The following is a 42,837-nucleotide window of genomic DNA, read 5'->3' as shown; positions in this document are numbered from 1 at the left end:
TTGGACTGCTCGGCCATCTTGACCTGCAGGTCCATGAAACTCTGGACGTTTTTTTCCAGGTAAGCGCCCATGAAGCTCTGCATCGCATTACCGTAAAAACGGATGATATTGGCCAACACGGCCTCGGTGAACATGGGCTCGCCGCCGGACTCTTCTTCGAGGATGATCTGCAGCAGGATGCTGCGCGTCAGGTCTTCGTTGGTCTTGGCATCGCGAACCACAAAATCGGCGCTGTCCATCACCAGCTGGCGCACTTCCGTGAGCGTGATGTAGGTCGATGTCTCCGTGTCGTAGAGCCGGCGGTTCGGGTACTTTTTGATCACGCGGGACGCCGCAGCCTTGCCGGCAGCCCGGCCGCTTTTGGCGCCGGGATTGCCCTCGGCAACGTCCTCAGCCTGTGAAGGCGGAAGGCCGGATGCCGGGCTGGTGGATTTGCTTTTTGGCACTGATTTCTCCTCTGAATGACGACCAGCGTCGTAACGCCGGGGCTCGATACATTCTAGGAATTCTGATGTACTCAATCCCCTTGGTTTACCCTGTGTGATGGGCTTGCATCACATTGATGCAAAGCCTGGACAGGAACCGTTTTTGGGAATTGGTAGGCGCGATTGGACTCGAACCAACGACCCCCACCATGTCAAGGTGGTGCTCTAACCAGCTGAGCTACGCGCCTAAGGACTGTTCGAAGCTCGTATTGTAGCAAAGCAAAACGTCTATCTTGGCCTGCCCTCAAAAAATGCCGAAAAAAGAATGCGGCTACGCTTACCGCCGCCGCGCGGACCTCACGCCCGGCACCTCGGCGACGACGGCCAGCACCTGGTTGAGGCGGCCCGATTGCGCCACTTCCACAGTGAAAGTCATCCACGCCGTGCCGCCGCGGTTGTCTTTCACCGACTGGGTCTGCACGCCGATCACATTCATTTTTTCCTTGGCGAACACTTCGGAAATATCGCGCAGCAAGCCCTGCCGGTCGGCCGCCTCGACGGCCACGTCCACTGGATAGACCGCGCCGTCGGGCGTCTTGGGCGAATTCCATTCCACCTCGATCACGCGGTCCGGGCTGCCGCCGGCCATGTTGCGGAAGTTGCTGCAGTCGCTGCGGTGGATGCTCACGCCCTTGCCCTTGGTGACGAAGCCGAGGATCTCATCGGGCGGCGCGGGCTTGCAGCATTTGGCCAACTGGGTCAGCAAGGATCCCATGCCGACGACCAGCACACCGCCGGCGCCTTTCTTGGCGTTCGGGCTGGGCGCGCGTGCTTTTTTTGCCAGCACGTAATCATCCTGGCTCAACACCGGCTCGGGCGGCCTGAGCATGTTTTCTATCGTGCGCAGCGACAACTCGTCCTTGCCCACAACCTCAAACAAATCATCCGCCGCCTTGAAGCCCAGTTGCGCCGCCAGGTCGTCCAGCTTCATCGCCGTCTTGCCTTCGCGCTGCAGCAGTTTTTCCACCGCCTCGCGGCCCCGCGCCACCGTCTGCTCCATGGCCAACGCGTTGAACCAGGCGCGCACTTTGGACTTCGCGCGGTGGCTGCACAGAAAACCCAGTTCCGGGTTGAGCCAGTCGCGCGAAGGCCCGCCTTCCTTGACGGTGATGACTTCCACCGTCTGGCCGTTTTGCAGCGGCGTGTTGAGCGGCACCATGGCGCCGTCGATGCGCGCGCCGCGGCAGCGGTGCCCCAGGCTGGTGTGCACGCTGTAGGCGAAGTCCACGGTGGTCGCGCCCTGCGGCAGTTCCACGATGGCCGCGTCGGGCGTCAGCACATAGATGCGATCCTCGAACAGGCCCTGCTTGTCGTCACGCGCACGCTGGGCGGCCGGGCCCGAGAGGTCGCGCTCCCAGGCCAGCAGTTGCCGCAGCACGGCGATTTTGGCGTCGTACTCGCTGCTGGCGGAGACGCCGCTGTAACCCTTGGTGCCGGCTTCCTTGTAAGCCCAGTGCGCGGCGACGCCGTGCTCGGCATGGTCGTGCATGGCCTGGGTGCGCACCTGGATTTCCACCGCCCTGCCCGCCTCGTCGCGCACCACGGTGTGCAATGACTGGTAACCGTTGGTCTTGGGCTTGGCGATGTAGTCGTCGAACTCACCGTCCACCGGTGTGAAGCGCGAATGCACAAAACCGAGCGCTGCATAACAGCCCTTCACATCGGCGGCAATCACGCGTAGCGCGCGGATGTCGAACACCTGCTCGAAGTCCAGCGACTTGCCGCGCATCTTCTTGACGATGCTGTAGATGTGTTTGGGCCGCCCCTGCACCAACGCGGCGATACCGTTCTGGTTCAGCTCGCGCTCCAGCTGCGCGCGTAAAGCCTCCATGAAGCCTTCGCGCTCCACCCGTTTTTCGTCCAGCAGGCGGGCCGTCTGCTTGTAGGTGTCGGGCTCCAGGAAACGGAAAGCCAGGTCTTCCATCTCCCATTTGATCTGCCAGATTCCCAGGCGGTTGGCCAGCGGCGCGAAAACGTGCAGCGATTCGTGCGCCAGCGACATCGGCGCGGTCTGCCGGGTCGCGGCATAGTGCCGCAGGGTCTGCAGGCGGGACGCCAGCCGCAGCATCACCACGCGCAAATCGCGCGAAAACGCCAGCAGCATCTTGCGCACGTTTTCGGTCTGCGCGGCCGGGTCGTCCAGCAGTTGCGCCTTGGCATCGGCGCCGCGTGCCTGGCGCTGCACCTGTACGAGCTTGGTGGTCTCTATCGCCAGCGCGGCGTAGTTGGCGCCGAAGGCTTTGGTGATGACTTCCTGCGGCTTGGTGAGGTGCTGGCAGGCATAGACCAGATAGGTCGCCGCCTGCATGGCTTCGGAGCCGCCTATGGTTTTCAGGATGGCTGCCACCGCATCGGCATGGGCCAGGATGTTCTCGCCCGTGTCGTGCGTTTCGCTGGCGATCAGGGGCTCGGCGAACGCGCGCGCGCGCGCCAGCGCATGCGGCTGGTCCGGCAGGCTGTCGGCCGTGGCGGTCACGATGGAGGCGTTCGCCCCCTGGGAGGCTGTCGGGCCGCCGGGCCCGACCACATTGCTTTTCATGAAACTTCAATCAAATAGTTGCAGGCGTCACCCCAGCAGAAAGCCTGTGACGGCGGCGAGCTGGTCCGCGGCGATCAGCGTGGGCGCATGTCCCACACCGTCAAATTCGACGACGCGGGCCCGCGGCCCGCGCTGCGTCATGGCCTGGGCCGTCTCGGGACTGAGCAGATCAGACTGCCGGCCCCGTATCACCAGGGTTTCGGCCTTGATATTGTCGTAGAGCTGCCAGAGCATGACTTCACCCTGGCGCGCGGAGTCCTCGGTTTCCTGCCTGAAAGGCACGGCGATGGTCGGGTCGTAATGCAGCCGCCACTTGGCATCGGCGTCCTCCGAGACGCGCCTGAGCATGGGCCGCGACAGCGCCAGCCATTGCTCGGGCGTGTGCGGGCCGAAGCTTTGGGAAATCGCCCACATCGCATCGGCGGCTTCCTGCACCGAGCCGAAGTGGCCGGCCTGCCCCAGATAGGTGCCGATCCGCACGATGGCCTGCCACTGGATGGCCGGGCCCACGTCGTTCAACACCAACCGGCGCACCGGCGCCGGTAATGGCAGACCGGGCGTTCCGCACACCGCCACGCCGATCAGGCCGCCCATGCTGGTGCCCACCCAGTCCAGCGAGCTAACCGGCGCCTGGGCGTGCAGCTGGCCCAGCATTGCCAGCATGTCGCCGGCGTAGGTGCGCAATTGGTAAACCATGGGGTCCTTGAGCCAGTCGCTTTCGCCGCGGCCCACCACGTCGGGACAGATTACACGGACGTCAGCCTGCCCGGACAAGGCACGCGCCAGCGTATCGAAATCACGCCCCTGACGGGACAGGCCATGCACGCACACCACCACATGCGCGCTGTCGGGCCGGCCCCATTGCCAATAAGCCATGCGGTGGCCGCCTGTGGCGTCAGGGCAATTTACGTAGTGCAGGTCAGCTTGGGTCATGGTGCGGCAGTTCAATGAAAGGCTTGATAATTGCTTGAGAAATGGACCCGGCGCAACCTGTACGGCACGCCGCTCGCAATCCCAGTTCAACCATCGTAAATCATCCGGAGAAACAATATGCTCAAAGGTAAAACAGCCCTCGTCACCGGCTCTACCAGCGGGATAGGCCTGGGCATCGCCAAGGCGCTGGCGGCGCAGGGCGCCAACATCGTCATCAACGGCTTCGGCGACGTGGACGGCCCCAAAGCCGAGGTGGAGGCGCTGGGCGCGCGCGTGGCCTACCACGGCGCCGACATGAGCAAGCCCGCCGACATCGCGGACATGATGCGTTATGCCGCCGCCCAGTTCGGCCAGGTCGACATCCTTGTCAACAACGCCGGCATCCAGCACGTGGCCCGCGTCGAGGACTTTCCGGTCGAAAAATGGGACGCCGTGATCGCCATCAACCTGAGCAGCGCCTTCCACGCCACCCGGCTGGCGCTACCCGCCATGCTGGCCGCCGACGGCGGCAAGGGCTGGGGCCGCATCCTCAACGTGGCCTCGGTGCACGGCCTGGTCGGCTCGGCCGAAAAATCCGCCTACGTAGCCGCCAAGCACGGCATCGTCGGCCTGACCAAAGTCACCGCGCTCGAAAACGCCACCACCGGCGTCACCTGCAATGCGATTTGCCCCGGCTGGGTGCTGACACCCCTGGTGCAAAAACAGGTGGACGCCAAGGCCGCAGCCGGCAACATCAGCAACGAGGCCGCCACCCGACAACTGCTGGGCGAAAAAGAGCCCTCCATGCAATTCACCACACCCGAAGAACTGGGCGCGCTAGCGGTGTTTTTCTGCTCGCCGGCAGGCAACAATGTGCGCGGCGTGGCGTGGAATATGGACGGCGGCTGGGCCGCGCAGTAAACGCCTTTCGCTTTACAGCAGCCGGATCACGTAATCGCCGATTGCCAGCGAACTCGTGAGGCCCGGCGATTCGATGCCGAACAGATTGACCAGGCCCGCCACGCCGTGATCAGCCGGCCCCTGGATCATGAAGTCTTTGGCAGCTTCATGCGGCGCCTGGATCTTGGGGCGTATGCCGGCATAGCCCGGCGTGAGCGCACCGTCTGCCAGCGCGGGCCAGTATTTGCGCACCTCGGCGTAAAAGGCCTCGCCGCGCGCCGGGTCCACCACCAGGTCGCCGGGCGAATCCACCCATTGCACGTCAGGGCCGAACTTGGCCTGGCCACCCATGTCGACGGTGAGGTGCACGCCCAGGCCTGCAGCTTCGGGCATGGGATAGATCAGCCGGCTGAAGGGTGAGCGGCCGGGCAGCGTGAAGTAGTTGCCTTTGGCGTAATGGCTGGGCGGCACGTGCTGCGGCGGCAGGCCGGCAAAGCGGCCGGCCAGTTGCTGCGCATGCAGGCCGGCGGCGTTGACGACGGCGGCGGCCTGCAATTGAGTGCCGTCTTCAGCGGTGAGATAAATTCCTTCTTGCGTGCATTCCGCCTGGGCCAAAGGCGAGTTCAGCACCACCATGCCGCCCGCGTTCTCAAGGTCACCTTGCAGCGCGAGCATGAGGCCATGGCTGTCGACGATGCCGGTGCTGGGCGAATGCAGTGCGGCCACACATTCGAGTTGCGGCTCCAGTGCGCGGGCCTCATCACGCGTCAGCAGCACCAGGTCATCGACACCGTTGGCGGCGGCCTTTTCGCGTATGCCTTGCAACTGCGCGACCTGCGCCTGGCTGGTCGCCACGATGAGCTTGCCGCAGCGCCTGTGGCCTATGCCGCGTTCGGCGCAGTAGGCATACAGCAGGGCTTTGCCTTCCACGCACAGCCTGGCCTTGAGCGAGCCTTGGGGGTAATAGATACCGGCGTGGATGACTTCGCTGTTGCGCGAGCTGGTGCCCGTGCCTATGGCATCGGCGGCTTCCAGCACCATGACCTCCCTGCCCTGCAAAGCCAGCGCGCGCGCGACGGCCAGCCCCACCACGCCCGCGCCTATCACCACACAATCGACCTGGTCCATCAGCAACCTTCGAAACCTTCAATGACGTTGACGGCATTGGTGCCGAGTTCGGCGGCGGCATAACCGCCCTCGAGGACAAACACCGTGGGCAGGCCGAGCTTGCCAAGGCGCTCGCCGAGGCGGATGAAGTCTTGCGGCTGCAGCGCGAATTTGGAGATCGGGTCTTCGGCGAAGGTGTCCAGCCCCAGCGACACTACCAAGGCGTCGGCGCTGAAGGTGGCGATGCGCAGGCAGGCCGCTTCCAGCGCCTCGAACCAGCGCGGCACTGTGCAGCCGGCCGGCAACGGCAGGTTGAGGTTGAAGCCCGCGCCCTCGCCTTCCCCGGTTTCGCCGGCATGGCCGAGGTAGAAGGGGTATTCGGTCATCGGGTCGCCGTGCAGGCTCACAAACAGCACGTCGGCACGGTCATAAAAAATACTTTGTGTGCCGTTGCCGTGGTGGTAGTCGACGTCGAGGACGGCGACGCGGTCCGCACCGCCGTCGCGCAGGCCCTGGGCAGCCACGGCGGCGTTGTTCAAGAAGCAGTAGCCGCCCATGAAGTCGGCCCCGGCATGGTGGCCAGGCGGGCGGCTGCAGCAGAAGACAGCGCGCTCGCTGTGGCTGCCGAGCAAGGCGGCGGCGCTGGCGGCGGCGTCCGCGCCGGCCTTGGCGGCCTGCCAGGTGCCGGCCGACAGCGGCGAACCGTTGTCCATCGAATACAGCCCCAGCCGCGCGGTGAAGTTGGCGGGCTCCACGTCGCTGCGCAGGGTGCGCACCGGCCATACCGAGGGAAAAGGCTGGCGGCCGTCATTACCGGCTTCCAGCGCAACCCAGTCACGCCAGGCGTGTTCCAGAAACGTCAGGTAGCGGACCGTGTGCACCTTGGCCAGCAGCGCGCGGCTGTCGGCGTGCGGCGTGCGCAAGACATGGCCGCGCTGGCTCAGGCGCGTTTTGACGTATTCGGCGCGGGCCGGTGTTTCAAAGCAGGGCACGCGTTCGCCCCGGAAGAATTCATACTGCGGCGCATGGGCGTGATGGGTGTCGCTGAAGAAAGTGAGCATGGGGGCCGAAGGGTTGGGCAAAACAAACGCGGGCCAGGCCCGGGGGATTCACAGCGTGCGCGGGTCGGTTTTGAGCAGCAGCTCGACCAGCGAGCGCAAGCTGGCCTTGAGCGATTCGGCGCCCGGCGTCAGCGCCAGCGTGCTTTCGTCCATGTACAGGTTACGGTTGATCTCAAGCTGGATGCTGTGCCGGTGTTCGCCCGGATTGCTGTAGCGGCGAACCAGCTCCACGCCTTTATAGGGGTGGTTGTAGGCCACGCTGTAGCCGAGCGCCTTCAGGTGTTCGCACACCAGGCGCGACAAGGCCTTGCCGGCCGTCGTGCCTTCGCGGTCGCCCACGACGAAGTCGGCGTGCGCCTCGCCGGGGAAATCCGTGGCGCTGCTGGAGGCCACCGCGGGCATGGAATGGCAATTGATGTGAAGGCTGTAGCCGTGCCGGGCGTGGGCTGCGTCAATCGCTTGCGCGACGGCCGCGTGATACGGCGTCCAGCATTGGGCTATGCGCGCCTGGATTTCCGCCACCCCGAGCTTGCGGTCGTACAGCGGCACCCCTTCGTCGGTGGTGCGCCAGATCAGGCCTTTGCCGAGCCGCACCTTGGACATGACTTTGGGATCGGTCTCCACCGGCCCGGGCCAGGGCGCGTCGAGCAGGCTGACGTCCATTTCGGTCGTGTTGCGATTGGCGTCGAGATAGCTGCGCGGGAAGTGCGCCTCTATCCAGTGCACACCCAGGGCGGGCGCGAAGTGGTAGAGTTTTTCGACGTGGGTGTCTTCGGCGCTGCGCAGCACGGCGAGTTCGCAGGCGTGCCTGAAATCAGCCGGGTAGGCCGTTCCGCTGTGGGGGGAATCCAGGACCAGCGGGGTGCTTCCGGGCAGGTGGGTGATGAACTGCATGCCCTGACTTTAGCACCGCAAAAATCGGGTCAAAAGCATCACAAGGCGCTGCGCCATGACGCCTGCTCCACACGCAAACTTCCGCTTGTCCTACAGGGATATAACTTTTGCACCCACAAGAGCGCGCATGCCCGGCCTTTAAATTTCACGACGGAAATCAAACAACACGCGGCCGTTTCGTTGTCAAAACGTGACGCCGGTTATTCACCCACAGAAGGAAGCACCATGCCCTCATTGACCCGCACTTTCTCCGCCACCGTCCTGGCCGTGGCCGCCCTTGCAGCCGCCACGGGCGCACAAGCCCAGGACAGCTCAACGTCCAGCGGCAACAGCTACTCGAGTAACTACTCGTTTTACGCACCCGGCTCGCGCTATTTCGGCCTCAACATCGGCCAGTCTGACTTCTCACTGCCCAACGGCACCGGCGCCTTTCCGTCGGACAACAAGGACACCTCGTACAACATCTACGGCGGCAGCTACTTCAACAACAATTTCGGCCTGGAACTCGGCTACACCGATTTCGGCAAGGCCAACCGCGCGGGCGGCCAGACCGAGGCACAGGGCATCAACCTGAGCCTTGTCGGACGCCTGCCGCTGAGCAACTCCTTCAACCTGCTGGGCAAGCTGGGCACGACCTACGGCCACACCCGCGTGTCGGCCTCGCCGGCCTCGGGTATTGCTTCGGGCTCCGAAAGCGGCTGGGGCGTGTCTTACGGCGTAGGCGCCGAGTGGGCTTTCACCCCCGCCATGTCGGCCGTGCTGGCATGGGATGAGCATGACCTGAAGTTCACCGGTACCGGTAACCAGCGCATCAGCACCACCAGCCTGGGCCTGCGCTACCGCTTCTGATGAAAGCCGGGCGCGCCTGACGCGCCCCTGGCCACCGGCCCGCACGCCTTCACAGGCTGCGGGCTTTTTCACGCCACGATTTTTACCGCCCCGGCCGGCGCCAGCATCTCCTGCAACAGCCATGTGCCGGCTCGACCCAGCGGCCGCTGGCGCGACCACACGGCGTCGACAGGCACGCGCCGCGGCCAGCCGCGCGCATCCAGTTCGTGGAGCTTGCCCGTGGCAAAGCGCGTGACCATCCAGCGCGGGATCGCAGCCCAGCCGAACCCGAGCACGGCCATTTCCATCAACATCAGGTAGCTGGGCGCCGACCAGGCGCGGCGCGACTGCGGCAGGCCCTGGGCGCCCGGCTCCATATAGGTATCGAGCCGCAGTTCGCGAAAATTGGCCAGCACGTCCGGCGTCACATCCTTCCGGCTGGCCAGCGGGTGGGCGGTGGCGACAAACAAGGTGATTTCAGACTGCTCGGCAATCGTGGCCGAGCCGACGTCGGGCGGATAGGCACTTTGCGCCGCCACCACGCCAATGTGCGCGCGCCCGGTTTGCACCAGCGACACGAGGTCGCCGTGCTCGGCGATCAGGCATTCAAATTCGAGGTCGGGAAAGCGCTGCTCAAAGGCCAGCAGCATTTCCTCGAACCGGTCGGACTGGTAAGTATCGGACCAGACCACGCTGAGCTTGGGCTCCATGCCGTTGCCGAGCTGGCTGGCGGCGCGGTCCAGGCGGTCGCTGGCGGCCAGGATGTCCTGCACCTTGCCTAACAAGACCCTGCCAGGCTCGGTCAGGGCCGGCTTGCGGCTGCTGCGGTCGAATAGCGCGAGGCCCAAGTCGATTTCCAGGTTGGCGATCGCGCTGCTGACGGTGGACTGGCTTTTGCCGAGCTTGCGCGCCGCAGCGGAAAACGAACCCAGCGTGGCGGCCTCGGCAAACGCGGTCAGGGCTTCCGGTGAATGTCGCATGGCGCAACTTTCTATCTGTTTTATCGATGGTTATTGATTTTAATGTATTCGAATAAGCGATGAAAATACCGTCATGGCTCGCCGGGGCATCTGTCCCCAAGACCGGTTAATCCGCAAGAAAGCACCCCATGAGTCTCCAAAAATCCGTGAAAGAACGTTTTTTCCACGCACTCGGCTTTGAAGTCCTGGCCATCGCCCTCTGCGCACCCCTGGGCGCCTGGTTGCTCGGCTATTCGCTGGCGCACATGGGCCTGCTGACCTTGATGGTCTCGCTGATGGCCATGAGCTGGAACATGGTGTTCAACGCCCTCTTCGACCGGGCCCAACGGCGCATGGGCTTTGAGCGCACCCTGGCGGCGCGCGCCGTGCATGCGGTGCTGTTTGAAATCGGGCTGATCATCGCGGTGGTTCCGCTGGCCGCCTGGTGGCTGGACATCGGCCTGTGGGAGGCCTTTGTGCTGGACATCGCGATCGTGCTGTTCTTCCTGCCCTATACCTTCGGTTTCAACTGGGCTTACGACTACCTGCGCGCCAAGGTCGTCGCCCGCCATCACCGACAGAAGCAGAAGGAGAAGGCCTGCGCTTCGGCGGCGTGAATGCCAGGGCCGCCGTATCTTTGACCGCCCCGCTCCATCACTTCATCTGCACAGAGCCCGACACGGTCACCAGCACCGTGCTTTTGCCGGCCTCCACGGGAATCGACGCGTCCGACATTTCGGCTTTGGCCGACATGGCCAGCATGCGCGGGCGCGGCGGGCTGCCCTGGTCGTTGGCATTGATCGAGACTTCACGCAGCGTGTAGCTGGAAAACCCGAAGTTGCGCGCCACTTCGCCGGCTTTGGCCTTGAAGCGCTCGATCGCCTGGGCCTGGGCATCACCCTCCACCCTGGCGCGCTGTTCGCGGCTCAGCGCGAAGCCGACGTTGCTCATGGTGAGGGTCTGGATCTTGCCCGCCGTTCCGGTGATGCGGGGAAAGTCCTTGCCTTCCAGCACCAGCTCGGTGGAGCCTTGCCAGCCGTTGATCTTGCCGTCCTTGTTGTAGCGCGGGTACAGGCTGAAGTTGCCGGTGCGCACATCCATCTGGCCCGGCGCGGCCGCCTGCTTGGCCTGTGCCAGCGCGGTATCCAGCGCCTGCTTGAGCTGGGTCTGCACAACGCCGGCATCGGTGCCGTCACGCGTGGTGCTCAAGGAAATCGACAGCAAGTCCTGCTGCACCTCGACAGAGCCGCTGGCCGACAGCTGGGCCACGTTCTGCAGGATTTCGTAAGGCATCGCTTGCTGGGCCATGGCGGCTGGCGCCAGCGCGGCACCGGCAAACAGGGCACATACGGCTATCAGGGTGGGAGTTCGCATCAGGGAAACCTTTCGGGGAGTTGCTTCAGCAAGGGGCTGAAAAGAAGAGGAGAGAAGTCATGAACATCTGCAGGGTTGGCGCCTTTTTTCCGGCTTTTGCAAGTCATTCGGCCCTTTGCGTTGCGGCAGCCGATATGGCAATTTCGGGCCGGGCAGCATTTTGTTTACGGCGGGTAACGCGCTGCAGCGCTATGGCGCGCGGCGGCAACCGGCCATTCTTGCACGCAGTTTTGACAATGCCTGTAGGCGTAATTCCATATCTCTCCCTGCGTGGCAATAACAGTTGCACATGGCCGCAACTTTTGTAACAGTGTGTCAAAGTGACTGAAAAACGAGACATCGCGTGTTTTCAGCCTTCAAAATGGCTCTGTTACAAATTACCAGACGACTATGACCCAAGCTCAACCCAATGCCCGTGCCGACAAAATCCTGATCCTTGACGACGATGCCCGCATCCGCGACCTGCTGCGCCGCTACCTGGCCCAGGAGGGTTTTGAGGTCATCCTGGCCGAAGACAGCAAGGCGCTGAACCGCATCATGCTGCGCGACGCCGTTGACCTGATCGTGCTGGACCTGATGATGCCCGGCGAAGACGGCTTGTCCATCTGCCGCCGCCTGCGCGCGGCCAATGACCGCACCCCCATCATCATGCTGACCGCCAAGGGCGAAGACGTGGACCGCATCGTCGGCCTGGAAGTCGGCGCCGACGACTATCTCGCCAAGCCCTTCAACCCCCGCGAACTGCTGGCCCGCATCCACGCCGTGCTGCGCCGCCGCCCGACCGCCGAAGTGCCCGGCGCGCCGTCCAGCGACCAGGAAGTCATCACTTTCGGCCCCTTCTCCTTCGACATGGGCCTGCGGACCCTGCACAAGAACGGTGAAGAACTGCCGCTGACGACCGGTGAATTTGCGATGCTCAAAACCTTGGTGCGCCACCCGCGCCAGCCCCTGTCGCGCGAAAAGCTGGCGCAGCTGGCCCGCGGCCGCGAGTTCGAGCCTTTTGACCGCAGCCTGGACGTGCAGGTCTCGCGCCTGCGCAAGCTGATTGAGGTGGACGCCGCTGTGCCTCGCTACATCCAGACGGTCTGGGGCATAGGCTACGTGTTCGTTCCGGACGGAACTAACTAACCCCCACGCTTTTCACTGCGCCTTCGGCTTCGTGTAATGCGCTGCCCCCCGAGGGGGCCGCCCGCCTGCGGCCTGGCAAAGCCAGTTCCGCGGCTCATGCTGGCTTGAAGAATTCCAGCGCCAGTGGGACCGCCTTCACACGACGCGCGCCCGCAACAGGCGACAACAGCTTGCTTGCGGCCGCGCAGGCTTATCGTGCTAACGTCCATTGATTGATTGATTGATCGCCTGCATTCACGGCACGTACCCGATACCCTTATGGACGCAACCAACCCGGCTCCCCTTGAAACCGCCCCCGCACCGCTGGAAATGCGCCCGCTGCGGGGCTTCAGCCTGTTCTGGCGGACTTTTTTCTTTCTGTCCCTGCTGTTGTTCGGCTCCATCGTGGCCTGGCTGCAAACTTTCCGGGCCCTGGAATCGGAACCGCGCGCCATCCAGAGCGCGCAGCAACTGGCCTCGCTGGTCAACCTGAGCCGGGCAGCGCTGCGCTACTCCGACTCCATCGCCCGCGTCTCGCTGATCAAAACCCTGGCCGACGAAGAACGCGTGCGCATCACGCCGCGTGAACCGAAAGACAAATTTGAGCTGTTCGAAAGCGACGAGCTGGGCGAGCGCACCGCCGAAGAACTCAAGGCGCGGCTGGGCAACGGCACTGTCGTGGCCAGCACCGTCAACGGCCAGAAAGGCCTGTGGGTGGGCTTTGCCATCGACGGCGACTCTTACTGGCTGCTCACCGACCCGTCCAAGATAGGCCCTTCCCGCAACAGCACCTGGGTCATCTGGCTGATCACCGCGGCGGCGCTGTCACTTGCGGGCGCGGCCTTCATCGCCCGCCTGATCAACCGGCCGCTCAAGCAGCTGTCATTTGCGGCCAGCCGCATGCGCGACGGTGATTTCGACGCCAGCCTGCTCGACGAAAAAGTCGCCACCAGCGAGATCCGCGAAGTCAACATCGGTTTTAACCGCATGGCCGAGCAGCTGTCCAAGATCGAACAGGACCGGGTCATCATGCTGGCCGGGATTTCGCACGATTTGCGCACGCCGCTGGCGCGCCTGCGCCTGGAAACCGAGATGAGCGTCGCCGACGCCGATGCGCGTGAGCACATGGCATCCGATATCACGCAACTGGACGCCATCATCGACAAATTCCTGGATTACGCCCGGCCCGAGCCGCCGCGGCTGGAGCGGGTGTCGCTCAATGCCGTGGTCGATGCGGCGGTCTATGCCGTGGCCGACTACGAAGACATGCGCGTCACCGTCACCATTCCGGCCGACATGGCGGTGCTGGCCGACGAGGTCGAGCTCTCGCGCGTGATTTCCAACCTGCTGGAAAACGCCAGGCGCTACGGCAAGACGCCTGAAACCGGCATCGCGCTGGTGGACATCGCCGCCAAGAGCCGCGACCAGTGGGTACTGATCAAGGTGCGCGACCACGGCATGGGCGTGGCGCCGGAAACCTTGTCCAAGCTCACGCGCCCCTTCTTCCGCGGCGACGCCGCCCGCACTGCGGCCACAGGCGCGGGCCTGGGCCTGGCGATCGTCGAAAAAACGGTGCACCGCATGGGCGGCGTGTTCGGCCTGGCCAACACCGGCTCGGGCGGCCTGGCGGCGCACATCAAGCTGCGCCGGAATTAAGCGCTTAGAGCCGTTCACAAAACCCAGCGAAGCGGTCCTGGCTAGGCGCGTCGCCGCAGACAGTGCATGGGGCCTGTTAGCCCTGTGTTTGCAAGATGCGTTGCGAGTCAAAAAGGCCTTGAGCAAGGCGCAAAACGCAGGCGGGGTAATCCCCGTCAAGGCTTTGCAACGCCGCGCAAGGCCTTTTTGATCGCAACCCAAAGGGAATGGGGCGAAAACGGTGCCACTCGGCGTTGCGCTCCTCACCCAGACTCCCGGTCTGGGATTCGTCGCGCGCCTTGATTGGCGCCGTTTTCGCCCCATTCGCATTTGCAAACACAGGGCTAACAGGCCCTGGCACGGCAAGGCGGCGCAACAACGCCAGGAGGGTTTTGTGAGCGGCTCTAGTACAGCAGCACCACCGCGCGGGCTTCCATGCTGAGCCCCTGGCCCACCGGGCCCAGCTTCTCGGCCGTCTTGGCCTTGACGTTCACCTGCCCCACTTCCAGCCCCAGGGTTTTGGCGATGTTCGCGCGCATGGCCGTGATGTAGGGAGCCAGCTTGGGCGCCTGGGCGATCACCGTGCTGTCGATGTTGGCGATGGTGTGGCCGCGCTCTTTCAGCAAGCGGCCCACTTCGGCGAGCAGCACCGACGAGTCCGCGCCCTTGAAGCGCGCATCGGTGTCGGGGAAGTGCGAGCCGATGTCGCCCAGCGCCGCGGCGCCCAGCAGCGCGTCGGTGATCGCGTGCAGCAGCACGTCGGCGTCCGAATGCCCGAGCAGGCCCACGGTGTGGGGAATGTCGACCCCGCCGATGATGAGCTTGCGCCCAGGCACCAGCGCGTGCGTGTCCCAGCCCTCGCCGATTCGAAAGTTGACGCTGCTCATGCCTGCCTTTGTTGGGTTGTGATGGATTGGGGGACTACTTGCCGCGCCTGTCGAAAATGGCCTCCGCCAGGGCGAAGTCTTCCGGGTAGGTGACTTTGAAGTTCTCGGCGCTGCTGCCCACCAGCCGGGGCGCCAGTCCCACCGCCTCCATCGCGCTGGACTCGTCGGTGACGCGGTCCCCGGTTTTCTCCAGTGCATTGATCAGCATGCCGATACGGAACATCTGCGGCGTCTGCGCCAGCCATTTTTCGCTGCGGTCTATGGTGCTCGCGACGCGGCCGCCGTACTCGCTTTTGAGCGTGTCCGGCAGCTTTTGCGCGAGCAGGCCGCCCACGGCGTCGTCGCGGCAGGCGGTGATCAGGGCTTCAATCTGCCCGGGCATCACCAGGCAACGCGCGGCGTCATGCACCAGCACCCAGTCGTCCAGGGTCGCGCCGCCGGCCTGCGCCACCATGGCCTTCAGGCCGTTGAGCACCGTGGCCGCGCGCGTCGCGCCACCGCCCGGGAACAGGTGTTCATTGGCCTGGTTGTAATCGGGAAACACGCTGAGGAACTCCTCATCGGACGGCGAAACCACCACCCAGAGCGCGGCAAAGGTGCCCGAAAGCGCCCGGAAAGCCTGCACCGTATGCCGCACCATGGGCTGTCCGGCAATCAGCTGGTATTGCTTGGCCTGGGCCGTTCCGGCGCGGCTTCCCTGCCCCGCGCACGGAATCAGGGCGAAAAAACGGGCATCGGAACGGGTATTGGCGCGGCTTGTCGTCATAACTTCATCATAGATTCTAAAATCGGGGGATTGAACGCAGGCACCCCACTCCGGATGGTTTGGGGTGCCTGCCTTTTGCCGATTGATTTTCGCCCGAACAGATTCAGCCAGAACTTCGCCACGCGCCGCTCAATGCACCTACCCCCACTCGTCTCCGGTAAACGCTACACCCTGCCCCAGCCCGCCGGCTCCGCGGATGCCCTGCTGCTGGCACGCCTGGGCACCCGCGAGAAAGCCGCCGGCAAGCTGACCGCCATCATCACCTCGGACGCCACCACGGCCCAACGCCTGATGGACGAGATCGCCTTCTTCGCGCCGGACTTGCGCTGCGCGCTGTTCCCCGACTGGGAAACCCTGCCCTACGATACCTTCTCGCCGCACCAGGACCTGATCAGCGAACGACTGGCCACGCTGTGGCGCATCCAGCAGCGAGACAAGGAAACCGGCGCCGACGTGGTCATCGTGCCGGCCACCACGGCGCTTTACCGCCTGGCGCCGCCCAGCTTCCTGGCCGGCTACACCTTCCAGTTCAAGGTCAAACAAAAGCTCGATGAAACGCGCCTGAAGGCCCAGCTCACGCTGGCCGGCTACAGCCACGTCACGCAGGTGGTCAGCCCCGGCGAATATGCGGTGCGCGGCGGGCTGATCGATTTGTTCCCCATGGGCTCCCTCGTGCCTTTTCGCGTCGACCTGTTCGACGACGAGATCGACAGCATCCGCACCTTCGACCCCGACAGCCAGCGCAGCCTCTACCCCGTGCCCGAAGTGCGCCTGCTGCCGGGCCGCGAATTTCCGATGGACGACGACGCGCGCGCCAAATTCCGCAGCCGCTGGCGCGAACTGCTGGACGGCGACCCGACCAAAAGCCGCATCTACAAGGACATGGGCAACGGCGTGGCCACCGCCGGCATCGAGTACTACCTGCCGCTGTTCTTCGAAGAAACCGCCACGGTGTTCGACTACCTGGGCAGCGATGCCACGGTGGTGCTGCACGGCGACCTGGAACCCGCCTTCCAGCGTTTCTGGCAGGACACCAAAGACCGCTACCGGCTGGTGTGCGACGCGCCCGACCGCCCGGCGCTGCCGCCCGAGTCGCTGTTCCTGGGCATAGAGCAGTTCTACGCGCGCGCCAACGACTACGCCCAGCTGGCGATACGCGCCACGGTGGAAGACGTGGCCGACAACGCGCAGTTCCAGAAGCTCGGCGAAATGGCCGTGGTGCGCGGCGCCGAAGACCCGCTGGCCAAGTTCAAGGGCCATGTGCGCAACACCGCCCACCGCGTGCTGGTGCTGGCCGAAAGCGAGGGCCGGCGCGAAAGCCTGCTCGACTTCCTGCGCGCCAGCGCCGTCAGCCCGCCGGCCTTTGATTCGCTGGCCGATTTCCAGGCCAGCGACGAAAAACTCGGCATCGCCACCGCGGGGCTGAACACCGGCTTCAGCTGGCTCGAGGAAGGCATCGACTTCATCACCGAGACCGAACTCTTCGCAGCCGGCGTCACGGTGCGCCGCCGCAACAAGAAGCAGGAGCAGGTCAGCGACGTCGAGGCGCTGATCAAGGACCTCTCGGAACTCAACGTGGGCGACCCGGTGGTACACAGCGCCCACGGCATAGGCCGCTACCGCGGCCTGATCAACATGGACCTGGGCCAGGGCACGAACGCCGACGGCACGCCGCTGCTGCAGGAGTTTTTGCACCTCGAATACGCCGACAGCGCGACGCTCTACGTGCCCGTCAGCCAGTTGCACCTGATCAGCCGCTACACCGGCGTCAGCGCCGAGGAAGCCCCCCTGCACAAGCTGGGCAGCGGCCAGTGGGAAAAAGCCAAGCGCAAGGCCGCCGAGCAGATCCGCGACTCGGCCGCCGAGCTGCTCAACATCTACGCCCGCCGCGCCGCGCGTGAAGGCCATGCCTTCCGCTACTCGCCCGGCGACTACGAGACCTTCGCCAACGACTTCGGCTTCGAGGAAACCGCCGACCAGCGCGCCGCCATCCACGCGGTGATCCAGGACATGATCAGCCCCCGGCCCATGGACCGGCTGGTCTGCGGCGACGTGGGCTTCGGCAAGACCGAGGTTGCACTGCGCGCCGCCTTCATCGCCGTCACCGGCGGCCGGCAGGTGGCCCTGCTGGCGCCCACCACCTTGCTGGCCGAGCAGCACTACCAGACGCTGGTGGACCGCTTCGCCAAGTGGCCGGTCAAAATCGCCGAGATGAGCCGCTTCCGCTCCGGCAAGGAAATCACCGCCGCCATCAAGGGCCTGGCCGACGGCACGGTCGACATCGTGGTCGGCACGCACAAGCTGCTGAGCCAGGACGTGAAGTTCGAGCGCCTGGGCCTGCTCATCATCGACGAGGAGCACCGTTTCGGCGTGCGCCACAAGGAGGCCATGAAGGCCATGCGCGCCGAGGTCGACGTGCTGACGCTGACGGCCACGCCGATTCCGCGCACGCTGGGCATGGCGCTGGAAGGCCTGCGCGACCTCAGCGTGATCGCCACCGCGCCGCAGCGCCGCCTGGCCATCAAGACCTTTGTGCGCAGCGAAAACAACGGCGTGATCCGCGAGGCCGTGCTGCGCGAACTCAAGCGCGGCGGCCAGGTCTACTTCCTGCACAACGAGGTTGAGACCATCCAGAACCGGCGCGAAAAGCTCGAAGAGATATTGCCCGAAGCCCGCATCGCCGTGGCGCACGGCCAGATGCCCGAGCGCGAGCTCGAGCGCGTGATGAAGGACTTCATCGCCCAGCGCTACAACCTGCTGCTGTGCTCCACCATCATCGAGACCGGCATCGACGTGCCGACCGCCAACACCATCGTCATGAGCCGCGCCGACAAATTCGGGCTGGCGCAGTTGCACCAGCTGCGCGGCCGCGTGGGCCGCAGCCATCACCAGGCTTATGCCTATTTGATGGTGCCCGACATCGAGGGCTTGACCAAGCAGGCCAGCCAGCGTCTCGAGGCCATTCAGCAGATGGAAGAGCTCGGCTCGGGCTTTTACCTGGCCATGCACGACCTGGAAATCCGCGGCACCGGCGAGGTGCTGGGCGAAAACCAGAGCGGCAACATGCTGGAAGTCGGCTTCCAGCTCTACAACGAGATGCTCAGCGAAGCCGTGGCCTCGCTCAAGGCCGGGCGCGAGCCCGACCTGCTGTCGCCGCTCAGCGTGACCACCGAAATCAACCTGCACGCCCCCGCCCTGCTGCCCAACGACTACTGCGGCGACGTGCACCTGCGCCTGTCCTTTTACAAAAAACTGGCCACGGCCAAGAACACCAACCAGATCGACGCGCTGCTCGAGGAAATCGTCGACCGCTTCGGCAAGCTGCCGCCGCAGGCGCAGACGCTGATCGACGTGCACCGCCTGCGCGTGATCGCCAGGCCTTACGGCGTGGTCAAGGTCGATGCCGCGCCCGGCGCCATCAGCATCACCTTCAAGAAGGACCCGCCCATCGATTCGATGGCCATCATGCAGCTGATCCAGAAGAACCGGCACATCCGGCTGGCCGGCAACGACAAGCTGCGCATAGAGCGCGAGTTCGACAATCCCAAGGACCGCGCGCAGATGGTGCGCGACGTCCTGCGCTCACTCGGTAAACCCACCACGCCCACCACGGAAGCCACTCCCGCATGACCCCCGCAGAAATCTCCCCCGGCCTCGTCGTCAACGTCTCCACGCCCGACCTGAAGCTCAGCGACTTCAAGCTGATCGCCTTTGACATGGACTCCACGCTGATCAACATCGAGTGTGTCGACGAGATCGCCGATGCCGCCGGCCGCAAAGCCGAGGTGGCCGCCATCACCGAAGCCGCCATGCGCGGCGAGATTGCCGACTACAAGGAAAGCCTGCGCCAGCGCGTGGCCCTGCTCAAGGGGGTCAGCGTCGCCAGCATGGACCTGGTCTACCACCAGCGCCTCAAGCTCAACCCCGGCGCCGCCGAACTGGTGCACGCCTGCAAGGAAGCCGGCATGAAGGTGTTGCTGGTCAGCGGCGGCTTCACCTTTTTCACCGACCGCGTGCGCGACGAACTCGGCATCGACTACACGCGCTCCAACGTGCTGGAGGTCGAGGACGGCTTCCTCACCGGCCGCATGGTGGACCAGCCCTGGGGCGACATCTGCGACGGTGACGAAAAGCGCAAGATGCTGCTGGAGACCTGTGGAAACCTCGGCATCAACCCGCTGCAGGCGATTGCCATGGGCGACGGCGCCAACGACCTGCCCATGATGGGCGTCGCCGGCCTCTCCGTGGCCTACCATGCCAAGCCGCGCGTGCGCGAGCAGGCCATGGTGGCCATCAATGAGGGAGGCCTGGACCGCCTGCTGGAGCTGGTGAAGTAACCAGACACAGGCCGCCCCGACAACGAAAGAAAGCACCCACCGCACCGATGTTGTTCAGAAAATTCGAGAAACTGCTACACGCCTACCCCGAGGGCGAGCCCACCCTGCCGCCCAAAGGCTTCATGGCCTTTATCTGGGCCTGCAGCCGCGGCGCGCGCGGCTACATCCTGCTGCTGGCCTTGTTGTCGGCGGCGATGTCGGCCTTCGAGGCCCTGATGTTCGCCATGCTGGGCCGCATCGTCGACTGGCTGGGCAAGGCCGAGCCGGCGCGCCTGTGGATTGACCACGGCCCCACGCTCACCGTGCTGGCCTGGATCGTGGTGGCCAGCATCGTCGTGGTGGCACTGCAGACCATCGTCAAGCACCAGACCATCGCCATCAATTTCCCCATGCGCCTGCGCTGGAACTTCCACCGCCTGATGCTGGGCCAGAGCATGGCTTTCTACCAGGACGAGTTCGCCGGCCGCCTGACCACCAAGGTCATGCAGACGGCGCTGGCCGTGCGCGACACGCTGTTCGTGCTGGCCGACGTGCTGGTCGCCATGGCCGTCTACGTGGCCACCATGACGGTGCTGGCGGCCGCCTTTGACACCAAACTCATCGCGCCTTTCCTGGTCTGGTTGGCGCTCTACATCGCCGCGCTGTTTTTCTTCGTGCCGCGACTGGGCCGCATCGGCAAGCAGCAGGCCGACGCCCGCTCGCTGATGACGGGCCGCATCACCGACGCCTACACCAATATCACCACCGTCAAGCTGTTCTCCCACACCCAGCGCGAGGCCGCTTTCGCCCGCTCGGCCATGCAGGAGTTCATGCACACCGGCTACAGCCAGATGCGGCTGGTCAGCGCCTTTGAGATCGTCAACCACGCGCTCAGCATGGGCCTGATCCTCGGCATGGCCGGCACCTCGTTGTGGCTGTGGAGCCTGGGCCAGGTCGGCGCCGGCGCCGTGGCCGCCGCCACCGCCATGGCGCTGCGCCTGCAGGGCATGTCGCACTGGATCATGTGGGAGATGACCAGCCTGTTTGAAAGCGTGGGCACCGTGCAGGACGGCATCAATACGCTGTCACGCCCGCGCGTGATCGAAGACAAGCCGGACGCCGCCGTGCTCGACGTGCCGCGCGGTGAAGTGCGCTTCGACAATATCGGCTTCAGCTACGGCAAAGGCTTGCGGGTCATTGACGGTCTCACGCTGACCGTCAAGCCCGGCGAAAAGATCGGCCTCATAGGCCGCTCCGGCGCCGGCAAGTCAACACTGGTCAACCTGCTGCTGCGCTTCCACGACCTGGACGCCGGCCGCATCCTGATCGACGGCCAGGACATTTCCGCGGTGACGCAGGACAGCCTGCGCAGCCACATCGGCATGGTGACGCAGGACACCTCGCTGCTGCACCGCTCGGTGCGTGACAACATCACCTACAGCCGCCCCACGGCCACCGAAGAGGAAATGCGCACGGCGGCCCGGCGCGCCGAGGCCGACGGTTTTGTGGAGTACCTGAGCGACCCCAGCGGCCGCAAGGGTTACGACGCCCACGTCGGTGAGCGCGGTGTAAAGCTGTCGGGCGGCCAGCGCCAGCGCATCGCGATCGCGCGCGTGATGCTCAAGGACGCGCCCATCCTGCTGCTCGACGAAGCCACCAGCGCGCTCGACTCCGAAGTGGAAGTCGCCATCCAGGGCAGCCTCAACACCCTGATGCAGGGCAAAACGGTGATCGCCATCGCCCACCGCCTGTCCACCATCGCCGCGATGGACCGCCTGATCGTGCTCGACCAGGGCCGCATCGTCGAGGAAGGCGACCACCGCACCCTGCTGGCCAACGGAGGCCTCTACGCGCGGCTGTGGGCCCACCAGAGCGGCGGTTTCCTGAGCGACAACCTCGAAGAGGAAGCGCTGGCCGCCTGAGCCGCCGGCGCCCGCAACGGGCCGCGGCCAAGCGGCGCAGTGAATCTGGTCGTCAGGCCAATGCGGCCAGGCGCTCGGCCGCGTCTTTCTTCCCCATGGTTCGAAGGGCCGCAATCCCCGGCAGGTTCGCCGCGCGCGGCCTGGCCTTGCCAGCCTCCCATTTGTAAATAGATTGTCCCGATGCGCCCACCAGAAGGCCGCAATCGTGGGCCGACAGGCCAAGCCGGCGCCGCTGGCTGGCCAGGCTCTTGGCGCTGAACCTTGAAGCACTCGCGGGCTCGTCCTGCTCAACGGCCGCCCGCGGGCTCCCGGGGCGGGATTTTCCGAGTTGCCGCACCTTCTGCTCCAAAGCGCGAACATTGCGCTTGAGTGCGGCGATTTCTCCGCGGTGGGCGTTGACGGCCTTTTTCAGGCTTTGCGTTTCCGCGCGGACTTCCTTGCGGGCTACGCGGGCGATTTCATTCTTGAGAAGCGTTGCAATATTTGGCATGGGTGAAGGGTCCATCGAAGTTTCGTCCGGCCCCAAGGTTATCACCAAGCGCCGGGCACCCGGACCGCCGGAAGCGGCGCCAGTGGGCAGCCTGCCGGTCGCCCCGCGCCTGCTACCCGAGATAACCTGACTCTTTCGCCACTTTCCAACCAATTTTGTCCGCATGCGGACAATCTCAACTGAGACCTCCGGATGCGGGCGGCAACATGCAGGTGTTGCAACATTCCTTTCAGTGCCATGAAGCCGAACAACTCGCCCGCCGGGAGTAAGGATGCCCTGAGGCATCCGACCCCGTGGCCGAAATCCTCCAGCATCGCCAAGCCTTATTCCCGCCATCCACGTTCTCGCGGCGCCCTGTGGCTGGCCGGCCTGCCTCTCCTGCTCGCCTCTCTCAGCGCGCCGGCCGGCGACCTGCTGGAGGTTTACCGCCAGGCGCAGGCGCGCGACCCGATTTACCGCGGCGCCGTCTACGCGCTGCAGGCGGCACGCGAACGGGTGCCCCAGGCCCGCGCGGCGCTGCTGCCCGCGGTGAGCCTGGTCGGCGCCGCCAGCCGGCAGGCCGGGCAAGCCTCTTTCAACGAACTGGCGCCTGTGCCGCGCGACGTGCATAACCGCAGCTGGAACCTGCAACTGACGCAACCCCTGTGGCGTGCAACCGCTTCGGCGGCGCTCGACCAGGCCGGGCAACAGGAACTGCTGGCCGAGGCGCAGTTCCGGCTGGCCGAACAGGACCTGATCCTGCGCACCGCGCAGGCCTACCTGGACGTGCTGGTGGCGCAGGAAGCCGAACATGTGGCACACCTGCAGATCAGCGCCATGGAGCAGCAACGCAGCCTGGCCCGCCGTACTTTCGAAGGCGGAACCGGCACGGTGACCGACGTGCACGAAGCCCAGTCACGGCTGGACCTGTCGCGCGCCCAGGCGGTGGTGGCCGGCAATGAGTTGCAGAACAAGCTGGCCGAATTGACGCGCATCCTGGGGATCTCCCATGCACGCCTGGCGGGCTTGCGCGCGGACAGCCCCCTGCCGCGCATCCAGCCCGAAGCCGCCCAGCCCTGGCTGGACAGCGCCCGCGAGCAATCCATCCAGGTGCGCATTGCCCGGGCGACGCTGGAAGTGGCAGACCGCGAAATCGCCAAAAGCCAGGCGGCGCATTTGCCGACCCTGGACATGACGGCCACTTACGGCAGCAACTTCACGTCGGGAAGCATCACCTCACCGGCCGACATCTCGGTGCGCTCGCGCTCCAGCCAGGTCGGCGTGAGCCTGACCATCCCGCTTTATGCCGGCGGCGGTGTGCAGGCGCGCGTTCGCGAAGCCCTGGCCTTGAAGGGCAAGGCCGAAGAAGACCTGGAAGCGGCGCGCAGGCAGGCGGCGACCCAGGCACGCCAGGCTTTCGCGGGTGTCGTCAACGGCGCGGCGCAGGTGCAGGCGCTGGGCTCGGCCATTGTGTCCAGCAAAAGTTCGCTGGATGCCAACAAGGTGGGTTACCTCGTCGGCACGCGCATCAACATGGAAGTCCTGAACGCCGAGCAGCAGTTGTATACGGCCCAGCGCGACTGGCACAAGGCGCGGGCGGAAACCCTGGTCCAGGGTTTGCGCCTCAAGGCCGCGAACGCCACGCTGGGCGAAGCCGATCTGAGCGTCATCAACGACATGCTGGAAACCGGGCAGCCGTGATGCCTGCCAAACGCCCGCGTGCGCACAGTCTCCAGGTCAATCCATGAGCAAATACTCCAATCTTCTCGCGGGCGATCCCGCTCCCTGGTTCAGGCAAAGATCCTTCGCGAATCCACGCTATGCCCTCCATGCTGCGGCCGGGCGCTACATCGTGCTGTGTTTTTTTGGAAGCGCCGCGGACCCCCTGGGCCGCGCCGCCATCGACATGGCCTTGCAGCGGCAGGATATCTTCAACGACTTGCACTGCTCTTTTTTCGGTGTCAGCCTGGACCCGCGGGACGAAAGCGAGCAGCGTGTCGCCGACCACTATCCCGGCTATCGCTTCCTCTGGGACTTCGACGCGCAGGTCAGCCAGCTTTATGGCGTGGTTCCGCTCAACGCGGATGCGAACCCGCAACACAAAGGCATTCGCCGCCTGTGCTTCGTCCTTGACCCGACCCTGAGGGTATTGAAGGCAATCCCCCTCAATGACGCAGACGACATCTCCGCTCTTTTGTTCTGGCTCTCCAGCCTGCCGCCACCATCGCTATTCGCCGGCATAGAACTGCAGGCACCCATCCTGATGCTGCCCAACGTTTTCCCGCCGGAGTTTTGCCGGAGGCTGGTCACGCTTTACGACACCCACGGGGGCCAGGAATCCGGCTTCATGCGCGAAAAGGACGGAAAAACCATCCTCACCCATGACCATGAACACAAGCGGCGCGAAGACTACAACATCACGCAGCCGGAGATCGTGAAATGGACGCAGGCATGGATTCATCGCCGCATCGTGCCCGAGATCGCCAAAGTGCATCAATTCAAGGCCACGCGCATGGAGCGCTATATCGTCGCCTGTTACCGCGCCGACCAGGAAGCGCATTTCCGCGCCCACCGCGACAACACCACGCGCGGCACGGCCCACAGGCGCTTCGCGGTGTCGATCAACCTCAATGATGATTTCGAGGGTGGCGAAATCAGGTTCCCGGAATACGGCCCCAGATCCTTCAAGCCCCAAATAGGCGCCGCCGTGGTGTTCTCCTGCTCCTTGCTGCATGCCGTGTCCACCGTGACGCGAGGGAGGCGCTACGCCTTCCTGCCGTTTCTTTATGACGATGCCGCCGCGAAGATCCGCGAAGCGAACAATGCCTTCCTCGATGAAAGCCTTTCGGCGAACTACAAGGCTTAGGCTTCTTCAGCGCCGGGCCGGCAGGCGCACGGTAAACGTGGTCCCCGCGCCGGCGCTGCTGCGCACGGCGATGGCGCCGCCATGGATGTCGACCGCGTTGCGCACGATGGCCAGGCCCAGGCCTGTGCCCTGGATGGTGCCGACGTTGCTGGCCCGGTGGAAGGACTCGAACAGGTGCGGCAGTTCGTCCTCCGGTATGCCTATGCCTTCGTCGGCGACTTCCAAAACCGTCATGTCCTGCTCGCTGCGCACGCGAAACAGCACCAGGCCGCCCAGCGGCGAATACTTGACCGCGTTGGACAGCAGGTTGCCGAAGATGTGGCGCAGCAGTTTTTCGTCGTAAAGGCCCTGCCCCGGGTCCGCCGTGTAGTCCAGGCGCAGCTCGCACAGGCTGTCCGCCTGCTGCATGCGCGCTTCCTCGACCAGCAATTCGCACAGCGCCCGCAGGTCCAGCGGGTGCGGTTCGAACTCCAGCATCTGCGCGTCGGCCTTGCCCAGCAGCAGCACACGGTCCAGCATGCGCGTCATGCGCTTCACACCGGCGGCGATGCTGTCGAGGATTTCCAGCTTCTCGGACTCGGGCAAACGGCTGCCGTAATGCCGCAGCAGTTCCTCGGCCGAGAGGATGCCCGACAGCGGCGTGCGAAACTCGTGGCTGGTCATGGCGACGAAGCGGGTGCGCAGCTCATTGAGGGCGCGCTGCTGCTCCAGCGCCTCGCGCGTGTCCTCTTCCGATTTTTTTCGCTCGGTGATGTCCAGGAAGGCCCAGATCACGCCCGAATCGGGGTCTTTGGGCTGCACGCAGCTGCCGGCCATCTGCACCCAGAAAAGCTGGCCGTCGCGGCGCCTGAGCTGGCGTTCGCTGATATAGCTGCCGGTGGCGATCAGCGTTTCGCGCGCCTCCTTGCCAAACTGCTCCCAGGTGGCCAGGTCGGGGTGGATGTAGCTCGAAGGCTGGCCCATGAGCTCCTCGCGCGGGCCGCCCATCATCTGCGCGAACTTCTCGTTGACCCATTCGTGGCGGCGGTTCACCGACAGCACGATGCCCACCAGCGCGCTGTTGAGGATGGCTTCACGTTCCGACGAGGTGCGCACCAGCTGCGCCTCCAGCTCCTTGCGCCGCGTGATGTTGATGATGACCCAGACAGTGCCCTGGCTGAGGTCGCGCTCGCTGACGGCCTTGCCCGACAGCGACACCCAGATCAGCGTGCCGTCGAACTGCCTGACCTGGATCTCGGCCTCGTAGTTTTCGCCGCGGCCGACGCAGGCGGACACCTCGCCGCCGACCCGCAGGTATTCTTCCCGCGAGAGGTAAAACGGCTCCATCGAGGTCAGCGGGTTGCCGCCGGCGCCGAAGACTTCCAGCATGGCCTGGTTGGCCCAGCGAAAGCGCCCGTCCGGCGTCAGGAAGGCGATGCCGACGATGGAGTTTTCCAGGATCATCTCGCGCTCTTTGAGCTGCGTGCGGAAATTTTCCTGTGAGGTGCTCAGCGCCTCGACCATCGCGTGTTCGGCCGTGATGCGCGCCTGCGCCTGCTCTTTCTCGCGGCGCGTGACGTTGATGCGGTCGGCCAGCGCGAAGGACAGCACCACCATTTCGAGCGCCGAACCTATCAGCAGCGAGTTGGCCGTCAAGGCATTGGACGGCAGGAAGCCGGTGTTGTGCAGGGCCAGCGTCACCACACCCACCAGCAGCAGCGCCCAGGCCGCCAGGAAGTATTTGGCGCCCGGGTGGCCCGCGCGCAGACTCAGCACGCCCACCACCACCAGGGTGACGACGCTGAAGACGGCCAGCACCGTCACCATCAGGGAAGACACCACATAGGGCAGCGCCAGCGCCGCCAGAAGCGCCAGCAGCCAGCCGGCCACCAGCGCCAGCATCAGGCGGTCCAGCTGCGGCATCCTGAGCGCGCTCGACAAAAAGCTGCGCGCGAACAGCAGGCCGAAAACCGCCGTCGCGGCCATGCCCGCCGGCGGCGAGACGCTGTTCCACCACAGCAGGCCCGGCCAGAGAAACTGCGCGCCGAAACCGGTCAGCGCCGCTTGCGCGACCGCCATGCAGGCCACGAAGGCCACATAGATCAGATAGGCGCGGTCGCGCACCGAGAAAAACAGCAGCAGGTTGTACAGCAGCAGGCCTATCAGCAGGCCGAAGTAGAGGCTGATGGTGGCGTACTCGGACTGGTCGTGCCGCCACAGCGCCGCGGGCTGCCAGAGTTTGACCGGCGCCGACACCGTGCCGCCTGAATTCACCCGCAGGTAAAGCGTGGTGGCCGCGCCCGGCTTCAGGCGCACCGGCATCACGTGGTTGCGGTGCACCACGGCGCGCTCGGCAAACGGCGACAGGTCGCCGCCCACCTGCCGCGTGAAGCCGCCCTTGCCGTCCGGCGTGTAGAGCTCGATCCTGTCCAGCGGCGGATAGGCCACTTCCAGCATCCAGTCGGCGGGGGCATCGCGCGCGGTGCGAAGCGTTACACGCAGCCAGATGGCCGCGCTGGTGAGCCCGAAGTTGGTGGCCGAGCCGCTTTGCGCCACCGGCCGGAAGCGCACCTGCGTGTCCGGCTTCAACAGGCCGGCCAGCACCAATTCGCCGCCGGCATCTTCAAGGTAGGAGAAGGAACGCGACAGCGCATAACTTCCTTCGTTGCCGATGGTGACCTCGCTACCCGGGTCGACCGTGATCACGGCGGAAGGAGTTGCCTGCGCTTTGGACGGCGCAGGCTTTTGCGCGGCGGCCGAAAAAGCCAGGCCCGCCAGCAGCAAGGCCAGCACCGCCCACACGCCATCGCGCAGGCCCGCCTTCACGCGGGACCGCCGGGAGCTGCCCCGCCCCTGAGCACCCGCCCGGGCGCGGCGGCCGAGGCCGGCACCGTGCCGGCGGCATGCCGCTGGCCGTTGCAGACTTCATGGCTGATGGCAAGGTTTTCCGCGTGGCTGTTGCCGCCTTCGCTGAGGGGCCGGATGTGCTCCAGCGTCGCGGCCTGGGGCGTGACGTGTTCGCCGCAGACCCAGCACGGCACCACGCCGTGAAGCTGCCGCGCCACGGTCTTGTATATCTTGTCGCGGGTGTGGCCCAGCCTGCTCACGATGGGAATTTCACAGCGGTGGGAAACGGCAAACAGCGAAGGAACGAAGGGCGCGCCGGGGCAAACGCCTGCAGGGGGCCCACGCTCACAGACCCGCCCTTATTCGCGCCTGGCCGGCCGCGTGTCCGCGGCCTGGATGAAGGAGTCTTCCCATTGCACAGCAAAGCGGTCGTCCGTGTCGCCCCTGTGCAGCCCGCTGCTGCCGTCGGAACTGAAGCCGATGTTGCGGTTGGCGGCCGCCTGGGCGGCCTCCTGCTGGGTTTCCTTGTTGAGTTCCTTCAGGGCCGCATCCTTGGCGGCCTTGACGCGCTCCCGGGTGAAGGATTCGAGATCGGCGTGGAAGCTGCTGTCGCCGCCGCGTGTTTCCTGGTCTTCCAGGATGAGTTCTTCGGGAATTTCGCCCAGGAAGGCGGCGCGCATGGCACTGACGGTAGGCGGGCGGCTGGCCCTCACCGTGGTGTAGGCGATGCCGCAATCGGACAGCAGGTTTTCCTTGAGTTCACGGCTGGCCCGGCTCACGTCGCGCTTGCCGCGCAGGTCGACGCAGCCCACCACCTTGCCGTCCAGCGTGCAGACGGTGAAGGTCGTGTAGACGCCGTTGAGCAGTTCCAGCAAGCGCTCGTTCTTTTCCTTGTTTTTTTCCCTGTCCTTGTCTTTTTCGACGGGGATGGTGAAGCGCAGCACCGGCAGCTTGAGCATCACCACATGGTCGTGGAAGGTGCTGCGCATCCATTTCCAGACTTCGTACTCGTCGCTGGTCACCACATCGCGCGCGGTCAACGGCCATTTTTTCGGAACGCGCAGGTTTGCACTGGCTTTTTGCCGCAAGGCGCGGGCGTACAAAAGGATGCCAGCCAGCGCGCCCACGGCCACGCCCACCAGTGCCATCAGCCATGAAATCAGGTTCAAGATGCGGTTCTCCTCGTTTTTTTGGGGGTGCCGCTGTGCCAGAGGCGGTGCGGCTGGGCGGCCCCGGTGAGCCCAGTGAGTCACAGAAAGCCCGCCGTGTCAATTTGGTGGCCCGGCGGCCCAGGCCGTTATTAAAGCAGGTTTTACCGGTTTTCTCGCCGCCTGAGGCGTAACAAAGCCCACGAACCAACTGGTAAGCCAGCTCACAGCTATGGGTTTCATAGCAGGAAGGCCGGCGAATGCGCGCGCGGCAGTGTGGCGAACATGGCACCCCTCCCCGCCCTTTGCCAGCCGGCCCGTGAATCGTTATGCTGGATTTTTTGCAGGAGCCACCCATGCCACTCAAGACCGCCCAGGACTTTGACCAGGAACTGCTGATTCTGTTTGACGCCTATGTGCACGGCACGCTGGACCGGCGCGGCTTCCTGGAGCGCGCCCAGAAGTTCGCCACCGCCGGCATGACCGCCACCGCGCTGCTGGCCGCCTTGAGCCCGAATTTTGCCGCGGGGCAGCAAATCGCCAAGGACGACAAGCGCATCAAGACCGAGACGGTCAGCTACCCGTCTTCCGCCGGCACCGGCACCGTCAAGGGCTATCTCGCCAAGCCAGCGAACGCCACGGGCAAACTGCCCGGCGTGCTGGTCATCCACGAGAACCGCGGGCTCAACCCTCATATAGAAGACATCACGCGCCGCCTGGCGCTGGACAACTTCCTCGCCTTCGCGCCCGACGCCCTCACGCCCCTGGGCGGCTACCCCGGCGACGAAGACAAGGCGCGCGAACTGTTCGCCAAGCTGGACCAGCGCAAGTGCACCGAAGACTTCGTGGCCGGTGTCACTTACCTCAAGGGCCGGGACGACTGCAGCGGAAAGCTCGGCGTGGTCGGCTTCTGCTACGGCGGTGGCATGGCGCACACGCTGACCACCCGCCTGCCCGAACTCAACGCCGCCGTCCCTTTTTACGGCAACCAGCCGCCGGTGGAAGACGCCGCCAAGGTCAAAACCCCGCTGCTGATCCACTTCGCGGCGGTCGACGAGCGCATCAACGCCTCCTGGCCGGCCTATGAGGCGGCCCTGAAGGCGGCCGGCGTGAACTTCACCGCCTACCAGTACCCCGGCACCCAGCACGGCTTCAACAACGACACCACGCCGCGCTATGACGCGGCCGCCGCCAAGCTGGCCTGGGAGCGCACGCTGGCGTTTTTCAACCGACAACTCAGGGCCTGACCGCCCCGGAGCCCTCCTTTTGGCCCCTGTTTAGGCGCCTCCTGGGCCTTTTTCGCCGCCGCCCGTCCCGTCTTCGCGAAAACCCTGCCCGCGCGCTCCCGGGCACGGCTTTTGCAGGCGTTACCATTGGCTACTTTTGCTTTTTCGTCCCCGCGTGCGGACCGGCAAGCATTTTTTACCCCTTCCCTCTGGAATCACCATGAACCTCCTGCACAAAGTCGCCGCCACCGCCGGCCTGCTCACCCTAGCCTTCGCCGCCCAGGCCCAGAACAAGGAGCTGGTCGTCGGCTCCAGCGCCACCTACCGCCCGTTTGCCTATGAAAGCCCGACCAAGGAAATCGTCGGCTACGACGTCGACATGATCAAGGCCGTCGCCCAGAAGGCCGGCCTGCAGATCAAGATCGTCAACACCCCGTGGACCGGCATCTTCGCCGCGCTCAACAACGGCGACGTGGACCTCGTCATCTCCGGCGTCACCATCAACGACAAGCGCAAGCAGTCCTACGACTTCACCACCCCCTACTTCGAAGCGCGCCAGCTGATCGCCGTGCAGGCCAACAGCACCGCCAAGGGCCTGAAAGACCTGGCCGGCAAAAAAATCGGCGTGGTCACCGGCAGCACCGGCGACGACATGGCCTCGCGCGAATTCGGCAAGACCAACCCCGACATCCGCCGCTTTGAAAGCACCCCCGTGGTGATCTCCGAGCTGGCCAACAACGGCCTGGACGCCGCCATCGGCGACAACGGCGTGATCGCCTTCCGCACCCAGGAACACAAGCAGCTCAAGACCGTGTCCGACGCCAGCTTCCCCAAGGAATACTTCGGCATCGTCGTGAAACAGGGCAACAAGGCCTTGCTGGACAAGCTCAACGCGGGCCTGGCAGCCGTCAAGGCCGACGGCAGCTACGCCACCATCTACAAGAAGTGGTTCCAGGCCGACGCTCCCGCGTTGCCCGCACAATAATCCGCTGAGACTTACCCGTCATGGAGCAAGTCCTCTGGTTCGGCTGGTTCCGGGCCGACATCATCGCGGAGTACGGCGTGCTGTTCTGGCGCGGCCTGCAGATGACCATCCTGGTGACGCTGATCTGCATCGTGCAGGGCACCGCGCTGGGCCTGGCCATCGGCATGGCGCGCGTCGCCGAATCGCGCCACTCGCCCGCGCGCGAACTCTGCAAATACGCCTTGCGCTGGCCGTCCACCGTCTACGTGAGTTTTTTCCGCGGCACGCCGCTGTTCGTGCAAATCCTGCTGATCCACTTCGCCGTGCTGCCGCTGTTCATCAACCCGACCGACGGCATCTTCATCTCGGGTGAAACCGCGCGCAACATCAAGCAGAACTACGGCGCCTTCCTCTCCGGCATCGTGGCCCTCACGCTCAATGCCGGCGCCTACATCTCCGAGATCTTCCGCGCCGGCATCCAATCCATCGACAAGGGCCAGGTCGAAGCCTCGCGTTCGCTGGGCATGTCGTTTCCGCGCACCATGTACCACGTCGTCCTGCCGCAGGCTTTCCGCCGCATGCTGCCGCCGCTGGGCAACAACGCGATCGCGCTGCTGAAAGACTCGTCGCTGATCTCGGCCATCGGCCTGGCCGAACTCGCCTACGCCGCGCGCACCGTCGCCGGCGCCTATTCACGCTACTGGGAGCCTTACCTCACCATCTCCGTCATGTACTGGGTGCTGACGCTGGGCCTGGCTTACCTCGTCAAGAAACTGGAGGCTCGTTATGGACGAGGTGATTCACGTTAAGCGCCTGACCAAGCAGTTCGGCCAAACGCCGGTGCTGCGCGGCATCGACTGCGCCATCAAGGCCACCGAAGTCGTCTGCGTGATCGGCCCCTCCGGCTCCGGCAAAAGCACCTTCCTGCGCTGCCTCAACGGCCTGGAAGACGCCAGCGGCGGCGAAGTGCTGGTGCACGGCGTCTCGGTGCACGAACCCAAGACCGACGTCGACGCCCTGCGCTCCGAAATCGGGATGGTGTTCCAGCGCTTCAACCTGTTCCCGCACAAGACCGTGCTGGAAAACATCACGCTGGCCCCCACCAAGGTGCGCAAGCTCACGGCGCTGGAAGCGCGCAACCGCGCCAGCGAGCTGCTCATCAAGGTCGGCCTGCTCGACAAGATAGACGCCTATCCCAACCAGCTCTCCGGCGGCCAGCAACAGCGTGTGGCGATTGCCCGCGCGCTGGCCATGCAGCCGCGCATCATGCTGTTCGACGAACCCACCTCCGCGCTCGACCCCGAAATGGTCGGCGAAGTGCTCGCCGTCATGCAGGCCCTGGCCGAAGAAGGCATGACCATGGTCGTCGTCACCCACGAAATGGGCTTTGCCCGCCAGGTGGCCGACCGCGTGCTGTTCATCGACGAAGGCCTGGTGGTCGAGGAAGGCACACCATCGGAAATCTTCGACAGCCCGCGGGAAGAGCGGACCAAACGCTTCCTGAGCAAGGTACTTTGAAGACATTGCGCGGCCGCCCCACAGCGGGCGGCTGCGCTTTCTTCCTTGCCGCCAAGCACTCCCGCAAATCCGGGCCCTGATTCGTCACAGCGCATGTGCAGCCATCCAGACTTTATTTCCACCATGGCATTTGGCCTGGTAGTGCTTGCCGCCATTCCTTCGGGTGTCTTGCAGCACCGATTTGTGAGGAGCCTGGAGAAAACACTCCCCGCCATATGGGCGGAACTTGGCACCCAAAAAAAGCTGTGGACGGAAGACGGCAACAAGCATTACGCGGCCGCCCAGCGCTTTCTTATCTGGGGAGAGTACAAATCGCTGAGCGATGAAGCGCTGGTGAAGATGGGGGACCGGTCCCGCACCGCTTTTTTTGTCTTCATCGCCAGCCTGGTGGTGTTCGGTTTCTGCGCTGCCCTGACCCAGGGAACACCGCAGCTGTCCTGTCTCTGGCGCTAGTTGCCCCCCCGCAACAAGGCCAGGGACTTCTAATACCCCGGCACCTTGAGCACCCGCGCCAGGTAATCAAAAAACACGCAGTACAGCGCAATCGGCAGCGGCAGGCCCAGCAGCGTGCCCAGCATATAGTCGCGAAACTTCACGCCCGACATCGCCAGCGCATAGTTGAGCGCCGGCACGGTCTGCAGCAGCATGCGCAGCACCACGATACTGGCCACCGGCCGCGCGTCGAGTTGCGCGAGCACGCGTTGCGCCCAGCCGCCTTTGATCTGCCGCAAGGCATCGCCGCCCAGCAGGCGTATCAGCCAGAAGGTAAAGGCGCATGAGACCACCGCCGCGAGGTAGGTCGCCACGCCGCCCAATACCTCGCCCAGCGCCAGCACCGCGGCCGCCAGGAAGATCCAGCCCGGGATCTGGATCAGGTTTCCCAGCGCGAAGAGTGCAATAAAGATCAGCAAGCCCGTGGCTTCGTTGTCCAGGAATTTCTGGTGCAGGAAAGCCAGGTTGAAGTTGTCCCGCAGGCCCGAGAGCTGGAACACCGCCAGCAGCAGGGCCAGGAAGGCCAGAACGGCGAACAGTCGTTTGAAGCGTTGCATCTGGAGCATGTTACGGGCGTTTTCTGAAAGCCTGGGCCGGGATGTGTGGCGCAAGGCATTCAACATCAGCGCTGTCGTTCGAACATCCATATCTCGATGTCTGTATTCGGCAACTCGATCTGAAAAGCTAACGAAGAATGTCTTCGCGCGGACTATTGCTTACAACTTGGCAACAAATATCAGTAACCTCAAGTCAGCTTTTTCAATCCTGACTGAGGAGTTTTCATGAAAAGAATCGTTGCACTCAGTGCCTTGGGCCTCGCCAGCCTGCTGGCCTTGCCGGCCAAGGCCGAATCCACCTTTACCACCCCCGCAACCACCGCTTCGACGGCGGCGGCGCGCCTCGATTTCAGCATTGTCATTCCGCAAGTCCTGTTTTTGCGGGTCGGCACCAGCGCCGGCAACACGTCGACGACGGCGACCGTTGACGCAACAACATTCACGGTGCCGGCCGCCAATGTGGGCGACGCCAGCGTCATTGCCGGTGTCGGCGGCGACCTGACCGCGGGCGCCGTGACGGTGCGCGTTTACGGCAACGGCGGCAACATCACCCTGAACTCCGCCACCACCGGCGCCCTGACGACCGGCACCGCCAGCGAAACCATCGCCTGGAGCCAGATCAGCGTGGCGGGCGCGGCCCTCGCTAGCGGCACTTCCGGCTTCACCAATGCCGCCATCACGCACCCGGCATTCAACACCGGCGCCAGCGGCGGCAACGGCACGGCGACCACCCTGACGGCCACCAACCGCCTGGTCCGCGTCGAAGGCAAGTGGACCTACAGCTACCTCAATGCAAATATGCCTGCTGCCGGCACCTATGGCGGCACGGTCGCCAACAAAGGCCGCGTGACCTACACCGCCACGCAGCTCTGATTTCTTAACCAGGAGAACCATGATGAAAAAAGTACTTCTTGCCAGCCTGCTGAGCCTCGCCGGAGCGCTGGTGGCCCCAGCCCACGCTGAATCCACCTACACCGCCCCCGCAATCACCACGTCAACCGCGGCGGCGCGCGTGGACATGACGGTCATCATCCCGCAGGTGCTGTTCCTGCGCGTCGGCACCAGCTCCGGCAATACGGCCACCGACAGCACCGTTGACTCCACCACGTTCACGGTGCCGGCCGCCAATGTGGGCGACGCCAGCGTCATTGCCGGTACCGGCGGCGACCTGACCGCGGGCGCCGTGACGGTGCGCGTTTACGGCAACGGCGGCAACATCAGTCTGAACTCCGCCACCACCGGCGCCCTGACGACCGGCACCGCCGGCGAAACCATTCCCTGGAGCCAGATCAGCGTAGCAGGCGCGGCCCTGGCCGCCACCACGTCCGGCTTCACCAATGCCGCCATCACCCACCCCGCATTCAACACCGGCGTTGCCGGCGGCGCGGGCACGGCCGCCACCCTGACGGCCACCAACCGCCTGGTTCGCGTCGAGGGCAAGTGGACCTACAGCTACCTCAATGCCAACATCCCCGCTGCCGGCACCTACGGCGGCACAGCCGCGAAAAATGGGCGCGTGACCTACACCGCGACCCAGCTCTGATCTTTCAAGCGCCTCGCGAAAAAAAATGGCCTCCCCCGTGGGGCCATTTCCTTGATCATTTCCTTGCCCCCTCCCAGACCAACGTAAAAGCGACGCCCATGCGTGCCCCACTTGCCTTTGCATCGCCTTTTCACCGCGGTACACCGGGCGCGCGGAGCGGGTTCATCGCCATCGGCAGCGCCTTGCTGTGCGCCGGCGCCCAAGCCTTTTCCGTCAGCATCACACCGGGCACGCGTTCACTGTTCCTGCAAGTGGGTTCCGGCACCATGACCGGGGGTACTTTCGACTCCGGCGGCATTCCCGGAAACAACGCCACCATCAACCGCGTCAGCGCCACCGTTCCGGCAGCCAGCCTGGGAACGGGCCCGGTCGCCATGACCACCGACAGCACTGTCGCGGCAAGTCCCCTCGATGGTTTCGCGTTTTGCACCATACCCGCGCAGGTCTATGTAGGCGGCTTCTACCGCACGCCGGGTACGGGGGCCAATGCCACCCTGACCGCGACCACACCAGCGTCGCTGACCAGCATCAGCGGCAGCACCATTCCCTTCAGTACGGTGTCGTGGGTTTCAGCCGGTGCATCCGACTCGGCGCCCACCATTTCCAACGGCACGTTTGTCGGCGGCGCGCCGCAAACCCTGCTCAGCATCGCGCGCAACACCTGGTTTGAAAGCTGCCTGCAGTTCAGCTACGCCAATACCCAGTTGGTGGGCTCTGGCACCTTCACCGGCAGGGCGACCTACACCCTGACCGCCCCATGAAGGGCCGGCCGTCGCCCCTGGCGCGCATCGTCCTCGCGCCCTGCCTGCTGGCGGCGAGCCTGTGCGCCCATGACCGCGCGGCGGCCGGCACGGCGCGCGTGGACGACAGCGGCACCGTTGTCAGCCAGGGCGTGCTTCCCATGCGCTGGCGGCAGCTGGTTCCGGGCCGCGGGGCCGACAACTCGGTGGAGGCCAGCGTGCGCGTGGCCCTGCGCCTGAACCTGTCGCGCTGGCTGCACCAGCCCGTCAAACTTTATATGGGGCTGGCGCCGGCGGCGGGTGAACCCGTCCACGCCACATGGCGCACGCAAGGCCGGCTGCTGCCGGGCAGCGTCCGAAGCGGTGCGCGCACGCTGATGTATGACGGTATCGCCGGCATGGCCTCCCTGGAAGAAACCATAGAGCTGACGCTCAGGACCGACGGCCGGGCGCTGGCATCCCCGCAGTCGCTGCAGTTTTATTTTGAGGTGGATACCCCATGAACAAGCCTGGTCCGGCACTCGCCCGGCGCTGCGCGGCGGGCCTTTTTAGCCTGGCGATGATGTTGGCCGCACCCTGCCCCGTTGCCGCCGAGTTCGCGCTGGCGGTATCTCCCGCGCGCTTTGAACTCGAACTCAAACCGGGTGAACGCAGCCGGCAGGTTATCGAAATCACCAATGCGTCGCCAACATCGGCCACCTTCGGCATCAAGACGGCCGACTGGCGCCTGGGCGCGGACAACGCGGCCACCTTCTTCGACGAATTGCAACCGGGCAGTTGCCGGCCCTGGATCGCCATCGAGCGGCGCGAGCTCATCATGGCGGGCGGGCGGCCCTACCGTTTCCGTTTCGAAATCGACGTGCCCGCCGACGCCCCGGCCGGGGAGTGCCGTTTCGCCATCATGCTCGAAGGCCAGGAGCAGCTCACCCGCATGGCGTCGGGCCCGCCCATGCCGTTTTCGGCCCGCCTGGGCATCGTGGTCTATGCGGCCGTCGGCGGTGCCGCACCGGAATTAAGCGTTGCCGGGGCCGGGATTCAGGCCGTGAACGGCCAGCCCACACCCGTCCTGCAGATACGCAACAGCGGCACCGCCCACGGCCGCGTCGGCGGCTTCCTGACCGGCACGGACGCGTCCGGCACCGCGCTTGAATTTTCGCCCGCCAACACCCCGATACTGCCCGGCGAAACACGCGGCATCGCGCTGGGCGCGACGCGCCCCGGCGACCCGGACAGCGCCGCGGCCATCCGCTTTCCCGTCACGGTGCGCGGAAAGCTCGAATGGGGCAAGGGCAAAACACACAACATCGAACAGCTTTTCGCGCCATGAATGGGCAGGCGCATCCGCCGGCCGCCCTCCTTCCTTTTTTGATGACATGGCGCCGCCGCGGCCTCGCGGGCCTGGGCCTGCTCTTCACAAGCGCCGCGGCGCTGGGCCAGCCGGCCAGCACGCAGGCTCCGGGCTCTTACGTTGACCGCGTCATCGACGGCCAGCCGGGCCTGGACGGCGGCCTGCAGCTCAAGGCCAGCGAGTACAACGAAACCGGCTGGCCGCGAAGCTGGCACGCGGACTACGCCGTCTTCAAACAGACGGGAAACGGCAACAGTGCGACCAGCGCGCTGGACCTGGGCGGCTTCATGGAAACCCCCAACCATGGCGCCCTGTCCGTGCATGCCGGCCTTACCCGGCAAGGCGCAGGCGCATCGGGCTACCGGGCGCAGGGCGGCAACAGCGATTGGCGCATAGACCAGCGCGCATTGCCGCTGGACGGCGGCTGGTTCGCCAACCACAACGCCGGCAACATCAGCACCACCGGCACCCGGCTGGCGCGCGGCACGGGCCGGGTCTCCATACCGGCAACGCCCCTGCACGGCGCAGGCGGCCAGTGGTATCTCCCCGATTCCATCGACCTCAACGCCGCCACCGGCAACACCGGCCTCTTCACCGGGTTCAACAGCAGCGGGTTCGAAAGCTCGGCAGGCCGCATCACGTCGGCCGGCGGGCAATTTCGCCTGCCCGCAGCCATGACACCCGGAACGGGTGGGCGCGCCGATGCGGCCCTCCAGCTCATGGACGGCAAAAACATTCCCGACGGCGGGGGGTTCGGCATCACCCAGGACACGCGCGCCTGGTTCGCCGCCGTGTCCTGGGAGGGCCCTTCCCCCTGGGGATCCGGCCTGGCCGCCGGCTACGGCGCGGCCCATGAGCGCGTGGGCGGCCTGCGCCTGCAGGCCAACGTGGTGCAAAGCACGGCCACACAGAGCGGCGGTGCAAGCGGCCTCTGGCTGGACGCCGCCTGGCGCAGCGAACGCTGGCGCCAAGCGGCCGGCGTCTTCCGCTTCGAGCCCAATCTTCGCTGGGGCACCACCGGGCTTGCCGGCGACCTGCAGGGTGTGTACTGGCAAGGCGACACTGCCACACGCCAGTGGCAGGCCGGTTTTGCCGCCGAGCTGAGCGGCACCGTCAGCGGCGGCCAGGCGGGCGGCGCCGCCTCCGGTGGCAGCGCATTCGTCAACCTGAACGGCCGCTACCTGCTGGACATCAGCAACACCGTCGCGGCCGCCCTGAGTTTTCGCAGCATCACCAGCCCGGGGCAGTCGGTCCAGTTCTCATGGAACCGCGCCGGCGATTGGGGCCAGACACAGTGGCGGGCCGACCTGGCCAAGGCCTCCGGCGCGCGCACCCTGCGCCTGGGCGTCGACCACAGCTGGCCCGTGCTGTGGACCGCCCTCCTGAGCACCTCACTGGCCCTGGAGCGCATACACGGAAGCGCCAATCCCGGCAGCGGGCTGGTCTGGGGCGTGCTCGGCACCGTGTCGCCCTGGCCACAATGGTCGGTGGACGCCTCGCTGCGCGGCACGCGCGGCAACGGCGGCGAGTCGCTCAATGCCAACATCGGCGTGAACTGGCAGCCGTCCGGCGGCTGGTCGCTCTCATTGCGCTACACCGAATCGCGCGGCCAGGAAACCCCACAGGCGCTGGTCGTATCGGCCCTGACCGCGGCGACGCTGCAGCCGCCGGCCAATACCAGTACCCAGGCCAATCGCAGCATCCAGCTGCTGCTGCGCTACCAGGACCATGCCGGCATGGCGACCGCGCCGCTGGGCGGCATGCCCGGGACCGGCGCCGGCAGCCTGGCCGGCACCGTGTTTTTCGACGCCGACGCCAACGGGCGGCGCGAAGCCTCCGAAGGCGGCGTGCCCAACGTCACCGTCATGCTTGACCGGCGCTACGTGACGCAAACAGACGCCCAGGGCCGCTACGAATACCCGTCCGTCGCCGCCGGCGAGCACCTGGTTGAGGTCTCATCCGACAACGTTCCCTTGCCGTGGAGCCCGGTGCTTCGAGAGCCCGTCAAAACCAGGATCCTGGTGCGCCAGACCCACTCGCTGGATTTCGCCGTGCAACGTGAACGCTGAAGCGATCCCGCGAAGCTCGCTCCGCCGGCAAATAAATTTCAAGAGCGCTGTAAGAAAGCCGCGCCCCGTCCGACCAAACCCCAACACGCGGCAACACCGCGGCGGAAATTCCGGCTCCTTCGTTGTTTGACGAAAGCGCCGGGCATTGCGGGCAACCCTGAGGAGCAGCTGATGAACACCGGCAAACAACAAGCCATACACCCAGCCTGGCTGCGCGCCATGCACTGGCTCAACGCGCTGGCCGTGGTGGTGCTCATGATGAGCGGCTGGCGCATCTACAACGCCACCGCCTTCCTGGGCTTCAGTATTCCCAAAGACCTCACGCTGGGCGGCTGGCTGGGCGGCGCGCTGCAGTGGCACTTCGCCGCCATGTGGCTGCTGTTCTTCAACGGCATCCTCTACCTGGGATTCAACCTCTTCACGCGCCGGCTGTTCCACAAATTCTTTCCGCTCTCCATCAAAGGCATCGCCGCCGACCTGCTGGCCGCCTTCAAAGGCAAGCTGGCCCACGCCGACCCGCGCCACTACAACATGGTGCAGCGCCTGGCCTACCTGTTTGTCATGGCCGACAGCGTGCTCATCGTGCTGTCCGGCCTGGTGCTGTGGAAATCGGTGCAATTCCCCATCCTGCGCGAACTCATGGGCGGCTATGAAGGCGCGCGCCTCGTCCACTTTTTTGCCATGGCGGCGCTCGCCGGTTTTGTGGTGGTCCACCTCGTCATGGTGGCGCTGGTGCCCAAAACGCTGGTCTATATGCTGCGCGGCCGTTGAGCCGCACGCTCCAGGAAACAATATGAACATCCAACGCCCCAGGCGCCTTCACCATATCGACGCAGACGCCGTCCTCCAGGAAGCCGTGGACCGCATCGCCACGGCCAACAAACTCTCAACGGCCCGCCGCAACTTCCTGCGCGGCTCTCTCACCCTGGGCGGCCTGGCCATGCTGAGCGGCTGCATGCTCGACGACAGCGAATCCGTCAACACCGCCCTCACCCGCATCTCGCGCCTCAACGACGACGTGCAGGGCCTGCTCTTTGACCCGAACCGGCTCGCGCCCACCTACCCCGACTCCATGATCACCCGGCCCTTTCCCTTCAACGCCTACTACAGCGAAGACGAAGTGCGCGAAGTGGACGAAGAAAGTTACCGCCTCGAAGTCGCCGGCCTGGTCGCCGACAGGCGCAAATGGTCATTGCCCGAACTGCGCGCCATGCCCCAGGCCGACCAGGTTACGCGCCACATCTGTGTCGAAGGCTGGAGCGCCATCGGCAAATGGGGCGGCGTGCCCTTCTTCCATTTTTTGCGCAAGGTCGGTGCCGACACCAGCGCGAAGTACGTCGGCTTCAAATGCGCCGACGACTACTTCACCAGCATAGACATGGCCACCGCCCTGCACCCGCAAACCCTGCTGGCGCTCACGTACGACGGCCAGGTGCTGCCGCCCAAATACGGCTTCCCGATGAAGCTGCGCATGCCCACCAAGCTCGGCTACAAGAACCCCAAACACATCCAGGCGATTTTTGTCACCAACACCTACCCTGGCGGCTACTGGGAAGACCAGGGCTACAACTGGTTCGGAGGTAGCTGAGCCCGCTCAGACACCCCGCAACGCCGGCAAGGCATTCATGCATTTCCAATGCTTTGCCGTTTTTTCATCAATGACTTTCCAACATTTTTTCATCAAGGACAACAGCATCATGAACATCAACACCAAGACTTTGACCGCAGCCCTCCTCAGCGCCTGCCTGCTCGCTGCCGGCGGCAGCGCACTGGCCCAGGACGCCATGAAAAAAGACGCCATGGCCAAGGACGCCATGGCCAAGGACGGCATGAAGAAAGACGCGATGGCCAAAGATGCCATGGGCAAGGACGCGATGGGTAAAGACGCGATGGCGAAAGACGGCATGAAGCACGACGACAAGATGGCCATGGCCAAAAAAGACAAGATGAAGAAGGACGCCATGGCCAAGGACGGCATGAAAAAAGACGCCATGGGCAAGGATGCGATGGGCAAAGACGAGATGAAGAAATAAAAACAGCGGCAGCGGCCACGCTTAGGGGCCGGCCCCCGGGCGCCGGTCGCCCGCCATCAACGGCGCCCGGCGTCGCGCCCACCGCCCATGGCTATCTCAAGCCGGAAATAGCGGCACGTGGACTTACAGATGGGAGGCGCGCTGCAATTCCACCAGCAACTCCTCTATCGTCGGGTTGGTGTGCGTCGTGGGTTGCATGCGCCGGTTTTTGTAGAAACGGTGCCACGTCGCCAGCGACAGCAATTCAATCTGCCCGTAGCTGATGGCCAGCCAGCCCTCTGCCGCCAGGGGTTGCACGTATTCCGAAAACGCCGCCCTCGAGACGCCGCACATTGCCGCGATGACCGACTGCGTCACCGGAATGGCGATACCGCCGTCCAGCCCTTCCGTGGCCGGCCGTTCAGAACAGGAAACCAGCGCCTCGGCGAATTGCGCGATGCCCATCACCACGCGCAGGCAGGGATTGCCCAGCTTCATCAGCACCAGCATTTCCGCATTCTTCTGCGCCCGCCAGGCCGCCACCGTGGCGATGTAGCGCGCGAATCCCGCCTCGGTGTTGAAAAGCTGCCACAGCACCGCCGTCGGCATGTTCAGGACCTGCGTAGGCGCGAGGCAGATGTATTCCAGGTGTGAGGGCGTGCGGTTCAGCAGGGGCTGCTCGCCGAACCAGGAACCCGCGCCATAAATGGCGATCGGAACAGACCGCCCATCGTCGGCGCGGGCCGCGGCGGCCACCATGCCGCTGACGATGAACAGCCACGCATGGACCTCACCGCCCTTGGCCCAAATCACTTCCTGCGTGTCATAAGCCCTGAGCGAAAGCCTGGAGGCAACACCCTGCGCCACGGCCTCGGAAACCCCGGCCTTCTGCAAGATGTGGGCAGCATAGTGAGACACGGCAATACGCGATAGGCGCCTCCAGATGTGGGGCCGATTGTAGGAGTCCTTTTCACCCAACGATGTAGGACGGCATCGTTTCCATCCGGATATTCCCGCATGCGTGCGCGCGCGGCAACAAGGGAGAACCCTCGGAACCTGTCCCCCGTCACGGCCTGAGCCATTGCGCAGTGCAGCATTCCGGCTTTGAACCCAGGCATCGCCCGCCCAGGCTTGTGCCCCGAAAAAAATGACCACGGCGCCCGGCTCGCGGAGGCCGGGTCTTGCGGCCCGGCCTCCGGTTGGTAGCCCTTCCATCCATTGCCGTGCGCCGCGGCCCAATCCACCTTCACTTCCAGTTGGCCGCCAGCACAGGCGCGAGCGACGTCTGGTAATTCGCCGGCAGCGTGGTCTGCCCCGCGGCCGGAGGGGCAAAGGCCGCCATGGCCTGCACCAGTTTGTCCACCTGT

At 65.0% G+C, this 42,837-nt stretch carries 40 protein-coding genes and 1 tRNA gene; 24 read left to right on the top strand and 17 right to left on the bottom strand.

Annotated features, from left to right (window positions below):
• The 4 genes from phaR to ACLV8F_RS19955 form a co-directional block, all read right to left on the bottom strand.
• On the bottom strand, nt 1–323 hold a 323-nt coding region (gene phaR / locus ACLV8F_RS19970; RefSeq protein WP_411885947.1), incomplete at its 3' end, for a polyhydroxyalkanoate synthesis repressor PhaR.
• A 273-nt stretch (nt 324–596) separates the two neighbouring features.
• A tRNA-Val gene (locus tag ACLV8F_RS19965) sits at nt 597–673 on the bottom strand.
• A gap of 89 nt (nt 674–762) precedes the next feature.
• Complete coding sequence (locus ACLV8F_RS19960) at nt 763–3,024, bottom strand: RelA/SpoT family protein (RefSeq protein WP_411885945.1); 2,262 nt, start codon at nt 3,022–3,024, stop codon at nt 763–765.
• Between the two features lie 27 nt (nt 3,025–3,051).
• Complete coding sequence (locus ACLV8F_RS19955) at nt 3,052–3,957, bottom strand: alpha/beta fold hydrolase (RefSeq protein ID WP_411885944.1); 906 nt, start codon at nt 3,955–3,957, stop codon at nt 3,052–3,054.
• Between the two features lie 117 nt (nt 3,958–4,074).
• Here ACLV8F_RS19955 and ACLV8F_RS19950 point away from each other — a divergent pair, with 117 nt between their 5' ends.
• Nucleotides 4,075–4,857 (top strand): 3-hydroxybutyrate dehydrogenase, encoded by a 783-nt coding sequence (locus ACLV8F_RS19950; RefSeq protein ID WP_411885943.1) that lies wholly within the window; start codon nt 4,075–4,077, stop codon nt 4,855–4,857.
• A 12-nt stretch (nt 4,858–4,869) separates the two neighbouring features.
• On the opposite strand, the gene ACLV8F_RS19945 is transcribed toward ACLV8F_RS19950, so the two are convergent.
• The 3 genes from ACLV8F_RS19945 to ACLV8F_RS19935 are packed head-to-tail and all read right to left on the bottom strand — an operon-like array spanning nt 4,870 to nt 7,898.
• The gene (locus tag ACLV8F_RS19945; RefSeq protein ID WP_411885942.1) at nt 4,870–5,964 is read right to left on the bottom strand and encodes an NAD(P)/FAD-dependent oxidoreductase; all 1,095 of its coding nucleotides are present in this window, start codon (nt 5,962–5,964) and stop codon (nt 4,870–4,872) included.
• Nucleotides 5,964–7,004 (bottom strand): histone deacetylase family protein, encoded by a 1,041-nt coding sequence (locus ACLV8F_RS19940; RefSeq protein WP_411885941.1) that lies wholly within the window; start codon nt 7,002–7,004, stop codon nt 5,964–5,966. Before ACLV8F_RS19940 ends, ACLV8F_RS19945 begins: the two co-directional genes overlap by 1 nt.
• 48 nt (nt 7,005–7,052) lie before the next feature.
• The gene (locus tag ACLV8F_RS19935; RefSeq protein ID WP_411885940.1) at nt 7,053–7,898 is read right to left on the bottom strand and encodes an N-formylglutamate amidohydrolase; all 846 of its coding nucleotides are present in this window, start codon (nt 7,896–7,898) and stop codon (nt 7,053–7,055) included.
• A 225-nt stretch (nt 7,899–8,123) separates the two neighbouring features.
• Between ACLV8F_RS19935 and ACLV8F_RS19930 the strand changes: the two genes are divergently transcribed.
• A complete protein-coding gene (locus tag ACLV8F_RS19930) occupies nt 8,124–8,747 on the top strand; it encodes an outer membrane beta-barrel protein (RefSeq protein WP_411885939.1) in 624 nt (207 codons plus the stop codon).
• 68 nt (nt 8,748–8,815) lie between these two features.
• Here the strand turns inward: ACLV8F_RS19930 and ACLV8F_RS19925 are convergent, their stop codons facing one another.
• Entirely contained in the window at nt 8,816–9,706 is an 891-nt protein-coding gene (locus tag ACLV8F_RS19925) for a LysR family transcriptional regulator (RefSeq protein WP_411885938.1), read from the bottom strand.
• Between the two features lie 128 nt (nt 9,707–9,834).
• Between ACLV8F_RS19925 and ACLV8F_RS19920 the strand changes: the two genes are divergently transcribed.
• The gene (locus ACLV8F_RS19920) at nt 9,835–10,302 is read left to right on the top strand and encodes a multidrug/biocide efflux PACE transporter (protein ID WP_411885937.1); all 468 of its coding nucleotides are present in this window, start codon (nt 9,835–9,837) and stop codon (nt 10,300–10,302) included.
• Nucleotides 10,303–10,339: 37 nt separating this feature from the next.
• Here the strand turns inward: ACLV8F_RS19920 and ACLV8F_RS19915 are convergent, their stop codons facing one another.
• Complete coding sequence (locus ACLV8F_RS19915) at nt 10,340–11,059, bottom strand: SIMPL domain-containing protein (protein ID WP_411885936.1); 720 nt, start codon at nt 11,057–11,059, stop codon at nt 10,340–10,342.
• A gap of 390 nt (nt 11,060–11,449) precedes the next feature.
• On the opposite strand from ACLV8F_RS19915, the gene ompR reads away from it, so the two are divergent.
• Nucleotides 11,450–12,187, top strand: coding sequence for a two-component system response regulator OmpR (gene ompR / locus ACLV8F_RS19910; RefSeq protein ID WP_007866319.1), 738 nt, complete (start codon nt 11,450–11,452; stop codon nt 12,185–12,187).
• Between the two features lie 258 nt (nt 12,188–12,445).
• On the top strand, nt 12,446–13,822 hold the full coding sequence (locus tag ACLV8F_RS19905; RefSeq protein ID WP_411885935.1) for an ATP-binding protein: 1,377 nt from the start codon (nt 12,446–12,448) through the stop codon (nt 13,820–13,822).
• A 383-nt stretch (nt 13,823–14,205) separates the two neighbouring features.
• On the opposite strand, the gene ispF is transcribed toward ACLV8F_RS19905, so the two are convergent.
• Together ispF and ispD are read right to left on the bottom strand one after the other, a co-directional pair.
• Entirely contained in the window at nt 14,206–14,688 is a 483-nt protein-coding gene (gene ispF, locus ACLV8F_RS19900; RefSeq protein WP_411885934.1) for a 2-C-methyl-D-erythritol 2,4-cyclodiphosphate synthase, read from the bottom strand.
• Nucleotides 14,689–14,722: 34 nt separating this feature from the next.
• The gene (gene ispD, locus ACLV8F_RS19895; protein ID WP_411885933.1) at nt 14,723–15,454 is read right to left on the bottom strand and encodes a 2-C-methyl-D-erythritol 4-phosphate cytidylyltransferase; all 732 of its coding nucleotides are present in this window, start codon (nt 15,452–15,454) and stop codon (nt 14,723–14,725) included.
• Between the two features lie 132 nt (nt 15,455–15,586).
• Here ispD and mfd point away from each other — a divergent pair, with 132 nt between their 5' ends.
• From mfd to ACLV8F_RS19880, 3 genes are read left to right on the top strand one after another with little or no spacing between them, the layout of a single operon-like run.
• On the top strand, nt 15,587–19,084 hold the full coding sequence (mfd, locus tag ACLV8F_RS19890; protein WP_411885932.1) for a transcription-repair coupling factor: 3,498 nt from the start codon (nt 15,587–15,589) through the stop codon (nt 19,082–19,084).
• The gene (serB, locus tag ACLV8F_RS19885; RefSeq protein WP_411885931.1) at nt 19,081–19,791 is read left to right on the top strand and encodes a phosphoserine phosphatase SerB; all 711 of its coding nucleotides are present in this window, start codon (nt 19,081–19,083) and stop codon (nt 19,789–19,791) included. The genes mfd and serB overlap by 4 nt, the downstream gene beginning before the upstream one ends.
• A 47-nt stretch (nt 19,792–19,838) precedes the next feature.
• A complete protein-coding gene (locus ACLV8F_RS19880; protein ID WP_411885930.1) occupies nt 19,839–21,692 on the top strand; it encodes an ABC transporter ATP-binding protein in 1,854 nt (617 codons plus the stop codon).
• Between the two features lie 52 nt (nt 21,693–21,744).
• Here the strand turns inward: ACLV8F_RS19880 and ACLV8F_RS19875 are convergent, their stop codons facing one another.
• On the bottom strand, nt 21,745–22,218 hold the full coding sequence (locus tag ACLV8F_RS19875) for a helix-turn-helix domain-containing protein (RefSeq protein WP_411885929.1): 474 nt from the start codon (nt 22,216–22,218) through the stop codon (nt 21,745–21,747).
• A 201-nt stretch (nt 22,219–22,419) separates the two neighbouring features.
• On the opposite strand from ACLV8F_RS19875, the gene ACLV8F_RS19870 reads away from it, so the two are divergent.
• Nucleotides 22,420–23,862 (top strand): TolC family outer membrane protein, encoded by a 1,443-nt coding sequence (locus ACLV8F_RS19870; protein WP_411885928.1) that lies wholly within the window; start codon nt 22,420–22,422, stop codon nt 23,860–23,862.
• A gap of 43 nt (nt 23,863–23,905) precedes the next feature.
• Nucleotides 23,906–25,027, top strand: a complete 1,122-nt coding sequence (locus ACLV8F_RS19865) for a 2OG-Fe(II) oxygenase (RefSeq protein WP_411885927.1) — start codon at nt 23,906–23,908, stop codon at nt 25,025–25,027.
• Nucleotides 25,028–25,033: 6 nt separating this feature from the next.
• Here the strand turns inward: ACLV8F_RS19865 and ACLV8F_RS19860 are convergent, their stop codons facing one another.
• The 3 genes from ACLV8F_RS19860 to ACLV8F_RS19850 form a co-directional block, all read right to left on the bottom strand.
• Complete coding sequence (locus tag ACLV8F_RS19860; RefSeq protein WP_411885926.1) at nt 25,034–27,832, bottom strand: 7TM diverse intracellular signaling domain-containing protein; 2,799 nt, start codon at nt 27,830–27,832, stop codon at nt 25,034–25,036.
• Nucleotides 27,829–28,113: an HNH endonuclease gene (locus tag ACLV8F_RS19855; RefSeq protein ID WP_411885925.1), complete on the bottom strand. Its 285-nt coding sequence runs from the start codon at nt 28,111–28,113 to the stop codon at nt 27,829–27,831. The genes ACLV8F_RS19860 and ACLV8F_RS19855 overlap by 4 nt, the downstream gene beginning before the upstream one ends.
• 99 nt (nt 28,114–28,212) lie before the next feature.
• The gene (locus tag ACLV8F_RS19850; protein WP_411885924.1) at nt 28,213–29,022 is read right to left on the bottom strand and encodes a DUF2726 domain-containing protein; all 810 of its coding nucleotides are present in this window, start codon (nt 29,020–29,022) and stop codon (nt 28,213–28,215) included.
• 335 nt (nt 29,023–29,357) lie between these two features.
• Here ACLV8F_RS19850 and ACLV8F_RS19845 point away from each other — a divergent pair, with 335 nt between their 5' ends.
• The 5 genes from ACLV8F_RS19845 to ACLV8F_RS19825 all read left to right on the top strand — a co-directional run bounded on the left by ACLV8F_RS19845 (nt 29,358) and on the right by ACLV8F_RS19825 (nt 33,162).
• Entirely contained in the window at nt 29,358–30,248 is an 891-nt protein-coding gene (locus ACLV8F_RS19845) for a dienelactone hydrolase family protein (RefSeq protein WP_411885923.1), read from the top strand.
• Between the two features lie 199 nt (nt 30,249–30,447).
• On the top strand, nt 30,448–31,212 hold the full coding sequence (locus tag ACLV8F_RS19840; RefSeq protein WP_411885922.1) for a basic amino acid ABC transporter substrate-binding protein: 765 nt from the start codon (nt 30,448–30,450) through the stop codon (nt 31,210–31,212).
• A gap of 20 nt (nt 31,213–31,232) precedes the next feature.
• On the top strand, nt 31,233–32,000 hold the full coding sequence (locus tag ACLV8F_RS19835) for an amino acid ABC transporter permease (protein ID WP_411885921.1): 768 nt from the start codon (nt 31,233–31,235) through the stop codon (nt 31,998–32,000).
• Nucleotides 31,987–32,709, top strand: a complete 723-nt coding sequence (locus tag ACLV8F_RS19830) for an amino acid ABC transporter ATP-binding protein (RefSeq protein WP_411885946.1) — start codon at nt 31,987–31,989, stop codon at nt 32,707–32,709. The genes ACLV8F_RS19835 and ACLV8F_RS19830 overlap by 14 nt, the downstream gene beginning before the upstream one ends.
• A gap of 123 nt (nt 32,710–32,832) precedes the next feature.
• Nucleotides 32,833–33,162, top strand: coding sequence for a hypothetical protein (locus ACLV8F_RS19825; protein ID WP_411885920.1), 330 nt, complete (start codon nt 32,833–32,835; stop codon nt 33,160–33,162).
• Nucleotides 33,163–33,191: 29 nt separating this feature from the next.
• Here the strand turns inward: ACLV8F_RS19825 and ACLV8F_RS19820 are convergent, their stop codons facing one another.
• Nucleotides 33,192–33,767 (bottom strand): VTT domain-containing protein, encoded by a 576-nt coding sequence (locus ACLV8F_RS19820; RefSeq protein ID WP_411885919.1) that lies wholly within the window; start codon nt 33,765–33,767, stop codon nt 33,192–33,194.
• A gap of 216 nt (nt 33,768–33,983) precedes the next feature.
• On the opposite strand from ACLV8F_RS19820, the gene ACLV8F_RS19815 reads away from it, so the two are divergent.
• From ACLV8F_RS19815 to ACLV8F_RS19775, 9 genes are all read left to right on the top strand, one after another.
• Nucleotides 33,984–34,631 carry a hypothetical protein gene (locus tag ACLV8F_RS19815; RefSeq protein ID WP_411885918.1) on the top strand — a complete coding sequence of 216 codons (648 nt, stop codon included), beginning with the start codon at nt 33,984–33,986 and terminating at the stop codon, nt 34,629–34,631.
• 22 nt (nt 34,632–34,653) lie between these two features.
• A complete protein-coding gene (locus ACLV8F_RS19810) occupies nt 34,654–35,301 on the top strand; it encodes a hypothetical protein (protein ID WP_411885917.1) in 648 nt (215 codons plus the stop codon).
• A 98-nt stretch (nt 35,302–35,399) separates the two neighbouring features.
• Nucleotides 35,400–36,062 carry a hypothetical protein gene (locus ACLV8F_RS19805; protein WP_411885916.1) on the top strand — a complete coding sequence of 221 codons (663 nt, stop codon included), beginning with the start codon at nt 35,400–35,402 and terminating at the stop codon, nt 36,060–36,062.
• Nucleotides 36,059–36,544, top strand: a complete 486-nt coding sequence (locus ACLV8F_RS19800; protein ID WP_411885915.1) for a hypothetical protein — start codon at nt 36,059–36,061, stop codon at nt 36,542–36,544. Before ACLV8F_RS19805 ends, ACLV8F_RS19800 begins: the two co-directional genes overlap by 4 nt.
• Complete coding sequence (locus ACLV8F_RS19795) at nt 36,541–37,368, top strand: hypothetical protein (protein WP_411885914.1); 828 nt, start codon at nt 36,541–36,543, stop codon at nt 37,366–37,368. Before ACLV8F_RS19800 ends, ACLV8F_RS19795 begins: the two co-directional genes overlap by 4 nt.
• 41 nt (nt 37,369–37,409) lie before the next feature.
• A complete protein-coding gene (locus tag ACLV8F_RS19790; protein WP_411885913.1) occupies nt 37,410–39,458 on the top strand; it encodes an SdrD B-like domain-containing protein in 2,049 nt (682 codons plus the stop codon).
• 171 nt (nt 39,459–39,629) lie between these two features.
• A complete protein-coding gene (locus ACLV8F_RS19785) occupies nt 39,630–40,229 on the top strand; it encodes a cytochrome b/b6 domain-containing protein (RefSeq protein WP_411885912.1) in 600 nt (199 codons plus the stop codon).
• 22 nt (nt 40,230–40,251) lie between these two features.
• Complete coding sequence (locus ACLV8F_RS19780) at nt 40,252–41,046, top strand: molybdopterin-binding protein (protein WP_411885911.1); 795 nt, start codon at nt 40,252–40,254, stop codon at nt 41,044–41,046.
• 109 nt (nt 41,047–41,155) lie between these two features.
• Entirely contained in the window at nt 41,156–41,491 is a 336-nt protein-coding gene (locus ACLV8F_RS19775; protein WP_411885910.1) for a pentapeptide MXKDX repeat protein, read from the top strand.
• A gap of 123 nt (nt 41,492–41,614) precedes the next feature.
• Here ACLV8F_RS19775 and ACLV8F_RS19770 read toward each other — a convergent pair whose 3' ends face one another.
• The gene (locus ACLV8F_RS19770; RefSeq protein WP_411885909.1) at nt 41,615–42,388 is read right to left on the bottom strand and encodes a Crp/Fnr family transcriptional regulator; all 774 of its coding nucleotides are present in this window, start codon (nt 42,386–42,388) and stop codon (nt 41,615–41,617) included.
• Nucleotides 42,389–42,837 lie beyond the last annotated feature (449 nt).

The sequence above is a fragment of the Polaromonas sp. YR568 genome (assembly GCF_943369675.1).
In the GTDB taxonomy this organism is placed as follows: domain Bacteria; phylum Pseudomonadota; class Gammaproteobacteria; order Burkholderiales; family Burkholderiaceae_C; genus Polaromonas.
The sequence above is the reverse complement of the archived record's forward strand: the minus strand, read 5'-3'. Positions and strand labels throughout refer to the sequence as shown.

Excerpts from the sequence above, each read along its gene's own strand:
- ACLV8F_RS19790 (WP_411885913.1), top strand. The coding sequence starts at position 37,410 with ATGACATGGCGCCGCCGCGGCCTCGCGGGCCTGGGCCTGCTCTTCACA.
- ACLV8F_RS19775 (WP_411885910.1), top strand. The coding sequence starts at position 41,156 with ATGAACATCAACACCAAGACTTTGACCGCAGCCCTCCTCAGCGCCTGC.
- ispF (WP_411885934.1), bottom strand. The coding sequence starts at position 14,688 with ATGAGCAGCGTCAACTTTCGAATCGGCGAGGGCTGGGACACGCACGCG.
- ACLV8F_RS19880 (WP_411885930.1), top strand. The coding sequence starts at position 19,839 with ATGTTGTTCAGAAAATTCGAGAAACTGCTACACGCCTACCCCGAGGGC.
- ACLV8F_RS19930 (WP_411885939.1), top strand. The coding sequence starts at position 8,124 with ATGCCCTCATTGACCCGCACTTTCTCCGCCACCGTCCTGGCCGTGGCC.
- ACLV8F_RS19835 (WP_411885921.1), top strand. The coding sequence starts at position 31,233 with ATGGAGCAAGTCCTCTGGTTCGGCTGGTTCCGGGCCGACATCATCGCG.
- ACLV8F_RS19795 (WP_411885914.1), top strand. The coding sequence starts at position 36,541 with ATGAACAAGCCTGGTCCGGCACTCGCCCGGCGCTGCGCGGCGGGCCTT.
- ompR (WP_007866319.1), top strand. The coding sequence starts at position 11,450 with ATGACCCAAGCTCAACCCAATGCCCGTGCCGACAAAATCCTGATCCTT.
- ACLV8F_RS19785 (WP_411885912.1), top strand. The coding sequence starts at position 39,630 with ATGAACACCGGCAAACAACAAGCCATACACCCAGCCTGGCTGCGCGCC.
- ACLV8F_RS19840 (WP_411885922.1), top strand. The coding sequence starts at position 30,448 with ATGAACCTCCTGCACAAAGTCGCCGCCACCGCCGGCCTGCTCACCCTA.
- ACLV8F_RS19780 (WP_411885911.1), top strand. The coding sequence starts at position 40,252 with ATGAACATCCAACGCCCCAGGCGCCTTCACCATATCGACGCAGACGCC.
- ACLV8F_RS19945 (WP_411885942.1), bottom strand. The coding sequence starts at position 5,964 with ATGGACCAGGTCGATTGTGTGGTGATAGGCGCGGGCGTGGTGGGGCTG.
- ACLV8F_RS19845 (WP_411885923.1), top strand. The coding sequence starts at position 29,358 with ATGCCACTCAAGACCGCCCAGGACTTTGACCAGGAACTGCTGATTCTG.
- ACLV8F_RS19950 (WP_411885943.1), top strand. The coding sequence starts at position 4,075 with ATGCTCAAAGGTAAAACAGCCCTCGTCACCGGCTCTACCAGCGGGATA.
- ACLV8F_RS19935 (WP_411885940.1), bottom strand. The coding sequence starts at position 7,898 with ATGCAGTTCATCACCCACCTGCCCGGAAGCACCCCGCTGGTCCTGGAT.
- ACLV8F_RS19865 (WP_411885927.1), top strand. The coding sequence starts at position 23,906 with ATGAGCAAATACTCCAATCTTCTCGCGGGCGATCCCGCTCCCTGGTTC.
- ACLV8F_RS19905 (WP_411885935.1), top strand. The coding sequence starts at position 12,446 with ATGGACGCAACCAACCCGGCTCCCCTTGAAACCGCCCCCGCACCGCTG.
- ACLV8F_RS19925 (WP_411885938.1), bottom strand. The coding sequence starts at position 9,706 with ATGCGACATTCACCGGAAGCCCTGACCGCGTTTGCCGAGGCCGCCACG.
- ACLV8F_RS19920 (WP_411885937.1), top strand. The coding sequence starts at position 9,835 with ATGAGTCTCCAAAAATCCGTGAAAGAACGTTTTTTCCACGCACTCGGC.
- ACLV8F_RS19870 (WP_411885928.1), top strand. The coding sequence starts at position 22,420 with ATGAAGCCGAACAACTCGCCCGCCGGGAGTAAGGATGCCCTGAGGCAT.
- ACLV8F_RS19810 (WP_411885917.1), top strand. The coding sequence starts at position 34,654 with ATGAAAAAAGTACTTCTTGCCAGCCTGCTGAGCCTCGCCGGAGCGCTG.
- ACLV8F_RS19805 (WP_411885916.1), top strand. The coding sequence starts at position 35,400 with ATGCGTGCCCCACTTGCCTTTGCATCGCCTTTTCACCGCGGTACACCG.
- mfd (WP_411885932.1), top strand. The coding sequence starts at position 15,587 with ATGCACCTACCCCCACTCGTCTCCGGTAAACGCTACACCCTGCCCCAG.
- serB (WP_411885931.1), top strand. The coding sequence starts at position 19,081 with ATGACCCCCGCAGAAATCTCCCCCGGCCTCGTCGTCAACGTCTCCACG.
- ACLV8F_RS19960 (WP_411885945.1), bottom strand. The coding sequence starts at position 3,024 with ATGAAAAGCAATGTGGTCGGGCCCGGCGGCCCGACAGCCTCCCAGGGG.
- ACLV8F_RS19820 (WP_411885919.1), bottom strand. The coding sequence starts at position 33,767 with ATGCTCCAGATGCAACGCTTCAAACGACTGTTCGCCGTTCTGGCCTTC.
- ACLV8F_RS19915 (WP_411885936.1), bottom strand. The coding sequence starts at position 11,059 with ATGCGAACTCCCACCCTGATAGCCGTATGTGCCCTGTTTGCCGGTGCC.
- ACLV8F_RS19815 (WP_411885918.1), top strand. The coding sequence starts at position 33,984 with ATGAAAAGAATCGTTGCACTCAGTGCCTTGGGCCTCGCCAGCCTGCTG.
- ACLV8F_RS19800 (WP_411885915.1), top strand. The coding sequence starts at position 36,059 with ATGAAGGGCCGGCCGTCGCCCCTGGCGCGCATCGTCCTCGCGCCCTGC.
- ACLV8F_RS19955 (WP_411885944.1), bottom strand. The coding sequence starts at position 3,957 with ATGACCCAAGCTGACCTGCACTACGTAAATTGCCCTGACGCCACAGGC.
- ACLV8F_RS19825 (WP_411885920.1), top strand. The coding sequence starts at position 32,833 with ATGGCATTTGGCCTGGTAGTGCTTGCCGCCATTCCTTCGGGTGTCTTG.
- ispD (WP_411885933.1), bottom strand. The coding sequence starts at position 15,454 with ATGACGACAAGCCGCGCCAATACCCGTTCCGATGCCCGTTTTTTCGCC.
- ACLV8F_RS19940 (WP_411885941.1), bottom strand. The coding sequence starts at position 7,004 with ATGCTCACTTTCTTCAGCGACACCCATCACGCCCATGCGCCGCAGTAT.